50 protein-coding genes, 1 tRNA gene, 2 pseudogenes and 1 riboswitch (1 of these 54 only partly in view) are annotated in these 56,628 nt (G+C 71.0%); of the genes and pseudogenes, 27 read left to right on the top strand and 26 right to left on the bottom strand.

Going from position 1 to position 56,628, the window contains the following annotated elements; all coding sequences use genetic code 11:
• From SSPS47_RS08835 to SSPS47_RS08850, 4 genes are all read left to right on the top strand, one after another.
• A protein-coding gene (locus SSPS47_RS08835; protein WP_164250046.1) for a class I SAM-dependent methyltransferase crosses the window boundary here: on the top strand, positions 1–250 show its 3' end. It extends 434 nt beyond the left edge of the window; only the last 250 of its 684 coding nucleotides appear in the window; its start codon lies beyond the left edge, outside the window; the stop codon is at positions 248–250.
• A gap of 31 nt (positions 251–281) precedes the next feature.
• On the top strand, positions 282–1,256 hold the full coding sequence (locus tag SSPS47_RS08840) for an N-acetylmuramoyl-L-alanine amidase (RefSeq protein ID WP_164250048.1): 975 nt from the start codon (positions 282–284) through the stop codon (positions 1,254–1,256).
• Positions 1,257–1,581: 325 nt separating this feature from the next.
• Positions 1,582–2,421: a hypothetical protein gene (locus tag SSPS47_RS08845; RefSeq protein WP_164250050.1), complete on the top strand. Its 840-nt coding sequence runs from the start codon at positions 1,582–1,584 to the stop codon at positions 2,419–2,421.
• Positions 2,422–2,545: 124 nt separating this feature from the next.
• Positions 2,546–2,839, top strand: a complete 294-nt coding sequence (locus tag SSPS47_RS08850; protein WP_147872867.1) for a hypothetical protein — start codon at positions 2,546–2,548, stop codon at positions 2,837–2,839.
• A 20-nt stretch (positions 2,840–2,859) separates the two neighbouring features.
• Here the strand turns inward: SSPS47_RS08850 and SSPS47_RS08855 are convergent, their stop codons facing one another.
• From SSPS47_RS08855 to SSPS47_RS08865, 3 genes are all read right to left on the bottom strand, one after another.
• A complete protein-coding gene (locus SSPS47_RS08855) occupies positions 2,860–3,954 on the bottom strand; it encodes a prenyltransferase (RefSeq protein WP_164250052.1) in 1,095 nt (364 codons plus the stop codon).
• A complete protein-coding gene (locus SSPS47_RS08860) occupies positions 3,951–4,685 on the bottom strand; it encodes a class I SAM-dependent methyltransferase (RefSeq protein WP_147872869.1) in 735 nt (244 codons plus the stop codon). The genes SSPS47_RS08855 and SSPS47_RS08860 overlap by 4 nt, the downstream gene beginning before the upstream one ends.
• Positions 4,686–4,807: 122 nt before the next feature.
• Positions 4,808–6,127, bottom strand: a complete 1,320-nt coding sequence (locus SSPS47_RS08865) for a glycosyltransferase family 4 protein (RefSeq protein WP_164250054.1) — start codon at positions 6,125–6,127, stop codon at positions 4,808–4,810.
• Between the two features lie 398 nt (positions 6,128–6,525).
• Positions 6,526–6,598: riboswitch (cobalamin riboswitch) on the top strand.
• Positions 6,599–6,740: 142 nt separating this feature from the next.
• On the opposite strand from SSPS47_RS08865, the gene SSPS47_RS08870 reads away from it, so the two are divergent.
• The 5 genes and pseudogenes from SSPS47_RS08870 (at position 6,741) to SSPS47_RS08890 (ending at position 12,897) form a co-directional block, all read left to right on the top strand.
• Complete coding sequence (locus SSPS47_RS08870) at positions 6,741–8,054, top strand: prenyltransferase/squalene oxidase repeat-containing protein (RefSeq protein ID WP_164250056.1); 1,314 nt, start codon at positions 6,741–6,743, stop codon at positions 8,052–8,054.
• Complete coding sequence (locus SSPS47_RS08875; protein WP_164250058.1) at positions 8,051–8,764, top strand: SCO2322 family protein; 714 nt, start codon at positions 8,051–8,053, stop codon at positions 8,762–8,764. Before SSPS47_RS08870 ends, SSPS47_RS08875 begins: the two co-directional genes overlap by 4 nt.
• Before the next feature lie 292 nt (positions 8,765–9,056).
• Positions 9,057–10,133 (top strand): energy-coupling factor transporter transmembrane protein EcfT, encoded by a 1,077-nt coding sequence (locus SSPS47_RS08880; RefSeq protein WP_164254457.1) that lies wholly within the window; start codon positions 9,057–9,059, stop codon positions 10,131–10,133.
• Positions 10,130–11,827, top strand: a pseudogene (locus SSPS47_RS08885) (ATP-binding cassette domain-containing protein); the annotation flags it as partial. The gene SSPS47_RS08880 and the pseudogene SSPS47_RS08885, both read left to right, overlap by 4 nt.
• A 233-nt stretch (positions 11,828–12,060) precedes the next feature.
• Entirely contained in the window at positions 12,061–12,897 is an 837-nt protein-coding gene (locus tag SSPS47_RS08890) for an ECF transporter S component (protein WP_164250060.1), read from the top strand.
• A gap of 15 nt (positions 12,898–12,912) precedes the next feature.
• Here the strand turns inward: SSPS47_RS08890 and SSPS47_RS08895 are convergent, their stop codons facing one another.
• Both SSPS47_RS08895 and SSPS47_RS08900 read right to left on the bottom strand, forming a co-directional pair.
• Positions 12,913–13,398: a GNAT family N-acetyltransferase gene (locus SSPS47_RS08895; RefSeq protein ID WP_164250062.1), complete on the bottom strand. Its 486-nt coding sequence runs from the start codon at positions 13,396–13,398 to the stop codon at positions 12,913–12,915.
• A 30-nt stretch (positions 13,399–13,428) separates the two neighbouring features.
• Entirely contained in the window at positions 13,429–15,543 is a 2,115-nt protein-coding gene (locus tag SSPS47_RS08900) for a bifunctional glycosyltransferase 87/phosphatase PAP2 family protein (protein WP_239064818.1), read from the bottom strand.
• A gap of 282 nt (positions 15,544–15,825) precedes the next feature.
• Between SSPS47_RS08900 and SSPS47_RS08905 the strand changes: the two genes are divergently transcribed.
• Genes SSPS47_RS08905 through SSPS47_RS08915 form a run of 3 tightly spaced genes read left to right on the top strand, consistent with a single transcriptional unit; the run spans position 15,826 to position 18,084 of the window.
• The gene (locus tag SSPS47_RS08905; protein WP_239064819.1) at positions 15,826–16,947 is read left to right on the top strand and encodes a DUF2330 domain-containing protein; all 1,122 of its coding nucleotides are present in this window, start codon (positions 15,826–15,828) and stop codon (positions 16,945–16,947) included.
• Between the two features lie 58 nt (positions 16,948–17,005).
• Positions 17,006–17,584, top strand: coding sequence for a chloramphenicol phosphotransferase CPT (gene cpt / locus SSPS47_RS08910; RefSeq protein WP_203557806.1), 579 nt, complete (start codon positions 17,006–17,008; stop codon positions 17,582–17,584).
• 29 nt (positions 17,585–17,613) lie between these two features.
• Positions 17,614–18,084, top strand: a complete 471-nt coding sequence (locus tag SSPS47_RS08915) for a helix-turn-helix domain-containing protein (protein ID WP_239064820.1) — start codon at positions 17,614–17,616, stop codon at positions 18,082–18,084.
• Positions 18,085–18,143: 59 nt separating this feature from the next.
• On the opposite strand, the gene SSPS47_RS08920 is transcribed toward SSPS47_RS08915, so the two are convergent.
• The 4 genes from SSPS47_RS08920 to SSPS47_RS08935 form a co-directional block, all read right to left on the bottom strand.
• Positions 18,144–19,274, bottom strand: coding sequence for a serpin family protein (locus SSPS47_RS08920; protein WP_164250066.1), 1,131 nt, complete (start codon positions 19,272–19,274; stop codon positions 18,144–18,146).
• Positions 19,275–19,696: 422 nt separating this feature from the next.
• On the bottom strand, positions 19,697–20,446 hold the full coding sequence (locus SSPS47_RS08925) for a hypothetical protein (protein ID WP_164250068.1): 750 nt from the start codon (positions 20,444–20,446) through the stop codon (positions 19,697–19,699).
• Positions 20,446–21,060 carry a hypothetical protein gene (locus tag SSPS47_RS08930; RefSeq protein ID WP_164250070.1) on the bottom strand — a complete coding sequence of 205 codons (615 nt, stop codon included), beginning with the start codon at positions 21,058–21,060 and terminating at the stop codon, positions 20,446–20,448. The genes SSPS47_RS08925 and SSPS47_RS08930 overlap by 1 nt, the downstream gene beginning before the upstream one ends.
• 162 nt (positions 21,061–21,222) lie before the next feature.
• Positions 21,223–23,271, bottom strand: a complete 2,049-nt coding sequence (locus SSPS47_RS08935; protein WP_164250072.1) for an MDR family MFS transporter — start codon at positions 23,269–23,271, stop codon at positions 21,223–21,225.
• Between the two features lie 166 nt (positions 23,272–23,437).
• Between SSPS47_RS08935 and SSPS47_RS08940 the strand changes: the two genes are divergently transcribed.
• Together SSPS47_RS08940 and SSPS47_RS08945 are read left to right on the top strand one after the other, a co-directional pair.
• A complete protein-coding gene (locus SSPS47_RS08940) occupies positions 23,438–24,457 on the top strand; it encodes a peptidoglycan-binding domain-containing protein (protein WP_203557807.1) in 1,020 nt (339 codons plus the stop codon).
• Between the two features lie 180 nt (positions 24,458–24,637).
• Positions 24,638–25,336 (top strand): HAD-IA family hydrolase, encoded by a 699-nt coding sequence (locus SSPS47_RS08945; protein ID WP_164250074.1) that lies wholly within the window; start codon positions 24,638–24,640, stop codon positions 25,334–25,336.
• A gap of 52 nt (positions 25,337–25,388) precedes the next feature.
• Here SSPS47_RS08945 and SSPS47_RS08950 read toward each other — a convergent pair.
• Positions 25,389–25,679: pseudogene (locus SSPS47_RS08950) on the bottom strand (ABC transporter permease); the annotation flags it as partial.
• 250 nt (positions 25,680–25,929) lie between these two features.
• Here SSPS47_RS08950 and SSPS47_RS08955 point away from each other — a divergent pair.
• The 4 genes from SSPS47_RS08955 (at position 25,930) to SSPS47_RS08970 (ending at position 30,228) form a co-directional block, all read left to right on the top strand.
• Positions 25,930–26,595, top strand: a complete 666-nt coding sequence (locus tag SSPS47_RS08955) for an HNH endonuclease family protein (protein ID WP_164250078.1) — start codon at positions 25,930–25,932, stop codon at positions 26,593–26,595.
• A 97-nt stretch (positions 26,596–26,692) separates the two neighbouring features.
• Positions 26,693–28,447 (top strand): alkaline phosphatase D family protein, encoded by a 1,755-nt coding sequence (locus tag SSPS47_RS08960; protein WP_164250080.1) that lies wholly within the window; start codon positions 26,693–26,695, stop codon positions 28,445–28,447.
• Positions 28,448–28,769: 322 nt separating this feature from the next.
• Positions 28,770–29,207 carry a DoxX family protein gene (locus SSPS47_RS08965; RefSeq protein WP_164250082.1) on the top strand — a complete coding sequence of 146 codons (438 nt, stop codon included), beginning with the start codon at positions 28,770–28,772 and terminating at the stop codon, positions 29,205–29,207.
• Between the two features lie 313 nt (positions 29,208–29,520).
• Positions 29,521–30,228, top strand: a complete 708-nt coding sequence (locus SSPS47_RS08970) for a VTT domain-containing protein (RefSeq protein ID WP_164250085.1) — start codon at positions 29,521–29,523, stop codon at positions 30,226–30,228.
• A 32-nt stretch (positions 30,229–30,260) separates the two neighbouring features.
• Here the strand turns inward: SSPS47_RS08970 and SSPS47_RS08975 are convergent, their stop codons facing one another.
• On the bottom strand, positions 30,261–30,482 hold the full coding sequence (locus SSPS47_RS08975; RefSeq protein ID WP_164250087.1) for a DUF2277 domain-containing protein: 222 nt from the start codon (positions 30,480–30,482) through the stop codon (positions 30,261–30,263).
• A gap of 64 nt (positions 30,483–30,546) precedes the next feature.
• Between SSPS47_RS08975 and SSPS47_RS08980 the strand changes: the two genes are divergently transcribed.
• Entirely contained in the window at positions 30,547–31,011 is a 465-nt protein-coding gene (locus SSPS47_RS08980) for a PaaI family thioesterase (protein WP_164250089.1), read from the top strand.
• Between the two features lie 558 nt (positions 31,012–31,569).
• Here the strand turns inward: SSPS47_RS08980 and SSPS47_RS08985 are convergent.
• Together SSPS47_RS08985 and SSPS47_RS08990 are read right to left on the bottom strand one after the other, a co-directional pair.
• A complete protein-coding gene (locus SSPS47_RS08985; protein WP_203558047.1) occupies positions 31,570–32,778 on the bottom strand; it encodes an IS701 family transposase in 1,209 nt (402 codons plus the stop codon).
• A gap of 122 nt (positions 32,779–32,900) precedes the next feature.
• The gene (locus SSPS47_RS08990; protein ID WP_164250093.1) at positions 32,901–33,395 is read right to left on the bottom strand and encodes a helix-turn-helix domain-containing protein; all 495 of its coding nucleotides are present in this window, start codon (positions 33,393–33,395) and stop codon (positions 32,901–32,903) included.
• 134 nt (positions 33,396–33,529) lie between these two features.
• Between SSPS47_RS08990 and SSPS47_RS08995 the strand changes: the two genes are divergently transcribed.
• Entirely contained in the window at positions 33,530–34,396 is an 867-nt protein-coding gene (locus tag SSPS47_RS08995; protein WP_164250095.1) for a hypothetical protein, read from the top strand.
• Positions 34,397–34,541: 145 nt separating this feature from the next.
• On the opposite strand, the gene SSPS47_RS09000 is transcribed toward SSPS47_RS08995, so the two are convergent.
• Both SSPS47_RS09000 and SSPS47_RS09005 read right to left on the bottom strand, forming a co-directional pair.
• Positions 34,542–35,867 carry a hypothetical protein gene (locus SSPS47_RS09000; RefSeq protein ID WP_239064821.1) on the bottom strand — a complete coding sequence of 442 codons (1,326 nt, stop codon included), beginning with the start codon at positions 35,865–35,867 and terminating at the stop codon, positions 34,542–34,544.
• A gap of 396 nt (positions 35,868–36,263) precedes the next feature.
• Positions 36,264–36,338, bottom strand: a tRNA-Val gene (locus tag SSPS47_RS09005).
• A 202-nt stretch (positions 36,339–36,540) separates the two neighbouring features.
• On the opposite strand from SSPS47_RS09005, the gene SSPS47_RS09010 reads away from it, so the two are divergent.
• The 4 genes from SSPS47_RS09010 (at position 36,541) to SSPS47_RS09025 (ending at position 39,724) form a co-directional block, all read left to right on the top strand.
• Positions 36,541–37,335: a DUF4097 family beta strand repeat-containing protein gene (locus tag SSPS47_RS09010; protein ID WP_239064822.1), complete on the top strand. Its 795-nt coding sequence runs from the start codon at positions 36,541–36,543 to the stop codon at positions 37,333–37,335.
• 72 nt (positions 37,336–37,407) lie between these two features.
• Positions 37,408–38,772, top strand: a complete 1,365-nt coding sequence (locus SSPS47_RS09015) for a hypothetical protein (protein ID WP_164250099.1) — start codon at positions 37,408–37,410, stop codon at positions 38,770–38,772.
• Positions 38,773–38,935: 163 nt separating this feature from the next.
• A complete protein-coding gene (locus SSPS47_RS09020) occupies positions 38,936–39,499 on the top strand; it encodes a DUF4383 domain-containing protein (RefSeq protein ID WP_164250101.1) in 564 nt (187 codons plus the stop codon).
• A 9-nt stretch (positions 39,500–39,508) separates the two neighbouring features.
• Entirely contained in the window at positions 39,509–39,724 is a 216-nt protein-coding gene (locus tag SSPS47_RS09025) for a zinc ribbon domain-containing protein (RefSeq protein WP_164250103.1), read from the top strand.
• A gap of 43 nt (positions 39,725–39,767) precedes the next feature.
• On the opposite strand, the gene SSPS47_RS09030 is transcribed toward SSPS47_RS09025, so the two are convergent.
• Both SSPS47_RS09030 and SSPS47_RS09035 read right to left on the bottom strand, forming a co-directional pair.
• The gene (locus tag SSPS47_RS09030) at positions 39,768–40,412 is read right to left on the bottom strand and encodes a response regulator transcription factor (RefSeq protein WP_164250105.1); all 645 of its coding nucleotides are present in this window, start codon (positions 40,410–40,412) and stop codon (positions 39,768–39,770) included.
• Positions 40,403–41,494 carry a histidine kinase gene (locus tag SSPS47_RS09035; RefSeq protein WP_164250107.1) on the bottom strand — a complete coding sequence of 364 codons (1,092 nt, stop codon included), beginning with the start codon at positions 41,492–41,494 and terminating at the stop codon, positions 40,403–40,405. Before SSPS47_RS09035 ends, SSPS47_RS09030 begins: the two co-directional genes overlap by 10 nt.
• A 157-nt stretch (positions 41,495–41,651) precedes the next feature.
• Between SSPS47_RS09035 and SSPS47_RS09040 the strand changes: the two genes are divergently transcribed.
• Positions 41,652–42,278 (top strand): DedA family protein, encoded by a 627-nt coding sequence (locus SSPS47_RS09040; RefSeq protein WP_164250108.1) that lies wholly within the window; start codon positions 41,652–41,654, stop codon positions 42,276–42,278.
• On the opposite strand, the gene SSPS47_RS09045 is transcribed toward SSPS47_RS09040, so the two are convergent.
• The 3 genes from SSPS47_RS09045 to SSPS47_RS09055 form a co-directional block, all read right to left on the bottom strand.
• Complete coding sequence (locus tag SSPS47_RS09045; RefSeq protein WP_164250110.1) at positions 42,247–43,080, bottom strand: HAD family hydrolase; 834 nt, start codon at positions 43,078–43,080, stop codon at positions 42,247–42,249. The two genes, SSPS47_RS09040 and SSPS47_RS09045, sit on opposite strands and share 32 nt — an antisense overlap.
• Positions 43,077–45,722 carry a phosphoribosyltransferase gene (locus tag SSPS47_RS09050; protein ID WP_164250112.1) on the bottom strand — a complete coding sequence of 882 codons (2,646 nt, stop codon included), beginning with the start codon at positions 45,720–45,722 and terminating at the stop codon, positions 43,077–43,079. Before SSPS47_RS09050 ends, SSPS47_RS09045 begins: the two co-directional genes overlap by 4 nt.
• A gap of 74 nt (positions 45,723–45,796) precedes the next feature.
• Positions 45,797–46,960, bottom strand: a complete 1,164-nt coding sequence (locus tag SSPS47_RS09055; RefSeq protein ID WP_164250114.1) for an HpcH/HpaI aldolase/citrate lyase family protein — start codon at positions 46,958–46,960, stop codon at positions 45,797–45,799.
• Positions 46,961–47,161: 201 nt separating this feature from the next.
• Here SSPS47_RS09055 and SSPS47_RS09060 point away from each other — a divergent pair, with 201 nt between their 5' ends.
• Positions 47,162–48,127, top strand: coding sequence for a TerD family protein (locus SSPS47_RS09060; RefSeq protein ID WP_164250116.1), 966 nt, complete (start codon positions 47,162–47,164; stop codon positions 48,125–48,127).
• A gap of 216 nt (positions 48,128–48,343) precedes the next feature.
• Here SSPS47_RS09060 and SSPS47_RS09065 read toward each other — a convergent pair whose 3' ends face one another.
• The 6 genes from SSPS47_RS09065 to SSPS47_RS09090 form a co-directional block, all read right to left on the bottom strand.
• Positions 48,344–49,081 carry a Tellurium resistance gene (locus SSPS47_RS09065; protein WP_147872901.1) on the bottom strand — a complete coding sequence of 246 codons (738 nt, stop codon included), beginning with the start codon at positions 49,079–49,081 and terminating at the stop codon, positions 48,344–48,346.
• A 165-nt stretch (positions 49,082–49,246) separates the two neighbouring features.
• Positions 49,247–50,380 (bottom strand): DUF475 domain-containing protein, encoded by a 1,134-nt coding sequence (locus tag SSPS47_RS09070; protein ID WP_164250118.1) that lies wholly within the window; start codon positions 50,378–50,380, stop codon positions 49,247–49,249.
• Between the two features lie 50 nt (positions 50,381–50,430).
• Entirely contained in the window at positions 50,431–51,006 is a 576-nt protein-coding gene (locus tag SSPS47_RS09075; protein ID WP_147872903.1) for a TerD family protein, read from the bottom strand.
• Between the two features lie 245 nt (positions 51,007–51,251).
• Complete coding sequence (locus tag SSPS47_RS09080; protein WP_164250120.1) at positions 51,252–51,827, bottom strand: TerD family protein; 576 nt, start codon at positions 51,825–51,827, stop codon at positions 51,252–51,254.
• 217 nt (positions 51,828–52,044) lie between these two features.
• Positions 52,045–52,611, bottom strand: coding sequence for a peroxiredoxin (locus tag SSPS47_RS09085; protein ID WP_164254462.1), 567 nt, complete (start codon positions 52,609–52,611; stop codon positions 52,045–52,047).
• Between the two features lie 188 nt (positions 52,612–52,799).
• Positions 52,800–53,237, bottom strand: a complete 438-nt coding sequence (locus tag SSPS47_RS09090; RefSeq protein WP_164250122.1) for a DUF3052 domain-containing protein — start codon at positions 53,235–53,237, stop codon at positions 52,800–52,802.
• Between the two features lie 583 nt (positions 53,238–53,820).
• On the opposite strand from SSPS47_RS09090, the gene aceE reads away from it, so the two are divergent.
• Positions 53,821–56,565, top strand: a complete 2,745-nt coding sequence (aceE, locus tag SSPS47_RS09095; RefSeq protein ID WP_164250123.1) for a pyruvate dehydrogenase (acetyl-transferring), homodimeric type — start codon at positions 53,821–53,823, stop codon at positions 56,563–56,565.
• Positions 56,566–56,628 lie beyond the last annotated feature (63 nt).

Consider the following 56,628-nt stretch of genomic DNA (forward strand, 5'->3'; position numbering starts at 1 on the left):
CGGTCCGCTCGGCCTGGTGTTCATCGACGGCGGCCACACCGACGAGCACGCGAACGGTGACTACGAGGGCTGGGCGCCGCATCTCGCCGTGGGCGGGCTGCTGGTCGTGCACGACGTGTTCCCCGACCCGGCGGACGGTGGCCAGGCCCCGTACCGGGTGTGGCGGCGCGCGCTGGCGTCCGGCGCGTTCGCCGAGGTCTCGGCGCACGAGTCTCTGCGTGTCCTGCGACGTACCGGGGCGGGAACCTGACGCTCCGTCCTTCACGCACTAGCATCGCCGGGTGTCGTACGACGAAAGCCACCCCCCCGCCCGCCGCCGCCCCCTCTCACGGCTCACGCTCGTCATCGCCGCCGCGGCCCTGGTGCCGGGCGCCTTCGCCGGCTGGCTGATCTGGCAGGCCACCGGCGGGTCCGACGACGGGGGCCCCGCCGGCCTCCCCGCCCAGGGCTCCAGCGCGTCCGCCTCGGCCGACCCCTCGCCGGGTTCGTCCGGACCGGGGCCGTCCGGCACGCGGTCGCCGTCGAAGCCCGCGTCCGGCGGCGACGCCGCTCCGGGGGACGCGCGGCCGGCTCCCGGTGACGGGCCGCTCGCGGGCCGGACCGTCGTCATCGACCCGGGGCACAATCCCGGCAACTTCAAGCACACGGCCGAGATCAACAGACTCGTGGACATCGGAACCAATCGCAAGGAATGCGACACCACGGGCACCTCGGGCAACTCCGGTTACACGGAAGCCGAATTCACCGCCGATGTTTCACAGCGCCTCCGCACTCTCCTCCGTAAAGAGGGGGCGACGGTGAAACTCACACACGAGAACGACCGGGCGTGGGGACCGTGCGTGGACGAGCGCGCGGAAATCGGTAACAAGGCCGGTGCGGACGCGGTCATCTCCATCCACGCGGACGGCTCGGCCGCGGGCAACCGCGGCTTCCATGTCATCCTTCCCGCACTGGTGAAGTCGGGCGGGGCCGACACCTCGAAGATCGTGGCCCCCTCGCGCGATCTCGGCGAACGCGTCGCGGGCAATTTCGTACGCACGACCGGAAGCGCACCGTCCAATTATCTCGGCGGGGGTACGGGACTTGATGTGCGTGACGACCTCGGCGGGCTGAATCTCTCGACCGTGCCCAAGGTCTTCATCGAGTGCGGCAACATGCGTGACTCGAAGGACATCGCCCTGCTGACGAGCGCCGACTGGCGGCAGAAGGCGGCACAGGGAATGGCGGACGGGATCAGCGGCTTCCTGAAGCGATAGCCACACCCGTAACCCCCGGCCGATAGCCGAACACGGGGAACGGCGCGCGAAAACGCGGGGGAAGGCGTCCGAACAGCCGTCAAATGGCAACGGATTCACAACGAAAAGACCGCGATCCATTCTTCTTCGCGCACTCCCGCAACCGTTGGAGGGCCTGCCGTGGTCCTCTTCCCAGGTGGCCCGGAACCGAGGAGACGCCCCGCTCGGGCAGAGGATAGATTTATCCGTACGATAGGGAGCCGCCCCCGAGCTTCGCACCCCTCGCCGTCGCCCCTGCGACGGTGGCGACCGCCCCGACGAGACGACCTACGAAGGACTTTTCAACGTGAACATCCGCTCCCTCACACGAGGCGATGGCGTGGTGATCGGAGCAGCGGTGGTGCTGTTCATCGCCTCGTTCCTCGACCTCGTCGGCATCGACTGCCCGCAGGGCGTCGACTGCTCGAGCTACAGCTCGAACGCCTGGGACTCGCTCGGTCTTGTGATGAGCATCTACATCGCCGGCATCATCGGCGCCGCGCTCATCGTCGTCGGTCGGGGCATGCCGGGCCGCAAGGTGGCAGGTCTCGACCTCGGCCAGTTCGGTGTCGCCCTGACCGTCTTCGCGCTGTGGACCGCGTTCTGGACCATCATCGACGCGAACAACGCGGGCGCCGGCCTGATCCTCGGCCTGCTCTCCACCATCGTGCTCGCCGCGGGCGCCCTCGCCACCCCGCTCGTTCCCGCCCTCAAGGCGCCCCTCGTCGGCGCCCCGAAGCCGCAGGTCGCCTCGCCGTACGGCCAGCCGGGCCACCCCGGCCAGGGTTACGGCTACCCGGGCGCCCAGCAGCAGCCGTACGGCGGCCAGCCGGGTCAGCCCCAGCCGGCGTACGGCGGTGCCCAGCCGGGCCAGCCGGGTCCGGGTCAGCCCTCGCAGGGCGGGCAGCCGGCGGCGCCGGGTCCGAAGCAGGACGGCTCGTCCGGTGGCAACTTCGAACCGTTCTGGTTCGCCGTGCCGGTGGCCCGTCCCCTGTACGGCGAGGACGGCTCGCCGTCCCCGATCGCCGAACTCGCTCCGGGTACGTGGTACTTGGCCGTCGAGCAGCGCGGTCCGGGCCTGATCGCCCAGACGCAGGACGGCCGCCGCGGTCTGCTTCAGGACACGACCGGCATCCAGCGCGGCTGAGCCGCGCGACAGCACCGTCCGACGGCCCCCGCCCTCCCCGGGCGGGGGCCGTCGGCGTCGACCGGACACGGCATGCCGGCAAGGTGGGGGGTTTCGGCCGTCCGGGAGCGGCAACACGGACGTCATGGCCACACGTCAACGCAGTGGAAGCAGCGCAGCAGCCACGATCCTCGTAGTGATCGCGGATGTCATGGCCTTCATCTTGGGCCTCTGGATTCTGATGTACCTGCTGGATGCCAACCGCGCCAACGACCTGGTGAACTTCGTCCAGGACGCGGCGCGCTGGCTCGCCGGCTGGTCCTACGACCTGTTCACCTTCGACGAGGCATGGGCGCGAGTGGTGTGCGGCTACGGTCTCGCGGCCGTGGTCTACCTGTTTATCGGCCACGCGCTGGCCAGCCGGATCCGCCGGGTCTGACGGGCAGTCAGTAACCTTGCTCAGCCGACCCGTTCACAGCAGTCCGGCTCAAGCCCGGACGGCAGCCTCTCACCGCTGAAGACCGCCGTGGTCGCCTCGTCCCCCCCGAGAGCGGCCACGGCCAGCAGCAGTGAGGCTGCCGTCCAGCTCGTCAACTCCTCGGGCCAGACGGCCTTCTCACCCTCGAAGACATAGCCCGTCCAGTACATGCCGCCGTCCGCGCGCAGATGCCCGATGGACTGGAGTACGTCCAGCGCCCGGTCCGACTCGCCCACCACCCACAGCGCCAGAGCGAGTTCGCAGCTCTCGCCGCCGGTCACCCACGGGTTGGGCAGCACACAGCGCACCCCCAGTCCGGGGACGACGAAGCGGTCCCAGCCCTCCTCGATCCGGTCCTTCGCCCGCGGTCCGGTCATCGCCCCGCCGAGGACCGGGTAGTACCAGTCCATCGAGTAGCGGCTCTTGTCGAGGAACCGCTCGGGGTGCTCACGGATCGCGTGGGCGAGTGACCCGGCCGCCAGCTCCCAGTCGGGCTGCGGCTCCTCACGTTCCTCGGCGATGGCGAGCGCGCAGCGCAGCGCCTGGTGCACGGACGAACTGCCGGTCAGCAGCGCGTCGTCGACGGGTGTGCCGTCGGCCTCGCGCTTCCAGCCGATCTGCCCGCCGGGCCGCTGGAGTTCCAGGACGAACCCGATGGCCGAGCGGACGACGGGCCACATCCGGTCGAGGAAGACCTCGTCGCCGGTGGCCAGGTAGTGGTGCCAGACGCCGACCGCGGGATAGGCGCAGAAGTTGGTCTCGCGGCTGAGATCGGTCGGCCGGGTGGCCTCGCCGTCGTCGTAGGCGGCGTACCAGGACCCGTCCTCGTTCTGGTGCCGGGCCAGCCACGCGTACGCCCGCGCCGCCGCCTCGTGTTCACCCGACGCGTCGAGCGCCATGGCGGCCTCGGTGTGGTCCCAGGGATCGAGGTGGTGGCCGCGGAACCAGGGGATGGCACCGTCGGGGCGCTGGACGGCGAGGATGGCGGCGACGGTCTCGTCGGCCTGATCGGCCGTCAGGACACCGGGCAGGACGAGGTGTTCGGTGCGGTCGGGGCCGCGACCGGGCAAGGTCACTTGCCCTCCGCCGTCGGCAGGTGCGGCTTGGTGGCGTAGGCGACGAAGCTCTTGCCGACGACCGGGTTGAGCAGTTGCTCGGCGAAGCGCGTCGCGAAGGGCTTCTTCATGATGTCCCAGACGAGGAGCTTGTGGTACGCGCGGACGGGCAGCGCCCGGTCGTTGTCCACGCCGAAGGCGCACTTGAGCCACCAGTACGGCGAGTGCAGGGCGTGCGCGTGGTGGGTGCCGTAGGGCCGGAGTCCGGCCTCCCGTATCCGGTCGAGGAGTTCGTCGGCCCTGTAGATACGGATGTGGCCGCCCTCGACCTCGTGGTACGCGTCGGACAGCGTCCAGCAGACCTTCTCGGGGCCGTAGCGGGGCACGGTCACGGCGATCCGGCCGCCGGGCCGCAGGACGCGGACCATCTCGGCGAGTACGCCCTTGTCGTCGGGGATGTGCTCCATGACCTCGGAGATGATCACGACGTCGAAGGACTCGTCGGGGAAGGGGAGGTTCAGCGCGTCGCCCTCCATCGCGGTGGCGGTGGCACCGGGTGGCGCCTCGCCGGCCTCCTTCATCGCGGCGAACCAGGTGGCGACCTCGCGGATCTCCGCACCGTTCCGGTCGAGGGCCACGACCTGGGCGCCGCGCCGGTAGCACTCGAAGGCGTGCCGGCCCGCGCCGCACCCCAGATCGAGCACCCGGTCGCCGGCGGCGAGCGGGAAACGGGAGAAGTCCACGGTCAGCACGAGTTCCTGCTTTCGCGGTCGGGATGGGGAGGGCGGGTTGGCGAGATCAAGGATCGGGGGTGGGCGGAACGCCGGTCACAGGGCCGGGGAGGACAGACACGACGGGCGCGGGGCACACGGCCTCATCGGCGGGCCGCCCTCGCATGGGCGGCGACGGCCGCGCGGTACAGCTCGACGGTGCCCTCGGCGGCGCGCGCCCAGGTGAACCGGCGCAGCACCCGCTCGCGCCCCGCGGCGCCGAGCCGCTCGCGCAACTCCCGGTCGCCGAGGAGTCTGTTGAGCGCGGCGGCCAGGGCGTCCGCGTCGCCGGGCGGTACGGCCAGAGCGCTCTCGCCGTCGGCCCCCGCGACCTCGGGGATCGCGCCGCCGGTGGTGGCGACCAGCGGGGTGCCGGTGGCCATGGCCTCGGCGGCGGGCAGCGAGAACCCCTCGTACAGGGACGGCACGCACGCGATCTGCGCGCCGCGCACGAGGTCGACCAGTTCGGCGTCGGAGATGCCCTTGACGAACCGGACGGCGTCGCCGAGCCCGTACCGCTCGATGGCCCGGTAGACGGGGCCGTCCTCGGCGCGCTTGCCGACGACGACGAGATGCGCCGAGGGAGTCGACGTCCGGACCTTGGCCAGCGCCTCCACCAGATGTATGAGCCCCTTCAGCGGCACGTCGGCGCTGGAGGTGGTGACGATCCGGCCCGGGATCTCGGGGACGGCGGGGTCCGGTGAGAACAGGCGCGTGTCGGCGCCGATCGGGACGACCCGGATGCGCTCGGGCCGCACTCCGAGGTGGTCGGTGATCTCCTGCTTCGAACTGCCGGAGACGGTGACCACGGCGGGCAGCCGGCGCGCGACGCGCTTCTGCATGCGGGTGAAGCCGTACCAGCGACGTACGGAGGCGCGGGCGCGCCGCCCGTCGGCGGCGTCGATCTCCAGCCGCCGGTCGACGGTGATGGGGTGGTGGATGGTGGTGACGAGGGGGGCGCCGAGATCGCCGAGGAGCCCGTAGCCGAGGGTCTGGTTGTCGTGGACGACGTCGAACTCGCCCCGGCGGGCGGCCAGATGGCGGCGGGCGCGCAGTGAGAAGGTCAGCGGTTCGGGGAAGCCGCCGGTCCACATGGTGGCGACTTCGAGTGCGTCGATCCAGTCGCGGTACTCGCCGCGCTTCGGCGTCCGGAACGGGTCGGGCTGCCGGTAGAGGTCGAGACTGCCGAGCTCGGTGAGCGGGACGCCCTCGTCGAGTACGGGGTAGGGCTGGGCGCCGATGACCTCGACGCTGTGGCCGAGACGGGCCAGCTCGCGTGAGAGGTGCCGTACGTAGACGCCCTGGCCGCCGCAGTAGGGGTTGCCCTTGTAGGTGAGGAGGGCGATCCGCAGCGGCCGGTCCGCCGCCGCGAAGGTGCCTGCGGGCCCTGCGGGGGTACCCGCCTCTACGGCCTCAGCGGTCACTCTCGGCCCTCACTTCTCACTTCACTTTCGGCGGAGCGTAACGCTCGCGTCAATCCGGAACAAGTTCCCGTCCGGGGGACGGGAGGACACGGGGAGCCTCGAATCTACCGGCAGGTAGCGCCCCGCAGAGGGGCGGCCCCGGGTGATTCGCACCACGGCGGGCCCGTGCGGCGCGGCCGGAGTGAGCGGGTGGGCATGATCGATGACGGGGCGTCAGGCGAGGGGTGTCCACGATCGCGGGACGGGGCCGGCGCGGGTCCGTCCGGCGATCGGGGACCGGTCCGGCCCGGCGGGCGCGTGCCTCCGGCGGCCCTGTCCGGCACCGGCGCGGGCGGCGGCGGCCGGGGCGGCCGAAAAGGGGCCGGTAGAGTGAGCGCGTCGTCATCATGCCCGTACGGGGGGAAGCCGGTGCGAATCCGGCACTGACCCGCAACCGTGAGCCGCCCTCACCGGCGGTGAGTCGGAACACCCCGGACGCGGACGTGACCGGCTCGCGCCACCGGAAACCCCCGGTGGCCGGCACCGTCGAGGCATACGGAGCCGAGCCTGGTGCCTCAGCGTGCCTGCCCGGTTCCCGCGTTCACGCGTTCACGCAGGAGAGGCCGCACCCGCCATGACCACCGTTCGCCGCCACCTGGCGCGCGGCGCAGCAGCGCTCGCCGCGGCCGCTGTCCTGTGCGTGACCGCCGTCCCCGCCGTGGCCTCCGCCGCCCCGGCCGCCCCGGCCTCTCCGGCCGACGAAGGGGTTCCCGCAGGGCCGCCTGCCGAGCTGCCCGACGGGATGTACGGCACGACGGACCCGACGTACGACGGTGTCTGGCGCCAGTCGCTCGCCATGCTGGCGCAGCGCGCCGTGAACGTCATGCCCGCCGACTCCGCCGTCAACTGGCTCCTCGGCCAGCAGTGCGACAGCGGCGCCTTCCCGGCGTACCGCCCCGACCCCACGAAGCCGTGCGACGCGACGACCGTCGTCGACACCAACTCCACGGCCGCCGCCGTACAGATACTGGCCGCGCTCACCACCTACCCGGACGCCATGAACAACGGCATGAGCTGGCTGGCCTCCGTGCAGAACAAGGACGGCGGCTGGGGATACAGCGCGGGCGCGCCCAGTGACGCCAACTCCACGGGCCTGGTGATAGGAGCACTGGCCGCCGGCGGGGCCCCGGTGGACAAACGGCTCTCGACGCAGGGCAGGTCCCCGTACCAGGCGCTGAACAGCTTCGCGATCCCCTGCGACGCGCGGGAGGGCGGCGGCGCGTTCGCGTATCAGCCGGACAAGTCCGGCAAACTGCTCCCCAACGCCGACGCCACGGCCGCCGGTCTGCTCGGCGGTATCGGCAAGCGGATGGTCACGACGGGCGTCGAGCCCGGCCCCGGGCCCGTCTGTCAGGACCTGCACCCGCTCACCCCGGAGCGCGCGGCGCGCAACGGCGCGTCGTATCTGGTGAAGGCGCTCGCCGAGACGGGGCATCTGGACCAGCCGCCCATGCCGGGCGCCGCCGACTCGGCGCCGCTGCCGGACCACGGCAACACGGCGGACGCCGTCGTCGCGCTGACGACCGCCGGGTACGGCAAGCAGGCGGTGGCCCCGATGAAGTGGCTGGAGAGGAACTCGGCCGCGTGGGCGAAGGAGAACGGCCCCGCCGCCTACGCCCAGTTGATCTTCGCCGCGCACACGACGGGCACCGACCCGCGCAAGTTCGGCGGCACCGACCTGGTGAAGGCCCTGAACGCGACGGGACCGGCGCCCAAGTGGATCGGGCCCAAGCCCCTGACGACCGCCGAGCAGCAGAAGGTGCTGGCGGAGCAGAAGGCGGAGAAGCACAGCATGTCCGGGAACCTGTGGACGATGGGCATCGGGGCGTTCTTCGCGCTCGTCGTCTGCGCGCTGTTCGTGGTGCGGGCGAAGCGGCGCCGGGCATGAGGCGGGCACCGGTACGCGTGCGGATACGGGCCCGGCGTCTCGTCCCGCTCGTCGCGGTCCTGCTCGCCTTCACCGGCGCGCTGACGGTGCCGGGCACGGGGACGGCCCACGCGGCGGGCTACCGCTACTGGTCGTTCTGGGAGAGCGACGGCGCGCGGTGGACGTACGCCACACAGGGACCGGCCCTCGCGCGCCCCGCCGACGGCGCGGTGAACGGTTTCCGCTTCGCGGTCAGCGCGGACAGCCAGGACGCGGCGAAGCCCCGCGAGACACCGGACTTCACGGCCGTCTGCGGGTCGACCCCCGCGAAGAGCGGCGCCAAGCGGGTCGCGGTGGTCGTCGACCCCGGCACGGAGGCGGACGCCCCGGACGGCGAGAAGCCGCCGGCGCCGCTGGCAGAGTGCGCGCGGGTCGACGCCGACGCGACGAGCGCGGACGCGCTCGCGGCGGTCGCGAAGCCGCTGCGCTACAACAGCGCCGCGCTGCTCTGCGCGATCACCGGCTACCCGAAGTCGGGCTGCGGCGAACAGATCTCGGACGACGGGGCCGCCTCCCCGGCCCCCACCGCCTCGCGCGCCACGGGTGGCCTGAGCAGGGACGACGAGGACGAGGAGGGCGGCACCCCGTCGCTCGGCATCCTCGCGGGAGCCGCGGCCGTGCTCACCCTGGCCACGGCCGCGGTCTGGCAGGCCCGCCGTCGCCGCGGCTGACCCGGCCGAGGCGGGCCGGCCGGATGCGGGCGCGGATGCCCCCGGCGGTACGACCGAGCGCGCGGGCACCGGAGCGGCCCCCGCACCGGCGGAGCCCGCTGCCGGCGGTCCCGGCACCCACCGCACGAGCCACGACAGCGCCCCGCCCCGTCCTCCGGAGGGCGATGCCGACGCACCCGCGCACACCCGCGCGACCCCGGACCGGGGCCCCGCACCGACACGGCCCACCGGCGCCGCGCCAGTTCGCGCCTCCCGCAGCTTCCGGGCGCCGCAAGCCGGCCGCAGCAACGCCCTGCACGCCGGAGCCTGGTGGTTGTGGGCTCTCGGGCTGGCCGCCGCCGCCTCGCGGACCACCAATCCGCTGCTGCTCGGGCTCCTCGTCGGGGTGGCCGGGTACGTCGTCGCCGCCCGGCGGACCGACGCGCCGTGGGCCCGGTCGTACGGGGCCTTCGTCAAGCTCGGGCTGGCCGTCATCGTCGTCCGGCTGGTCCTCGCGGCCTTCCTCGGCTCACCGATCCCCGGCTCGCACCTGATCGTGACCCTGCCCGAACTGCCCCTGCCCGACTGGGCGAAGGGCGTTAGGATCGGGGGCCGCGTGACGGCCGAGCAGCTGGTGTTCGCGCTGTACGACGGCGCCAAGCTCGCCACGCTCCTCATCTGCGTGGGCGCGGCGAACGCGCTCGCCAACCCGGCCAGACTGCTCAAGTCCCTGCCGGGCGCGCTGTACGAGGCCGGTGTCGCCGTCGTCGTCGCCATGACCTTCGCGCCGAACATGGTCGCCGACGTCCTGCGCCTGCGCACCGCCCGCCGTCTGCGCGGCCGGCCGACCGGCGGGGTGAAGGCGATCCTCCAGATCGGACTGCCGGTCCTGGAGGGTGCGTTGGAGCGCTCCGTCGCCGTCGCCGCGTCGATGGACGCGCGCGGCTACGGCCGCACGGCCGCCGTACCCCCCGCCGTCCGCCGCACCACCACCGCACTGACCCTCGGCGGTCTGCTCGGCGTCTGCGCGGGATCGTACGGGCTCCTCGCCGCCGAGGGCGCCGGGTACGGTCTGCCCCTCCTCGGTATCGGGCTCGCCGCCGCGCTCGCCGGTCTGCTGCTCGGCGGGCGCCGTTCGGTCCGTACGCGCTACCGCCCCGACCTGTGGGGCGTCCGGGCCTGGCTGGTCGCGGGGTCGGGCGCGGCCGTCGCCGCGCTGATGATCCGGGCGAGCGCGTACGACCCCGCGGGCCTGTACCCCGGCGTCGTACCGCTCGTGGCACCCGGTCTGCCGCTCTGGCCCGCCGCCGGCATCCTGCTCGGCCTGCTCCCGGCCTTCGTCGCGCCCCTGCCCGCCACTTCCACCACCCCCGAGGAGAAGACCCGGTGATCCGGTTCGAGCAGGTGTCGGTGACCTACGCCGACGCGCCGGCCCCCGCCCTCGGCGCGTTGCGGGGGGTGGATCTCACCGTCCCCGAGGGCGAGTTGGTGCTGCTCGTCGGCCCCTCGGGGGTCGGCAAGTCCACCCTGCTGGGCGCGGTGTCCGGGCTCGTCCCCCACTTCACCGGCGGCCGCCTCCGCGGCAGAGTGACCGTCGACGGCCGCGACACCCGTACCCACAAGCCGCGCGAACTCGCCGATCTCGTCGGCACGGTGGGCCAGGACCCGCTCGCCCACTTCGTCACCGACACGGTCGAGGACGAACTGGCCTACGGGATGGAGTCGCTGGGCCTGGCCCCCGACGTGATGCGGCGCCGCGTCGAGGAGACCCTGGACCTGCTCGGTCTGGCCGAGCTGCGCGACCGCCCGATCGCCACGCTCTCCGGCGGCCAGCGGCAGCGCGTCGCGATCGGTTCGGTGCTGACCCCGCACCCCAAGGTGCTGGTCCTGGACGAGCCGACGTCCGCGCTCGACCCGGCGGCGGCCGAGGAGGTGCTGGCCGTGCTGCAACGGCTGGTGCACGACCTGGGCACGACCGTGCTGATGGCCGAGCACCGGCTGGAGCGGGTCGTGCAGTACGCGGACCAGGTCATCCTCCTCCCCGGCCCCGGCGAGGCGCCGGTCGTCGGCGAGCCGGAACGGATCATGGCCCTCTCCCCTGTCTGTCCGCCGGTGGTGGCGCTCGGCCGGCTGGCCGGCTGGGACCCGCTGCCGCTGTCCGTACGCGACGCGCGCCGCCGGGCGGCCGGTCTGCGCGAGCGGCTCGCCACGACGCCGCCCCCGTCGGCGCGCGACGCGACGCCGCCTCCCGTGGCACCGGGCGGGCGGCCCGCCGCCCCCCGTACCGCGCTCGGGCGCCTGCTGGGCCGTCGGCCACCGGAACCCCGGAACCCGGACACCGGAATCACGACCGTCAGCCGGCTCGCCGTACGGCGCGGCCGGATCGAGGCGCTGCGCGGCATCGACCTCACCGTGACCCCCGGCGAGACGATCGCCCTCATGGGCCGTAACGGCGCGGGCAAGTCGACGCTGCTCGCCACCCTCGTCGGCATGGTCGAGCCCTCGTCGGGCTCGGTCACCGTCGGCGGGCGGGCCCCGCACCGGACACATCCGCGCGAGCTGATCCGGCAGGTCGGCCTCGTCCCGCAGGAGCCGCGCGACCTGCTGTACGCGGACACGGTCGCCGCCGAGTGCGCGGCGGCGGACGCCGACGCGGGCGCGCCGCCCGGCAGTTGCCGCGCGCTGGTCGACGAACTGCTGCCGCAGGTGCCCGACGCGACGCATCCGCGTGACCTGTCGGAGGGGCAGCGGCTGGCGCTGGCGCTGGCGATCGTGCTGACGGGCCGGCCCCCGCTGCTGCTCCTGGACGAGCCGACGCGCGGCCTGGACTACGCGGCGAAGGCCCGCCTCGTGGACGTCCTGCGCGCGCTCGCGGCCGAGGGGCACGCGATCGTTCTGGCCACCCACGATGTTGAACTGGCCGCCGAACTCGCCCGCCGGGTCGTGATCCTGGCCGACGGCGAGATCGTCGCCGACGGGCCGACCCCCCAAGTGGTCGTCTCCTCACCGGCGTTCGCCCCACAGGTCACGAAGATCATGGCCCCGCAGGACTGGCTGACGGTCTCTCAGATACGCCGGGCACTGACAGCGGGCGGAACCGGCGCGCAGGATGCGCCCGACCGGGCCGGCACGACGGGTGCCCCCGGCACCACCGCCGGGACCGCAGCGACCGGCCGGACCGGCACGACGGCCGCACCCGGTGCGACGGGCACGACCCTCAGGGCGGACGAGCCCGGGACCTCCGACACGACGGGTACGCCCGGCACGACGGGTGCCCCCGGCACCAGCGGCACACCCCGCACCCGCGAGGATCCCGTATGAGCGCCGGTCCCGACCCCCAGGTCCGGGCCGTGCGGCTCGGGCCCCGTTCCGTCGCCGCGCTCGTGCTCGTCAGCGCGATCGGGGTGATCGCCTTCGGGTGGCCGCTGCTCGCCGACTCCGCCTCCGGGCTCGCCCACTCCCGGGACGCGCCCTGGCTCTTCGCCGTGCTGCTCCCCCTCCTGGTCGCCGTCGTCGTCGCGACGATCGCCGACTCCGGCCTGGACGCCAAGGCGGTCGCCATGCTGGGCGTGCTGGCCGCCGTCGGCGCCGCGCTGCGTCCGATCGGCGCGGGGACGGCCGGTCTGGAGCCGATGTTCTTCCTGATGGTGCTGAGCGGCCGGGTGCTGGGCCCCGGCTTCGGTTTCGTACTCGGCGCGGTCACGATGTTCGCCTCCGCGCTGCTGACCGGCGGCGTCGGGCCGTGGATGCCGTTCCAGATGCTGTCGATGGGCTGGTTCACGATGGGCGCGGGGCTGCTGCCGGGCCCGGACCGGCTGCGCGGACGCGGCGAGTCGCTGATGCTCGCCGCGTACGGGGCCCTCGCCGGCTTCGCGTACGGCACGATCATGAATCTCCAGGGCTGGACCTATATCGGCGGGCTCTCCTCCGGGATCTCGTTCCGGCCGGGCGACCCGGTCCACGAGAACCTGGTCCGCTTCCTGGCGTACTGCGCGGCGACATCGTTCGGCTGGGACCTGGGGCGGGCGGTGCTCACCGTCGTCCTGACACTGACGATCGGCGCCACCGTCCTCAAGGCGCTGCGCCGGGCCACCCGGCGGGCCGCGTTCGACGCGGAGGTCGCCTTCGAGGAACCGGCCGAACCCGCGCGCTGAGCCGGGCGTCGGGCGTCAGTCGGCGCGGCCCGGCTCCAACTCCAGTACCCCCACCGTCTGGTCCCCGCTCGTCTCCCCCGTCAGCCGGAACCCGAGCCCCAGATAGAAGCGTTCGGGCCCTTCGTCGCCCGGCTCCCACGTGACGGTCAGCCGGGTGCCGCCGCGCCGGCGGATCTCGGCGGCCACGGTCCCGACCGCGAAGCGGCCGTAGCCGCGCCCCTGTTCACCGGCCGCGATGTTGAGACGCCACAGGCCCGAGCGGATGTCCTTGCCCGTCCCGTCGCCCGCGAAGTCGATGTCGAAGAAGGCCATCAGGAAGCCGACGGTCCGGTCACCGTCGACGATGAGCCGGGGCCAGGCGACGCCCGGGTGGACGTACGCCTCGGCGAGGGACTTCACGACGGGGGCGACCAAGTGCCCCTGGTCGGGGCGGACCTTGACGCCGAGCGCGGCGTCGAGGTTGTCGGGGGTGATCTTCTCCAGCCGGAGCGCGGTTGTCATCCGAGAACGATAGAAGTCCGCGCCGAGCGATCAAGTGATATATCGGGCCGCCGACCTCGTGGCCGCGTCCCGCTCCCCCGGCCCGCTCTCGCCGTCCTCCTCCGGGTCCTCCCCGTCCGCGGTCCTCAGCCCCGTGACGGCTCCCGGCACTTCCACGGGCCCCGGCTTCAGCGTCGGCCGCACCGCACGCCGGAGCCTGCGCGGCCCCGACAGGACGTACGTGAGGGTGAAGCCCGCGCCCACGACGACCGCGCCGCCCACCGCGTCCAGCACCCAGTGGTTGGCCGTGGCGACGATCGCGCAGACGGTGAAGAGGGGGTGGAGCAGCCCCAGCAGCTTCATCCACATCTTGGGCGCCAGCAGCACGATCACGATCCCGCACCACAGCGACCAGCCGAAGTGCAGCGACGGCATCGCCGCGTACTGGTTGGTGATGGTGGTCATCGGACCGTAGTCCGGGTTCGCGAGGTCCTGCGGGCCGTGCACCGTGTCGATGTAGTCCAGGCCCGGCATCAGCCGCGGCGGTGCCAGCGGGTAGAGCCAGAAGCCGAGCAGCGCGAGCAGCGTGGCGAAGGCCAGCGAGGCGCGCGCCCAGCGGTAGTCGGCGGGCCGCCGTACGTACAGCACGGCGAGGATGGCCAGCGGCACGACGAAGTGGAACGAGGTGTAGTAGAAGTCGAAGAATCCTTCCGCCCAACTCGCCTTCACCACCGCGTGGTTGACCCAGTGCTCGATGTCGATGCCGAGCGCTTCCTCTATGGCGATGACCTGGTGGGCGTGCGACTCGGCGGCCTCGCGTCCACCGGTGGCGGCGGCCCGGATGTGCGAGTAGACGGAGTAGCCGACGCGGATGGCGAGCAGTTCGAGCAGCAGGTTCGGCCGGGTGACCAGGCGCCGCCAGAACGGCGCGAGCGGGACGCGTCTGAAGCGCGCGGCGACGGGCGTCGCGTACTCGGTCTCGATCGGCCGGTCGAAGTACGGCGACGTGCGCGTCTGGAAGGGTACGGCGCAGGCGGCGGCCAGGGCCGTGATCAGCAGCACGTTGTCCCGCACCGGGTGCAGGAGCGTCATGTTCGGCAGCATCATCTTGCCGGGCAGCGTCATGACTATCACCACGACCGCCGGCCACACGGGCCGGTCCGCGGCCCGGGTGCCGACCCGGCCGGCGAGCGCGAGCAGCAGCCACAGCAGCTGGTGCTGCCACGCGGTGGGTGACACGGCGACCGCCACGCAGCCGGTGATCGCGACGGCCAGCAGCAGCTGCCCGTCCAGGGCGTAGCGCGCGGCGCGCCGCAGCCCGACGAAGCAGACGGCCGCGGCCAGCACGGCGAACAGCGCGATCTCCAGGGGCCCTTCGAGGCCCATGCGCAACAGCGCGCCGTGCAGGGACTGGTTGGCGAGGCTGTCCGGGCTCTCGCCGAGGCCCGCGCCCGCGAGATGGCGGGTCACATAGGTCCAGGTGTCGCTCGGCAGCACCACCCAGGCGAGAGCGGTGCAGGCCGCGAACGTGCCGGCCGTGGTGACGGCCTGGCGTCTGCGGCCGGTGAGCCAGAGCAGCGGGGCGAACAGCAGCACCGCGGGCTGGAGGGCGGCGCCGAGACCGATGAGGACACCGGGGCCGGGTTCGCCCCGGTCGCCGCGCGCGACGAAGAACCCGAGGAGGACGAGAAGCACCGGGATGATGCTGGTCTGGCCGAGGTGGAAGCTGTTGCGGACCGGCAGGGACAGCATGAGCAGGCTGATGGCGACGGGAGCGGCGAGAAGCCTCGTACGGCGCGAGACGGGGCCCGGTACGGCGCGCGCGGCGACGAGGCCGAGTGCGACGACGAGCAGGAGTGTGCCGAGGGTCCAGGCGACCCCGAGGGCGTGTTCGGCGGCGCGGCCCAGTGGTTTGAGCACGAGGCCGGCGAAGGGGGTGCCGGTGAACTTCCCGCTCTCGTAGAGCGAGCCCGACACGTGCAGTACGCCGTTCTCCCCGATCCAGGTCTCCAGATCGAGCAGCCGCTCGCCGGGGGGCAGCCGCAGGACGGCCACCGCCTGCCGTACCGCGAGACCGGCCGCGAGGGCCCAGAGCACCGCGCGTGCGACTCCGTACCCGCTGCCTGTCACCGTGCTGCCCCGCACACCCTGCTCCGCATTCGCCACGCCGCGCCGACCCTCCGTTTCCAACCCTCGACCCTGGGTCATGAGCCTCGCATTCCCCCACTGTGGAGACTCAGGCAACCCCCTCTTCGCCTGAGTGTCATCCCTGTTTTGTCCAAATGCCGATGAAAGCACCGATGACACCACAGTCGACCGGCCGGGGCGCCGTGCCCCTCGGGTGCGGGGCCAGGAACCGTACCGGCGGCCGATGTCGTCTGAGGCGTTGGGTTGACGTGCCGGACGGACGGCGCGCGACACGGCTTGGGGGTACGGGGGATGCGGGGCATGCCGGGCATACGGGGCACGCGACGGGCTCGACGGGCGCTTCTGGTGGTGTGCGCGCTGTTGTTGACACAGCTCGGGTCGCTGATCGCTCCGGCGTACGCGTGCGGCTGTGGCGCGATGGTGCCGGGCCGCCAGTCCACGATGGGGGTCGACCGGGAGACGTCGGTGGTGCGTTGGGACGGTGCCACGGAGCAGATCGTGATGCGTTTCACGGTGAACGGGAACGCGCCGGAGGCCGCGTGGATCATGCCGGTGCCGGGCCGCGCGGAGGTGGAACTGGGCGATGCGGATCTCTTCGCCGAACTCGACGCCCTCACCGAGCCGGAGCGCCGTACCCGCCACTACTTCTGGCCGCGCGACGACGACTGGCCGTTCACCCCGGACGGCGACGGCCTGTCGGCCGGGGCGCCGCCGCCGGGCGACGCGGCGCCCCCGGTCGGGGTCGTCGGCCGCGAACGCCTCGGGGACTTCGACGTGGCACGCCTGGCGGCGACGGACCCCGGCGCACTGCGGGACTGGCTGGAGACGAACGGCTTCGAACTCCCGGTGGACCTCGCGGCGGGGCTGAGGCCGTATGTGGACCAGGAGTGGGAGTACGTCGCGGTGCGGCTGGCCCCGGAGGAGGACGGCGCGACCCTGCGCGGGACGCTCGACCCGCTGCGGCTGACCTTCGAGAGCGACCGGCTGATCTACCCGATGCGCCTGTCCCGTCTGGCGGACCAGCCCCAGTCGCTGGGCCTGTACGTGCTGGCCGACCACCGGATGGAACCGCGCGCGTCGATCGGCGGGGACGAGCCGGAGATACGTTTCGCGGGCCGGGTCTCGGCCGGGGACTCACCGGCGCTGGGTGAACTGGCGGGCGAGGGAGGGACGTTCCTCACCGCGATCGACCAGTACTTCCCGCGCCCCGAACGCATCGACGCGGACCACGAGTTGCGCGCGACGGCATCGGACACGCCGTACCGGCGGGTGTACTACGACGACGAGCTGCGCATGTTCGCGGGCGTCCCGGCGTGGCTGGCGACGGTGGGCGGCGCGTTCGTGGCGCTGACGCTGCTGGTGGTGGGCTCCGCGGTGCTGCGGGTACGGCGCCGGGCGGCCGGCACGGCGCCGCGCCAGTGACTCCGGCGCCCGCCGAAAGGCGTTTGGCGCGGCACGGGAGGGGCCCTACTGTGGCGCGATGACGACTCGGATGATCATTCTCAACGGCGGTTCTAGTTCGGGGAAGTCCGGGATCGTACGGTGTCTACAGGCCGTACTGCCGGACCCGTGGCTCGCGTTCGGGGTCGACTCGCTGGTCGACGCCATGCCCGCGAAGATGCACGGATCGGCCGAGGGGATCGAGTTCGCCGCGGACGGCCGAGTAGAGGTCGGGGCGCGGTTCGCGGCCCTGGAGGCGGCCTGGGCGGAGGGCGTGGTGGCCATGGCCCGCGCGGGCGCCAGGGTCGTCACCGACGACGTCTTCCTCGGCGGACCGGCGTCCCAGCGGCGTTGGGAGAAGGCTGTGGGCGGGATGGAAGTGCTGTGGGTCGGCGTCAGATGTGACGCCGCGGTCGCGGCGGGCCGCGAGATCGCCCGGGGAGACCGGGCCCGCGGAATGGCCGAGTCACAGGCGGAGCTGGTCCATGAGGGCGTGCGCTACGACCTGGAGGTGGACACGACGCACACGGAGTCCCTCAGCTGCGCGCGAACGATCGCGTCGCGCGTCGCGCCCGTCGCCCGACTCTCCCCCGGGCTCGACCCCCACCGCGGTCGGTAGGGTCGGGGTAGGCACGTCTCAGGGGGCGAATGGTGACATCGGCACGGCGTGGTCCCTACTTCTGCGGCATCGACGCGGCGATGGACGTGGTCAGCGGCAAGTGGAAGTCCCTGATCCTCTGGGAGTTGCACCACTACGGCGTACGCAGGTTCGGCGAGCTCCGGCGCGGTCTGCCGGGTGTCAGCGAGAAGATGCTGATCCAGCATCTGCGGGAGATGGAGGAAGACGGGCTCGTGCATCGTGAGGTGTACCGGGAGGTGCCGCCGAAGGTCGAGTACTCCCTGACGGAGCACGGCGTCTCGCTCAACACCGCCCTGACCTCCCTGGGGGAATGGGGCACCGAACGCATACGGCGGATCGGGGCCGAGAAGATCTCCGCCGACGCGGCCGCGACCGCGACCGCACGGCGATGGAAGCGGTCGGGGGCCGCGGAGGCGCTCTCCGCGCAGCGTGCGGATCGCCCGGGTCGCGAACAGCGCCATGCGGCCCCCGTGCCATGACGCCGGGGGGCAGGTACCGATCGGTACCTGCCCCCCGGCGTGGAGAGACCAACCACGCGTCACTCCCCCACCACCGGCCCGCGAGGCGCACTCGCCTGCCAGGCCGTGAACAGGGGCACCTCGCCCGTGCCGTCCAGGACCACCACGCCGAACGGCCGGTCGAAGGCGATCGGCGCCACGCGCGGCGGCCGGGACATCCCGGCCGCCCGCATCATGATCACCGTCACCGCCGCCGCCTCGACGCCCAGTTCGGCGACCTTGACCACCGCTTCCTGGACGACCTTCTCGATCTTGAGCGGTTCCGGCGACAGGGCCGAGAAGTCCGCGTGGTCGGTCGTCGCGTACCTCACTCCGAGCGCCGCCAGTTGGGGCGTGATCTCCATCGTCGTACGGAGTTCGAGCCGCGGCAGCGCGACGGCGATCATCTCCGTGTCGATCGGGGCGCGGCGCTCCTTAGGCGCCCATCCGGCGGCGAGGACGTCCGCCGCCCTCGCGCCCTCCTCCCCCAGCACGAACCGCACGCGTACTGCGGACTCGCCGCCCTCGCAGCGCAGTTCGACCACCTGCGTGCCCTCCACCGTCCATCCGGAGCCCGCACCGAGGTGCTGGTGCATGGTCGGTACCCGACTCACCGATCCGGCCGCGTCCGTGAAGGGCCGGTCGGAGGTGGCGTTCCCCTCGAAGGGCATGGCCCAACGCGCCTTCAGCGCGAGGACGTTGACCAGGGCGAGCAGGGAGTTCTCGTCGATCTCCACCGGCAGTTCCTCGATCAGCCCGCCGGTCGCCTCCCGTACCCACGCGTCGATCTCGGCCGGGTCCATGTGCCCGAATCGGATGTCGGGCAGCGCTTCGCGGTACGCGCGGTAGACCGGGGTACGGCTCCACACCCGGGTGGCCACGCCCAGTTGTCGGGTCCCCGCGAGCGCTCTGGCGCTGTCTGTCACGGCCCCGGCGACACCTCCTTCGGCGACGTCCGTCCCGTCGAGCCCCAGCAGCGCCTCCAGCTCCCCGGCGGTCTCCCCCCGCGCCCCCGCGGTCACCGCGCCGAGCGCCAGCCACAGTCCGGCGGGCGAGCAGACGAAGTCGCCGTCCACCGCGTGCTGTTCACCTTCGCCGCGCACCCGCAGCCATCGCTCGGCGAGTGCCCGCATCGCCCCGGCATGTGTCGTCAGTCCTGTCGCCTGTCCCATGCCTCGACCCTACGACGGGCACCACCCGCCCGTCGGAGCCCGACCCCGCCCCCCGGCATGCCAAGGTTGACCGCAGAGGTCCCACCGACCGGCCGGAGGCGCCGTGACCGGGCGGACGAAGTCGCGCGCGATCACACCCGACTGCCCGGCCCCGGAGGCTCTGGCCGCGTTCTACCGGCAGGCCACCGGCTTCGAGCCGCATCCGGGGTCGTTGGGCGCGGCGAAACCGGATCACCAACCCCATGACGGATGGCGGGTCTTCACCGATCCGGCCGGGCACCCCTTCTGCGCCGTGCTGCGGGCCCGACCGCCAACCGTGGTCAACAACAGGGCTGTTGAGCACAGGACATCGCCGGACGGACCGCAATCGGTCCGTCCGGCGATCGAGGTCGGCCGTGTCCCAACACGGCTTCCTCGGCTTCTCAGATCCGGAGCAGCCGCTCCGTGACCTCGCGATAGCTCCGCAGCGCGAGCCGCAGATCCTCCGTGTCGGCCGTCGACGCGCCGTTCCCGCCGCCGCCCGCGTCCCAGCTGTCGCGCAGATGGCGGGGCCGTTCGGCGAGGGCCGTCGTAAGGCGCTTGGCCGTCTCCTCCAGTACGTCCGCCGCTTCCTCGACCGAGCGCCTGGGCCCGTCGATGAAGGTGGACAGGGCCTCCTGGAGGCGCAGGTTCAGCCTGTCGCACTCGTCCTGGGGGATCAGCCGGGGCGTCTGCGCCGGGGTGGACTCCGGCGTACGGCCGGGCACCGTCTCGCGCGCGGGCGCGCTCTGCGCCCCGGTGTCCCGGACCTCCGCCTCGTGCACGGGGTCCTGGACCGGAACCGCGAACGGATCCTTCTCCGGCCGCGCCGCGCTCGCGGGCGCTGCCTCGGGCGCTGCTTCGGACGGTGTCGCGGGCGCTGTGCCCGGCGGCGTCACAGGAGGCGCGACGGGCGGGGGCGCCGTGGGCCTCGCGGGCCGGCGCCCGGCGTCACGGCCGACACCGGCAGCGGCGGCCGGGTCGGACTCGGACAGCGGCACGACAGGCGTCGCGGGCTTGCTTCCGCGCTCGCTCCTGAGCGCGCGTTCCACCTTGCCCGCCACCGTCCGCCGGTCCTTGTCGGGCTCGTGCCCGGCGTCACCGGGGTCACCGGGGTTCTTCGCGTCCTTGGCCTCGTACGGGTCGTACGTCATCACACGCCACTTCCTTTGGGCCTCAGTGCGGCACTCCGGCCGGGGATGCCGGGACGGTGCCGGGGGCTGTCCTCCTTGGAGTCCAGGACCAGCCGTTCGAAGAGCTGACGGGCCTGGACCATCGCCTCGCGCAGTTCCTCGGTGCTCGCGTCGTGACCGGCGTCGGAGGCCGCGTGGTGCACCCGGCGGTAACCGTCCACCTGGTGCGCGTGGTGCACGGACAGGGCGTCGATGTGCTGGGAGTGCTCGTCCGCGTCCGGGAAGCCGCGGTCGGCCGCCAGCCGGGCGATCAGCTTGTCGGCCTCGACGACGGCCTGTCGCGGCGAGTCGACGAAACGCTCCTGGAGACCGGCCCAGTGGGCGACGTACTGGTCGCGCGCTTCGGCGGGCAGGGGGCGCGGACGCAGGTCGCCGTGGCGCCTGACCCGCTCGGTCAGCTCGTTCTCGGCGGCCTTGGCATCACCGTGGTGCCGGTTGACGGCGCGTTCGTACTCGGGGCCGAACCGCCGCTTCAGTCCGGCGCGTCCGCCACCCTTGCCGGTCCCGTACAGGACGGCGGCGACAGCGACGGCGATCACCACGATCAGCGCGACGACGATCAGGACAGTGGACATGGTGGCCTTCCTGGATTCGGCTCGTGTCTGTTGAACTCGTGTCTGGTGAACGGGCGCTCGGTGAATCGGGTTGCCCGGAATCAGCGGTCCAAACAGCACGGGTCCCGCCCGCGAGGATGACCATGGGCCGGAGCGCCCCGCACGCACCGTGTCCCCGGCGGTTCACACCGCGTGATCGCCGCGCGCCTGCGCCCCGTTGGGCCGTTCGGCGTCCGATCCGCACAACTCGGCGCTCAACTCCCGTACCAGCTCGGTCAGATCGGTCGGCCGCTCCGGCCCCCACCAGTCGCCCAGCAGCTGGGACAGCGACTGCTCCCGTGCCCGCGCCAGTACCTCCGCGACCTCCAGGCCCTCTTCGGTGAGGACCAGCCCCACGCCGTCCCGGCGGGCCAGGCCGCGCTCCTCGATCTGCCGGGACGCGTCGTTGACGACCGTCAGCGGTACGGGGGTGGCGTCGGCGAGGCGTGCGGGGTCGACCACCCCGTGCCGCCTGATGCGCAGCAGCATCCAACTGGCCGCCGGGTGCAGGTCGTACCCCGCCTTCTCGGTGATCGTCTCGTAGATCCGCCGGCGTCCTTCACGGGTGCCGAGCACGGAGAGCATGCGGGCGCACTCGTCGCGCGAGGAGCGTTCGACCGGATTGCTGGCCAGGGTCTCGCTCGCCTCGGGGGCGGTGACCGAGCCGCGCAACTTGTCCTCCTTGACGAACCAGGCGACGACGAAGGCCACCAGGACGACGGGCACGGCGTACAGGAAGACGCTGGTGATCGACGACGAGTACGCGTCGAGCACCCCGGACCGCAGCGCGGGCGGCAGTCCGCCGACGGACCGGGGGTCGGCGGCGAGGTCGCCTGGGCTCATGCCGGGCGGGAGCCGCTGTCCGGCGAGCGAGTCGGTGAGCTTGTTCCGGAGCAGGTTGGTGAAGATGGTGCCGAAGATGGCGACACCGAACGAGGCACCGATGGAGCGGAAGAAGGTCGCGCCGGCGGTGGCGACGCCCAGGTCCTCGTAACGGACGGAGTTCTGCGCGACCAGCACGAGCACCTGCATGACGAGTCCGAGACCGGCGCCGAAGACGAGGAAGTACGCACTCATCTCCCAGGTGCCGCTGCTCACTTCGAGCTGGTGGAGCAGCAGCAGTCCGACCGCGATGATGCCCGTGCCGAGGACGGGGAAGACCTTCCAGCGGCCGGTACGGCTGACGATCTGGCCCGAGACGGTGGAGGTGATCAGCAGCCCGAACACCATCGGCAGCATGTGCACACCGGACAGGGTGGGTGAGACGCCCTGCACGATCTGGAGGAACGTCGGCAGATAGGTCATGGCGCCGAACATGGCGAACCCGACGATGAAGCTGATGACGCAGACGAGCGAGAAGGTCCTGATACCGAAGAGTCCGAGGGGCAGTACGGGCTCCGCGGCCCGCCGCTCGACCCGGAGAAAGAGGACCAGCAGGATCACGGCGAGTACGGCGAGGCCGATGATCTGGGCGGAACCCCAGGCCCAGGTGGTGCCGCCGAGCGAGGCGACGAGGACCAGGCAGGTGGCGACGGAGGCGATGAGCAAGGTGCCGAGGTAGTCGATGGTGTGCTTGGTGGAGCGCACCGGGATGTGCAGGACGGCGGCGATGACGGCCAGGGCGACGACACCGATGGGCAGATTGATGTAGAAGACCCAGCGCCAGCTCAGATGCTGGGTGAACAGCCCGCCGAGCAGCGGGCCCAGGACACTCGTGGCGCCGAAGACGGCGCCGAACAGGCCCTGGTACTTGCCGCGTTCGCGCGGTGAGACGATGTCGCCGACGATCGACATCGACAGCACGATGAGGCCGCCGCCGCCGAGGCCCTGGAGGGCGCGGAAGATGATGAGCTCGGCCATGCTCTGGGAGATTCCGCAGAGGGCCGAGCCGATGAGGAAGATGACGATCGCCGTCTGGAAGAGTCTTTTGCGGCCGTACTGGTCGCCGAGCTTGCCCCACAGCGGGGTGGCGGCGGTCGAGGCGAGCAGATACGCGGTGACGACCCAGGACAGATGGTCGAGGCCGCCGAGATCGCTGGCGATGGTGGGCAGCGCGGTCGAGACGATGGTCTGGTCGAGGGCGGCGAGCAGGAGACCGAGCAGCAGAGCACCGATCGACACGAAAATGGTCCGACGGCTCAGGCCCTCGCCCGGTACGGGACTCGTGGGCGGGGTGCTCACTTCCTGAGCCATGGGCATCTCCTCGGGTCTGCGCCTGCACCCATCCTCATTGCTCTGCCCGTGTATGGCCTGTTATGTCCTGCCGAACGCGGCCATGGACGACGGTCGGCGGACGTGGCGGCCGACCGCGCGGGGGCGGGCTGCATAATCGCTGACAGCCCAAGGGAGGGGACCCACATTGACCGGACAGCTCTGTCCCGAATGCGGTACGCCGCGGGACGCGTACGGCCGATCGGGCGCCGGCTGCGACTGCCCCGAGCGGTCGGCGGCAGCGGCGGCCGAGGGCTTCGACCCACTGCGGATACGCCCGTACGTGGCGCTGGAGGACCCGAACGACGCCGTACCGTCCATCCCGCCACCGCTGCCACCGCCACCGCGCGACACGACACCGTCCATCCCGCCGCCCCCGCCGCTGTACGGCGGCGACCGGTCGGAGGGCAGCGATCCCACGGAGACGATGCAGCTGTCGCTGCCGGGACTGCGCACGACGGGGCCGCGGCCGGCGGTCGATCCGGAGAACACGGGCGGACGCAGGACGTTCGCGATGGTGGCGCTGGCGGCGGCGGCCGTGGCGGTGATCGGCACGGCTTCGTTCGCCGGGGGCCTGTTCACCGGTGACGACGGCGGGGACGGGGCGACCTCCGATCTGAATTCGGGGCTGTCGACGGCGAGCGTGGAGCCGGATCCGTCGGCGTCCGCCACGAAGCCGGGGTCGGCGTCGGCGAGCGCGTCGGCGAGCGCGTCCGCGAGTGCGTCCGCGACGAAGCCGGCCACGAGCGCGCCGCCGTCGCCGACCGCGAAGCCCCCGGCGCCAAGCGTCGCCGCGACGAAGGCGCCGGCGCCGGACGGCGCGGCGACGACCGAGGAGGCGGGCCCGGGGCTGCGGCGCGGGGACAGCGGGCCGGAGGTCGAGGAGCTTCAGCGGAGGCTGTCGGAGGTCTGGCTCTACAACGACGGCTACGACGGCCGGTACAGCGACCGCGTGGAGGCGGCGGTCCGTATCTACCAGTCGTACAAGAGCATCGAGGGCGACCCGAGCGGTGTGTACGGCCCCAGCACCCGGCGCGCGCTGGAGGCGGAGACCAGCGGGCAGGGCCGGGAACAGGGCGGGGGCGGGCCGGGCGGCGGGTCCGGCGGCGGGCCGGGCGGAAACGGCCCCGGAGGCGGACCGGGCCGGGGAGAGGACTGGCGGGACTGACGGCACCGACCGCGGGCACCGGACCGGCCTCGCGTCGGCGTGCCGAGTGGAGGGGGCCGGGGTGGCGTGATTCCCCACCCATTTTGTATATTCATTGAACAAAGCGGTTCCCGTCCGTGTCCCTGACCGGCGGGCGGGAGCCGCTCTTGTCTGTGCTCTTCCCCTGCTTGGAGTCCGCCGATGCCGGCCAACGCCCCGACCACGACGACATCCGTCCTGACCGCCCGCGCGCTACTGCTCGACATGGACGGGACCCTCGTCAACTCCGACGCCGTCGTCGAACGCTGCTGGCGCCGCTGGGCGATCGAGCACGGACTGGACCCGGAGGAGGCGCTGAAGGTCGTCCACGGCCGCCAGGGCTATCTGACGATGGCGGTACTGCTGCCGGACCGGCCGATGGAGCAGAACCTCGCCGACAACCGCGTGATGCTCGCGCAGGAGACGGCGGACCTGGACGGGGTGGTCCCGATCACCGGCGCCCCCGCGTTCATGGCGGCGATCGCGGCACTGCCGCACGCCCTGGTGACCTCGGCGGACGAAGCCCTCGCCACCGCGCGCCTGACCGCGTCCGGCCTCCCGATCCCCTCGACGCGCGTGACGGCCGAACACGTCTCCGCGAGCAAGCCGGACCCGGAGGGCTTCCTGAAGGCCGCCGCGGAACTGGGCGTCGACCCGGCGGACTGCCTGGCCCTGGAGGACTCCGACGCGGGCATCACGGCGGCGTTCGCGGCGGGGATGCGGGTGCTGGGCGTGGGCCCGCGGGCCGCGGCCCTGTCCCCGACGGCCCACACCGAGGACCTCACGGACGTCAGGGTGACGTCGCTCCCGGACGGCACGATCCGGATCCACGTCGGCGGCCGGGGCGTGTCCGGGATGTAGCGCCGTCCGCCCCAGGGGCGGGGCCCGCGGCGGCCGGCGCGGTGCGTCGCGAGGCGCGAAGGGGCACCGCGGCCCACCACCACGTCCCGTTCGGCGTGATGCGGCGTCCGGCGGTGCGTACCGCCACCACGTACATGAGCACGACGAAGACCAGCAGCGCCGGCAGGGACTCGACGACCCACCCGATCACCAGGGAGACCGCGCCGAGTTGGAGCGCCGCGCGCACCCCCGCCGTAGCGATCTCACGCCCCCGTCCGAGATGCGTGAGCGCGGCCGTACCGGCCGCCGCGACCAGCAGAACGGCCACGACGACCCCGAACGTGACATCGATTCTCAGCAGCATGTGCCATACCGGCCCTGCTCCATGACGGACATTTTTGCCTCTCCGTCAGATAACTCCCCCTCACGGGGCATTGACACCGGCCGAGTCTGAGGTCGGAAGCCCCAAAGCTCTTGATGTGACGTGCCCATGTCGTCACCCTGTTACCTGGTGCCCACCTCGCGGCAATCCGGCGCCACCACCATGGCCTTCGGGCCCCGACCCCACAACGGATTCCGAACGGCCGGTTTCCCCCCACGACAAGGGAGTTCGCATGTCAGGTATCTACGCGCGTCAAGCCCGTCCCGCCCGCCGAATAGCCGGCATGGCAGCCTCCGTCGCCTTCATCTCGGCCACGGCGCTGCTCGTCGCCCCGTCCCCCGCCCAGGCGTCCCCGCCCACTCCCATCGCCGCCTCCACCGCCCGTACTTACCTCGGTCAGCTGACCGAGCGCGCCGAAGGCTCCTCCAGCGGCTACAGCCGCGACCTGTTCCCGCACTGGATCACGCAGTCGGGCGCCTGCGACACCCGCGAGACCGTGCTCCAGCGGGACGGTTCGAACGTCGTGACGAACTCCAGCTGTGCGGCGACGAGCGGCAGTTGGTACTCCGAGTACGACGGCGCCACCTGGACCGCCGCCGGCGACGTGGACATCGACCACATGGTGCCGCTCGCCGAGGCGTGGACCTCCGGCGCCAGCGGCTGGTCGACCGCCCAGCGCCAGACCTTCGCCAACGACCTCAGCCAGCCGCAGCTGATCGCGGTCACCGACAACGTCAACCAGTCCAAGAGCGACCGTGACCCGGCGGAGTGGATGCCGCCGAGCGCCTCGTACCACTGCATGTACGCCCGTATGTGGGTGGACGTGAAGCACCACTACGACCTGAGCGTCGACTCCGCGGAGAAGGCCAAGCTCCAGAGCGTCCTGAACGGCTGCTGAGCGGCGCGCCGGAGCCGGCCGCGCTTGAGATCACAGACCGGAAACTGGTCGGCCCCCTCCGTCGTTCCGTACCGTACGGGGCGACGGAGGAGGCACCATGACCGGGCTGCGCCTGGGACCACTGCTGCGCTATGTCGACGGGGAATCCGCCGGCACGGCCACGATCTGGGTCGAGACGGACGGGCCGTGCACGGCCGAGGTCCGCTGCGAGGGCGGCGCGTACGGCTCGTCGCGCACGTTCCTGATCGCCGGGCACCACTACGCCCTGATCCCGGTGACGGGGCTGGCCCCGGGCACCGCGGCCGCGTACGAGGTCCTGCTGGACGAGCGCCGTGTCTGGCCGCCCGAGGACTCGACGCTCCCGGCGAGCGTGATCCGTACACCGGCCGCGTTCTCCCCGGAGACCGGGACGGACCCCGCCGCGGACGCCCGGCGCCCCAGGAGCACCGCGAGCGCGCAGAGCACCGCGCCCGGCGGAGCGGCCCCCGCGCCCGAGCTCCGCGTCTCCTTCGGCTCCTGCCGCTGGGCCTCCGCGCCGGTCGGCGAGCCCGACCCGGTGGGACCCGACGCCCTCCACACCCTCGCCGCGACCCTCGCGGCCGACCCCGGCGCCGTACCTCCCGACGTCCTGCTCCTGCTCGGCGATCAGGTGTACGCGGACGAGACGTCGACGGCCACCCGCCGCCGGCTGGCCGAGCGCCGCGATCTGTCCGAACCACCGGGCGCGGAGGTCGCCGACTACGAGGAGTACACCCGCCTCTACGACGAGTCGTGGAGCGACCCCGAGGTGCGCTGGCTGCTCTCGACCGTCCCGAGCTGCATGATCTTCGACGACCACGACGTGATAGACGACTGGAACACCAGCGCGTCCTGGGTCGCCGAGATGCGTACGAAGCCATGGTGGCGCGAGCGCATCCTGAGCGGTCTGATGTCGTACTGGGTGTATCAGCACCTCGGCAATCTCTCCCCCGCCGAACTGGCGACGGACAAGCTGTACGCCGCCGTAAGGGGGGAGGCGGACGGCACCGGCCGGCTGCGGGAGTTCGCCGCCGAGGCCGACGCCGATCCGGCCCGTGTGCGCTGGAGCTACCGGCGCGACTTCGGCCGGACGCGGCTGCTGATGGTCGACTCTCGGGCGGCCCGCGTCCTGGAGGAGGGACAGCGGGAGATGCTGGACGCGGAGGAGGCCCGGTGGGTGCGTGACCAGGCACTGACCGATCCCGGCGAACGCGACCACCTCCTCATCGGCACCTCCCTGCCCTGGCTGCTGCCGCCGCTGGTGCACGACGCGGAGAGCTGGAACGCCGCGCTGGCCCGTGGCGAGCGCGGGAAGCGGTGGGCGCGTTTCGGCGAGGCTCTGCGCCGCGGGGCGGATCTGGAGCACTGGGCGGCGTTCCCCACGTCGTTCGAGAAGCTGGCGGGGCTGATCGCCGAGGCGGGCGAGGGGCCCGACGCGCCGGCGACGGTCTGTGTGCTGTCGGGCGATGTGCACCACGCGTACGTCGCCGAGCCGGCCTGGCGTACGGCGCAGCCCCGGTCGCGGGTCGTCCAGCTCACCTGCTCCCCCGTGCACAACTCCATCCCGCTCTCGATCCGCCTCGGTTTCCGGTTCGGCTGGAGCAGGGTGGGCCGGCGCCTGGGACGCGCCTTCGCCCGGCACGGGCGGGTGGACGCGCCGTCCGTCACCTGGGGGAAGACCGGCGGCCCTTGGTTCGGTAACCAGCTGATGACGCTGACGTTGCGGGGACGCGCGGCGCGGCTGAGCCTGGTCCAGGCGCAGATACGGGACGGCGAGCCGCAGGCGGGGGCGCGGCTCGTGACCGTGGACGAACGGGAACTGGCCACCGAGTAGCCCCGGTGACCCCGAAGCCCTCTCAAAGCCGTCAACTCGCCCCGGTTGGCGGCTTTTTGACACCCTCCGCACCGCCATGCCCGGTTCCTCCGTACCGGCCATTGGTCCACCCGCGTCCCGACGAATCGGATCTCCGTCGCAGTCGCGACAAGCCGATCGGAACCGGCAGGTCAGAGCGCACGGACCGGATTCGCTCCGGAGAACGGACCCGAGGCCGAGAAAGACCCGTCCGCAGGATGTTGAACTTGCAAGCATTCCTTAGGGCTGCCCGACGTGAAGGCTCTCCTCGGTTACGTCCCGAACCGAAGGAGCCCCACCCCCCATGTACACACGTCTCAACCATGCGCAGCCGTACGCCCTCGGACTCTTCCGAATGGTGATCGGACTGCTCTTCGCCTGCCACGGCGCCGCGACACTCTTCGGCGTCCTCGGCAAGCAAGCCCTCCAGGCCGGCAGCTGGCCCGGCTGGTACGCGGCGGTCATCCAGCTCGTAGGAGGCAGCCTGGTCCTTTTCGGCCTGGGAACCAGGGTCGCCGCGTTCGCGGCCTCGGGTTCCATGACCTACGCGTACTTCAACGTCCACCAGCCCGACGGGCTGTTCCCCATGGAGAACGGCGGCGAGGCCTCGGCGATCTTCTGCTGGACCTTCCTGCTCATCGTCTTCAACGGTCCCGGCGCGCTCTCGCTGGACCGGCTCATCGGCGCGCGCGGCACACGCGAGCCGGAGCACCGGGACCGGCCCACGGCGGTGACCGTCTGACCCACACCCGGACGGCCGGCCAACCCGGCCGGCCGAGCGGCACACGGGCGCCCGGATCCCGTTTCGACGGGGTCCGGGCGCCCGTGCGTGGGCAAGATCCGGCACACACCGAGTTTCGGCCATTCCCGGATCTCGGCCATTGCAGAAACAGGAGGTGGACAACACCCGCCCCGTGGGAAGGTGGTCCACCACACAGGCGTACGCTGTATGGCTGACAGCCGCCCCCGCGTTCGCCTCGCGCGAGGGGTCCGGCGGTCACGGGGGTACGAGGCCGGGGGATTTCGGCTTCGTTACGGAAACGGGGAATGTAACAGTGCTGGAGAGTCTGGGCGCGCTGACCGGCAGCCCATGGATCTACGCCGTGGTGGCGCTCTCCGTGCTCCTGGACGTGTTCCTGCCCGTGCTGCCCAGTGGCGTGCTGGTGATCACGACCGCCACGGCGGCGGCAGCGGGGACCTCGGCGGTGGCCGACGCGGCCGGCAAGGTGTCGCACGTGGCGCATGTGCCGCAGGAGGTGCCTTCGCTCCTCGTCCTGATGGTGTGCGCGGCCGTCGCCTCCGTGATCGGCGACTTCGTCGCGTACCGCCTCGCCTGGCGCGGCGGGGACCGGCTTGCCCGCGCGATCGCGCGCTCGCGCCGGCTGACCAGCGCGCAGGAACGTCTCGGCGCGTCCCTCACCGGCGGCGGGATCCTCGTCGTGATCGCCCGCTTCGTACCGGCGGGCCGCTCGGTCGTCTCACTGAGCGCGGGAGCCGCGCACCGCAAGGTGAAGGAGTTCCTGCCCTGGTCGGCGCTGGCGGCCGTGGCATGGACCGGCTACAGCGTGGGCCTCGGCTACTTCGGCGGCCAGTGGCTGGGCGCGAGCTGGTTCGGCGCGGCGGTGTCCGTGCTGGCGCTGTTCGCGGCGGGGGTGGTGGCCGCGTACATCGTCCGCCGACCGTCACGCCGCCGCGACGCGGCGCGCGAGAGCGCACCGGCACCGGCCCAGACGCCGACGACATCGCCGTCCCCGGCGGTCTGAGCCCCCGGCCACCGCCGCCCGCCCGTCGTTCCTCAGGTGCGGGCCGCGCCCCGCACCTCGATGCCGTCGAGCAGCCGCATCGTGGACGCGGTGATCTCGTCGACGGCCCGGTCGAACACCTCACGGTTGTGGGCGGCGGGCGCGCGGAAGCCGGAGACCTTGCGCACGTACTGGAGGGCGGCGGCCCTGATCTCCTCCTCGGTGGCCTCTTCGGGGATGACGGGCGGACGAAGAGTCTTGATGCTGCGGCACATACCTCCAGTGTGACCGATCACCGCTCGTGGTGGGTTCAGAATCAGAACTGATGACTTCTGCCGCATGACGACTGTCGACCTCACCACGATGTCCGGCCTGGAACTGCTGCGCTGGGCGGCCGGGCAGCCCACGGACCGCCCCTCCGTCGGACGGCTCCTCGGCATGACCTTCGACGAACTGGACGAGGGCCGTGTCGTCCTGTCGCTCAGCACCAAGCCCGACTTCGCCAACCCGCTGGGCTCGGTGCACGGCGGCATCGCGGCGACGCTGCTCGACTCCGCGCTGGGCTGCGCGGTGCACACGACACTGCCGGCGGGCGTCGGTTTCACCACGCTGGAGCTGAAGGTGAACTACATCCGCACCGTCGCCGTGGACGCGGGACGGCTCACGGCGGTGGGCACGACGATCCACGTCGGAAGGCGGACGGCGACGGCGGAGGGCCGGGTCACGGACGAACGCGGCAAACCGATCGCCCACGCGACGACGACCTGCATGATCCTGCGCCCCGAAGGCCACCCCACGGCCTAGGTGATATCCGGAAAGTCCCGCCTGGCCCGCGACGCCCGGCACGGCACCTCTCCCCCGTGCCCCCCGAGAGGGGCACCGAAGGTGCCCCTGCGTTGTCGGAGTCGGCCGAGTGCGGCCGGTCCATCCACCACACCGATCTTCCGCCCTGCGATGCACCGCGCCGGCCGCCGCCGGGCCCCGCCCCGCGGGCGGACGGCGCTACATCCCGGACACGCCTCGGCGGGTGTCCGTCCGATCCGGCCGACCCGCAAGTCCGGGCCCGGCCCGGCCAGGACCTGTCTTCGAACTGGCGCCGTCCGCCCGCGGGGCGGGGCTCACGGCGTCCGGCGTGTGATCGCAAGACGGCGGATCGCATCCGTACCGGGCGTACTCGGGCGAGTCCGACAACGCAGCGGGCGTGCGTGCCAGACGCCGTGAGCCAGACGCCAGTGTGAAGACAGGACCTAGTAGTGCTTGGTCATGTTGGTGCGGGGTCTGGCATGTCGCGGTGACAGGTGGGGCAGGCGCCGGTCCAGGTCGCGAGGAGTCTCTGCAGCTCGCGGACGACTCGGTAGAGGCTCAGGCCGACGCCGTCTCTTTTGGGGATCTGTTCAGTCGCTGCAGGGTGCAGAAGGCGTGGGCGACCGAGACGAGGGTGACGTGGTGGTGCCAGCCTGGCCAGGTCCGGCCCTCGAAGTGGGACAGGCCCAGGGCCTGTTTCATCTCGCGGTAGTCGTTCTCGATGCGCCAGCGGAGCTTCGCGGTGCGCACGAGGACGGGCAGCGGGGTGGTTGCGGGCAGGTTGGAGAGCCAGAACTGCACGGGCTCGTCCTGGTCGGCGGGCCATTCGGCCAGCAGCCAGCGGACCGGAAGCTCGGCGGTGGCCGCGGCCTTGCGGATCTCGCGTCCGGCGGGCCGGATCCGCAGGGCCACGAAGCGCGAGTACATGCGCTTGAATCCGCTGCGGCCGCTGCCCGGCCGTGATCCCTCCCTCCACTGCACCGGCCGCGCGGAGGATTTGCCGGCCGCGATGACCAGGCTCTTCACTCGCTGGGCCGGCTCGGGGTAGGAAGGAACCGGATGTGGGCCGCGGCCGGAGTAGGCCGGGGTGCACGGTTGTGCGTCCTCGGGTTGCGCGGTGGTCGTGGTCGAGATGCCCACCACGTAGTCGAGACCGCGTTCTTCCAGGCCGAGCCGGAAGGCTGCGGTGTCCCCGTAGCCGCCGTCGGCGATGACCTGGGGCACCTCGATGCCCCAGGACCGCGTCTCGTCGATCATGTCGAGGGCCAGCTGCCACTTCTCGACATGCCCCACCTGGGCAGGGATGGCGCACTTGTCACGGCGGGCCACTTTGGCCCGGTCGGCCTTGGGCGAGGCGGGATCCCAGCTCCCGGGCAGGAACAGACGCCAGTTCACCGCCGCGGAGGCTCCGTTGGAGGCCAGGTGGAGCGAGACTCCGGCCTGGCAGTTGGTGACCTTGCCCGCGGTGCCGGTGTACTGCCGGGTCACGCACGCCGACGCGTCCCCGTCCTTGAGGAACCCGGTGTCATCGATGACCAACGAGGTGGGTTTGATGACCGGCTGCATGCGCCAGGCCAGGCGGGCCCGCACATGCGCCGCATCCCACGGGCTGGAGGTGACGAAGTGGGCCAGGGCCTGCCGGTTCCCGTCCTCGCCCAGGCGGGCGGCCATCGGCTCCACCGACTTGCGCCCGCCGTCCAGCAGCAGGCCCCGCAGATAGACCCCGCCCCACCGACGCTGATCCGCCCGCGCGAACGGCTCGAACATCTCCGCCGCGAAGTCCTCCAGATCACACCGGACCGCAGCCAATTCCTCACTCAGCACACACGGTCAACGACACGACCGATCAAGAAGACACGCCATCACAAACCACACATGACCAAGCCCTACTAGGAGCCGACGCGCCCCGCCCGTGAGATCTCGCGGGGGCCAGCCCCGTGCTCGGGCCGCAGCGTCGGCCGTACGTCTCGCGGGTCGATCGTCTCGCCGCAGTCGGGGCAGGCCAGTTCGGGCGTCATCGTGTGCCCGCACGGCTCGTGGCGCAGCCGTACGGGCGGACCGTCGTCGCCCGCCATCCACCGGTCGCCCCACGCGAGGAGCGACACGATCACGGGATACAGGCCGACGCCCTTCTCCGTGAGCCGGTACTCGTACCGCTCCGGCCGCTCCTGATACCGCACCCGCCGCAGCACCCCGTGTTCCACGAGCGTGGTCAGCCGCTCGGTGAGCAGGGGCCGTGACGCGCCCGTGTTCGCCCGGAAGTCCTCGAACCGCCTCACGCCGAGGAACGCGTCACGCAGCACGAGCAGCGTCCAGCGGTCCCCCACCACCGACAGCGCCCGCGCGACCGAGCAGTCGACCTCACCGATCTCGTTCCACCGCATGCGTTCGAGTGTAGGAGCCCGGCGCAGACCGGGGCCCGGCCGCGCGACCTGCCGGGACCCGGCAACCGCCGCCCGCACAACATGGCCGACCCCTGGCCTGACGGGAGAGGCCCCGGACCGCCCATGCTGCCCGCATGGTCCATCTCAAGTACACCGTGGCCGTCGAATCGGTTCCACGACGGTGGTTCGAGCAGGCGGTCGTCACGCTGTACGACCTGGTGGCGGAGACCCGTACCGAGGACGGCCGGCTGCTCCTCGCGGACGGCCGCGAAGTACCGGACGTCCGGCTGGTGCGGGGCGATCATCTGCGCCCGGGCGCGGTGTACGAGGTGGACGACGACGCCCATGTGCGGGTGGAGGAGTGGGACCGGCGTTCGGCGGTGCGCGTCGCCCAGCACGTCACCGACGGCGCGGTGACGGCGGAGATCGAAGCGCTGCTGAAGGGCGTCGAACGCCCCCGGGAGGCCGAATTGCGCGGCTCGCTGAGTTCGGGCGGGACAAGCGGGACGAGCGGACCGACAGGGACGAACCGATGGGCCTCACTGCAACGCGCCACCGGCACTTCGCACATCCGGCTGGACGACTGGTGGGACGCGGCGTCCCAGGAGTGGCCGCCGCAGGGTTCCGGCAAGGAACGGGCCGTAAACCGGCCGGCCTCCCCCTCCGCGCCCGCGCCGCTCGAAGCACGGCTCGACCACCGCCTTGGCCGGGTGACCGTGCGAGCCAGGCCCGGCCAACTGCCGGACGGCCGCTGGGCGATCCGCGTCTCACTGACCGCGCGGGGCCGCTCCCTGCTGCGTCCGTTGACGGCCGTGGCACTGCTCGTCACCGCCCGCGCCCTGCGCCGCCACTTCACCCGCACCCTGGACACGACGGCCGCCCGCTGGAACGACGTCGTCCCCGGCCTCGTGTCCCAGGAGATGCCGCACCTGCGCGAACGGATCCTCACGACGGCACTGGAGACACCGGAGACCAAGGCCGTCCCGCGAGACGCGCTCTAGGTTCTGTCTTCGAACTGGCGTCGTCCGCCCGCAGGGCGGGGCTCACGGCGTCCGGTGCGTGCGATCGCAAGACGGAGGATCGCATCCGTACCAGGCGTACTCGGGCGAGTCCGACAACGCGGCGGGCGTGCGTGCCACCTAGGTTCTACGGGCGCACCGCGACGGACCAGCCGGGGTTGTACGTGCCGGGCACCGGGCGCCCCGGCCACTCCCGTGCCCAGCGCGGCGGATCCGCGCGGCGCAGGATCACCGCGGTAGCGGGCACCGGATCGTCCATACCGGCCGACGCGCAGCCCGCCGTGTACGCGACGGGGATCGCCGAACTGTTCCCCTTGATCAGACACGGCGGCCGCACCCCCTCCTCACGCAGTACCGCACTGATCCGCAGCCAGTCGCCGCGCGCCCGTTCCTGGACGCCCACATGGGTCCGTACCTGCGTGATCTGTACGGCCGCGTGCCCCAGCAGTACGACGGCGAGCCCGACCGCGACCGGGCGCGAGCCACGCGCCCGGTCGGCGACGGCGAGCAGACCGACGGCCGCGGGCAGCACCAGCAGCGCGTAACCGGGCAGGAGGAAACGGGGCGCCGCGTAGGGGACGAGGAAGAGATACGGCACCGACGCGGACGCCGCGACGGCCACCGCGAGCCACATCGGCGCTCTCGGGCACCCGGCACGCCGTGTGGCCCACAGCCCGAGCACGACCAGCAGCGGGAGCAGCAGCCACCATTCGACGACCCCGGAGGCGACGGTGTCGCCCGTACAAGGACGACAGAGCAACGGGCCGTCCAACGCGGTGAGATGAGCCTTCAGTGAAGGAACGGGCCGCATACCGCCCTGGATGTCGCTCGCCTCGGAGAGCCGCCGCACCACACCGCCGAACCGCAGCCACGCCTCCACGACCCACGGCAGCGCGCCCACCCCGACGCCCGCCACCACGGCCGCCGGCCGGGACCGGCCGCGCCACGCGGGCACCACAAGGGGCGCGACAAGCAGCGGAAGGGCCACGGCCACACCGTCGTTGGGCCGCATCAGCGTGACGACGGCCAGCCCGGCGACGATCCCCGCGTACGCACCACGGCCCGGGTCCCGGCGCAGCGAACAGCCGGTGGCGGCGGCAGCGCCCATCGCCGTGTAGTGGTTGGGCATGGCGGAGTTGGCGTAGAAGAGGGCGAACCACAGGCTCCCGAACAGCCCCGCGGCCACCCATACGCCCGCGGGACGCCGCAGCACCCCCAGCCACGGCCGAAACCCCAGATAGAGCGCCCCACCCGCCAGCGTCCCCATCCAGAGCCGCAGAAGCACCACCGAGTCGCTCCACGACGCGACGGGCACGAGCAACAGCGGCACCCCGCGGGTACGCGGCGCGCTGAACGGCACGGCGGGCCCGTACGGACCGAACCTGCTGGCGTAGACGATCTCGTCCCACCCGAGAGGCAACCCGATCGGCACGAGCACCCCGGCGACGACCACAAACCCAAGGCACACCCCACCAAGCCCCCACCGCCCGACCCCGACCGTCCTGCGCCCACCACCCGCCGCGGCACGCGGAACGACACCCCCGACGGACGGCACGACGTCTGTCTCCACGCGCGGCACTCCCCCGCCTCACCCAACGACGCCCCGCGCCGCCACTGTCCCGCCGCACACCGGGGCCGGTGGTCAACCACCCCTGCGGATCACTCCACATACAACGGCACTTCATCCCAACTCGGCCCATTTCCTGCCATCCTGTCATCCGGCAGACGAGGGAAGCTGCTGGGCGGGCGCCGAGAAGATGTGGACTCTGGACGGACGGGTCACGAGAAACGGCCCCTCGTCCTTTGACTGGACGAGAGGCCGATACAGGTCTCACCTGCGGTTTACCACTGGTGGGCGCGGACGGTTTCGAACCGCCGACATTTGCTTTGTAAGAGCAACGCTCTACCCCTGAGCTACGCACCCGTGGATGAGGCATCAGGGTACATGGCGTACTCCCCCCTCTCACAAACGCCCTTCGCAGGCCGGACGCCCGGTCCCAGCCTGGCGGGGTGGTGACGGGGGGATATCCCCACCACGGAGACGGTGGCCGACCGGATCGTTCGGGGGCGCCCGGATTCGTACGCTGATAGCACATCAGCAGGACCAGCCTGGGGGACCGATCACCGTGGACACACGCCGCACACAGCACATCCGCCGCAGCCGTCGCGCTCGCACTCTTGTCGCCGCCGGAGGCGCCGCGCTCGCCGTGGTCGCCGTCAGTGGGTGCGGGAGCGCCGACGCCGACGAGGCGCCGACCGAGAAGCGGTCGTTCGCCTTCAGTGGCAAGACGCTGACCATCGCGTCGGCGAACTCTTCGATCGATCTGGTGCCGGCCGATGTGAAGGACATCGAGGTGACGCGCCAGGTCGACGGCTGGGTCGTACTCGGTTCGGGCCCCGACCCGGTCTGGAAGATGGAGGACGACACCCTCACCCTCAAGGTGAAGTGCGAGGCACTGGTGAACAACTGCGAGTCGCGGCACCGGGTGAAGGTCCCGCGCGGGGTGGCCGTGAAGGTGGAGAACGACAACGGCAGGCTGCGCGCCGACGGCTTCGACACCGCCCTGAACCTCCGCTCCGACAACGGCTCCGTCGACGTACGGAACTCCAGCGGCGCGCTCGATCTGTTCAGCGACAACGGCAGGGTGACGACCGAGGGCGTCTCGTCCAGGTCGGTGCACGCCCGGTCCGACAACGGAGCGGTACGGCTGGAGCTCACCTCCGTACCCGACAAGGTGGACACCTTCAGTGACAACGGGTCCGTCACGATCGACCTGCCGAAGTCCGGCACCAGCTACGCGGTGACCGCCAAGAGCGACAACGGGAGCGTCGATGTGGACGTGCCCACGGACGACGACAGCGCCCACGTGGTGAAGGCCCACAGCGACAACGGCAAAGTCACAGTCCGAAGCGCGAACTAACCGACCCGTGTGTTCGTCCCTTCCTGGTGGGAGAATGAACTGGGCAGGGCGTAATCGGCACGGGAGAGGGATGTGACGGCGACACACGCGCAGCCGCACGCACGAGCGAGGGCGGGTGGCGTCCGTGATGTCGTCATCCTGATGCTGCTGCCGGTGCCGTTGATCGCCGCGACCCTGCCCGGGGCCTTCGCCGGCGGGGGCACACGGCGGTGGTTCGGCGGGCGCGGGGAGAATCAGCGGGCCGATGCGCAGGCCGCCAAGGACGCCGCCGCAGCCGCTTTCTACGAGCTGGACACCGCCCAGCGCGATCTGCGCATCTCCATAGAGACGATCACCGCCGTCGACAGCTCGCCGGGCGCACGGCGGGCCGTGGACGAGTTCGCCGCGCTGGGACGGCGGATCGACGAGGCCAGCAGCGGCTACATCAGCGCCGTCGACGCGCACGACCTCGACCGGGACGATCTCGAACCGTCCGTGGCCTCCACGGCCCGTACGGCGCTGACCAGGGCCAAGGACGAGCTCGTCCGGGTCAAGGGTGAGCTCGACCGCTTCGAGCGCGGGCTCGGCCCGCTGCTGGACAAGGCGGAGACACAGCTCGCACGGCTGGCGCCCGCCGTGGAGCGGGCGCGGCAGACCCTGCTCGCCGCGAGCAACGCCCTCGACGCGGTGCGCGGCACCGGGCTGCGGGCCGACGACCTCGCGGCGCGGCTCGCGACGCTCGGCCCGGAGCTGACCAAGCTCAATCAGGGCGCGGGCCAGCACGGCGTGGCCGAGACCATTCAGCGCGCCGACCGGGTGCTGCGGGACGCCGAGGCCGTACGGGCCGAGGCCGAGCGGCTGCCCGAGCGCGCGGCGGAGATCGACCGGCGGCTGGTGTCGCTGCGTACGCGCGCCCAGGCCCTGACCACGCGCTCCGGCACCGTGGAGCCCGTGCTGAGCGAGCTGCGGCGCCGCTTCAGCGCCGCCTGCTGGCAGGATCTCCAGCCCGTGGCCGGTCAGGCGGCGACCTCCGTGCACCAGGCGGAGGAGAAGCTGAAGGAGGCCGCCAAGGCGCGCGAGGAGCAGCGCTGGCCGGACGCGACGGCTCTGCTCAGCACGGTCCGCGCGCTGCTGAACTCCACCGACGAGGCCGTCTCGGCCGCCGGTGACCGGCTTCAGCGGCTCAATGCCGTCTCGAAGGACCCGCAGCAGGAGATCGACCGGACGCGGTTCGCCGTGCGGGACGCCCAGCGGCTGGCGATGGCGGGCCGCAACACGCCCGAGCCCCGGCACGCGCGCCCGCTGGACGACGCCGTGGCACGGCTGGACCGCGCCGTGGCCGGGCTGGAGGGCCGGCATCCCGACTGGTGGCACTTCCTGACGGAGACCGAAGCGGTGCGCAACACGGTGACCCGCGTGGTCGGCGAGATCCGCGACGAGCGGGGCGCCGGGGCCTGACCGGCTCCGAACCCCCACACCTTGCCCGATTTGTCCCCTGGTCGTGCCGGACGGATCCTTGAGGTACGCAGAGAGCGCACAGGTGTGCACCGGCTGAAGGGGGCCGCTCGTGTCCGGTTCAGAGACCCGTTCCCACCCCGCACGGCAACACCGGCGGGGGGTCATGCTTGACGAGCATCTGCCCGTCGACCACCGTCTGAGCCGGGTGTACCGCGTCGGTGCGGGGCTGATCGGCCTGGTGCTGCTCGTGTTCGGCATCCTCGGGCTGACCGACCAGATCGGTGTCTTCGACACCGGCAGCCACACCACCGCCGGTCTGAACACCAACGGCGCGCTGAGTGTCCTGTCCTTCTGTGTCGGCGCCCTGCTCTTCGTCGGTATGCTGATCGGCAAGAACTTCGCGTCGACGCTGAACATGGTCCTCGGCGTGCTCTTCATCCTCAGCGGCTTCGTCAATCTCGCGCTGCTCGACAGTTCGTTCAACCCCCTCGCCTTCCGCATCCAGAACGTGTTGTTCAGCTTCGTGGTGGGCGTGATGCTCATGTTCTTCGGCATGTACGGGAGAGTCAGCGGCGGCCTGCCGCACGACAATCCGTACTGGCGGGCCCGTCACCCGACCCAGGTCGAGGACGAGCGGCGCGGCCGGACCGCGGCCGGTCAGCGTGCGGTCCATGCCCACCGCGCTGTCACCTCCCACCGGCACGGTGCGCACCGGCCGGCCGGATAACCTGGCCCCATGCCTCGCTACGAGTACCGCTGCCGCCCCTGCGACACGACCTTCGAACTCAGCCGCCCGATGGCGGAGTCGTCGGCCTCGGCGACCTGCCCCGCCGGCCACCAGGACACCGTGAAGCTGCTGTCCACCGTCGCCGTGGGCGGCTCGGCGAAGGGCTCCCCCGCCCCCTCGGCGGGCGGCGGAGGCGGCTGCTGCGGTGGGGGCTGCTGCTCCTAGGACGAGTCGGCGGAGCCGTCGACCCTTCGCTGGTCGGGGGACGCTAGGTGTTCAGATAACGCAGCACGGCGAGGACCCGGCGGCTGTAGCCGCCCGTCCCGCTGATCTCCAGCTTGTCGAAGATCGCGTTGCAGTGTTTCTCGACGGCACTCACCGAAATGTACAGACGCCGCGCGATCGCCGTGTTGGTGTGCCCCTGGGCCATCTCGGCAAGCACTTCCCGCTCACGCTCGGTGAGCCGCGACAGCGGATCCGTACGGTTGGAGCGGGCCAGCAACTGCCGTACGACCTCCGGGTCGAATGCCGCCCGGCCCGCCGCCACCCGCTCCAACGCGTCGAGGAACTCGTCCACTTGGACCACCCGGTCCTTCAGGAGATAACCGACGCCTTCCGAATCGCCGGTCAGCAACTCCGTCGCGTAGCGCTTCTCCACATACTGGGAGAGGACCAGCACCCCCACCGCCGGCCAGCGCTTACGGATCTCCAGCGCGGCCCGCAGCCCCTCGTCGGTGTGTGAGGGCGGCATCCGAACGTCTGCCACCACCACATCCGGCTGGTCATGGGCGACGACGGCCAGCAGCGTCTCCGCGTCGGCGACCGCGTCCACCACCTCGTGCCCCTCCTCGGAGAGCAACCGCACCAGGCCCTCCCTCAGCAACGTCGAATCCTCGGCCAGGACTACTCGCATGGAATCTCCGCGGTGATGGTGGTGGGGCCGCCGGGCGGACTGTCGACCCGCAGGATCCCGTCGAGGGCCTCGACACGGCGGGCAAGCCCGAACAGACCGCTGCCCGACGCGTCGGCGCCGCCCTTGCCGTCGTCCGTCACCCGTATTCGCAGCGTGCGGGTGTCCTCGTCGACTCTCACGTCGATACTCGCCGCCCCTGAGTGCTTGACCGCGTTGGTGACGCTTTCGGAGACGACGAAGTAGGCGACGGTCGCGGCCGCTTTCGGTGGTTCACTCCCGAGCCGGCAGCGCAGCCGCACCGGCAGCGGGCACCGTTCGGCGACCGTCTCCAGCGCCGCTCGGAGCCCTGCCTCGTCCAGCACCGTCGGATAGACGCGCCAGGCCACCTCACGCAGCTCGCTGAGAACCTGACCGGCCTGTTCATGGGCCTGCCTCAGCAGGTCGTCCGCGTGTCGAGCGTCGCTGCTGCGCCGGGCACGGCCCAGCAGCATTCCGAGCGCCACCAGCCCCTGCTGCACTCCGTCGTGCAGGTCCCGCTCGATACGACGGCGCTCGTCATGGACCACGTCCACGACTCCCGCACGGCTGACGGCGAGCTGTTCTATACGCCGCTCCAACTCCTCCTGCTGGCTGGGGCCGAGGAAGTGCCTGGCCAATTTCCCTTCGAGAGCGGCGACTTCGAAGAATCCCCGCGACGTGAGGAAGAGCAGGAACAGACCGCCGAAAGTGCCGAGCGCGAGCTCGTCCGGATTCTTGAGATCCGTTATCGCCCAGGCGTAGACGAAAAAAGTGCCGTAGCCGACACCGACCACCGCGGCCAACACCACGACCACGCCGAACAACCCGAGCGCCCAGCGGGTCGCGAGATACCACAGCGCGTTGGCCGGCTCATAGCTGGCGGACACCCGCTCGCCGAGCATCGTGCGCAGCCGGTGTCGCTCCAGGTCGACCAGTCTCCGCGCTCCGGCCGCCACCGGCCTCATGACCGCGCGACGCCCGCGCGGCCATGCGCGCACGAGGAGCAGAGCCGTACCCGCGAGCAGCGAGAAAGCCAGCTCGACCACCGCCGTGGAGCCGCCCATGGCGAGTCCTGTCCCGAGTCGCGCCCCTCGACGCACCGCTGTGTTCACGATCAACAACGCTAGCGGGAAGCATGTGACGGCACACTGCGGGAAACCTCAGTAATCCGCACGGTTCGCCTCAATGTGCTTGTCTGAGCAGGCATCTAGCGTGGGAGTCATGATCGGAACCAGCCCGGAGCAATGGGTCAACACGTTGATGGACACGCTCGGAGCGCCGGGCGCGGGCATAGCCATTGCCCTGGAGAATCTGTTCCCTCCCCTGCCCAGCGAGGTGATCCTGCCGCTCGCCGGCTTCGCGGCCAGCACCGGCAAGATGAATCTGATCGCGGCCCTGCTGTGGACGACCGCGGGCTCGGTCGTGGGCGCGCTCGCCCTGTACGGGTTGGGTGCGTGGCTCGGCCGGGAGCGGATGATCGCTCTCGCTGCCAAGGTGCCGCTGGTCAAGGCAGAAGACATAGAGAAGACCGAGGACTGGTTCAACCGGCACGGCAAGAAGGCGGTCTTCTTCGGCCGGATGGTTCCCGTCTTCCGCAGTCTGATCTCCGTGCCCGCGGGCGTCGAGAAAATGCCTCGGCCCGTCTTCCTCTGTCTGACCACGCTAGGGAGCGCGATATGGAACACCGCGTTCATCATGGCCGGATATGCGCTGGGCGAGAACTGGAAGGAGGTGAGCGGCTATGTCTCGACCTATTCGAAGCTGGTGTTGGGCGTCGCGCTGCTCGTGCTCCTGGCCTGGGTGGTCAAGCGGGTGGTCAAGTCCCGGAAGGAGCAGCGGCAAGACTGATCCGCCGCAGCATCTCCTCCCCGGCGGTCACCCCGGTCTCGGTCAGTTTCTCCACATGCGGGGCGCTCCAACCGGTGTCGGCAAGTTCCCCGTGGCCGGGGCGCCAACCACGATCGGCCGCGAGGAGCAGGTCGGCGTCGAGGAGCGAATCCCCGGCGGCCAGGACCACTTCGGTACCGGCCCTCCGGGCCACCTCACGCACGGCGGCGCTCTTGGTCAGCGGACGGGGTACGGCGTAGATCTTCCGGCCCTGGAGGGAGACCGCCCAGCCGCGGCCGTCGGCCCACTCGGAGAGCTCCTTCACCCAGCCCTCGGGCAGGCGTGCGCGGTCGACCACGAGATACGCGAAAAGGTCCTCGGCGACCCGCTCTTTGAGCAGCCAGGCGGGGTCGGCCGTGGAGCGAAGGTGTTCCCTGACTTCCTTCAGGGGTGCGCAGCTCGCGGCGAGGCGGTCCTTCACCTGGGTGTGCCAGGTGGGGTCGGACTCACCGTCGACGAGCAGATGACCACCGTTGGCGCAGATCGCGAACCGAGCGGCGGGTCCGGGCAGATGGATACGGGAGTACTGCTCGCGGGTGCGTGTCGTGGTGGGTACGAAGACCGTGTCGCGGGCGAGGTCTTCGAGGAGCCGGGCGGCGGTCTCCGTCATGTAGGACAGGGGGCGGCGCTCGTAGAGTTCGACACAGAGCAGGCGGGGGGCCTTCGTATCCGGCACGGAGAGCTGGAGAGCGGCGGCCGAATAGATGAGCGTGCGGTCGAGGTCGCTGGCGACCAGGGTCGCCGAGGAGGTGGTCGCGTTCACGAGGTGGCCACCGCCGTGCCGTCCGCGCCCGTGGCGCCTCTGGTGAAGCGGGGGTGGATCAACCCGACGCAGGTGTAGGGAAGTCCGTCGACTTCTTCCACGGGTACGCCTCGCTGCTGGGCGAGCAGTCGCACATGGTCGAGGTCGGCTCCCGCACCGCGTTTGGCGAGGATCTTCCAGGGGACGCGGCGCAGGAGAACGCGGGTGGCCTCGCCTACGCCGGGTTTGACGAGGTTCACATCGTGGATGCCGTACTCCTCGCTGATCCGCTCGACGGCGGCCCAGCCTTCCCAGGTGGGTGCGCGGTCGGTGGAGAGGAGTTCCTTGACCTCGGTGTCCACCGCGTCCGTGACGTCGTCGAATCGGGCGGCGACGGTGTCCAGGAAGTAGCCGGACACGTCGGCGTCCGCGAGTTCGCGGTAGTGCTTCGCCCCGTGGAAGTCGTCGGGTCCGACGAGGTCCGCGCGCAGGACGGTGCGGGAGACGAGGCCGGAGACGGTGGAGTTGAGGCAGGCGGAAGGGATGAGGAAGTCCTCACGGGTGCCGTAGGTCCGTACGCAGCCGCCGGGGTCGGCGAGTACCGCGATCTCGGGGTGGAAGTCGTCGAACTCGCTCAGTGCGTCGGCGAGTTCGCGGGTGATGGCGCCCTTGCCGGTCCAGCCGTCGACGAAGACGATGTCGGCGGGGTTGTGATGGGCGGCGAGCCAGCGGATGGCGTTGGTGTCGATGCCACGGCCGCGCACGATCGAGATGGCGTAGTGCGGCAGATCGAGACCGTGCCGGTGTTGGGCCCAGCGGCGCATCAGAACGCCCACGGGTGTGCCCGCTCGGGCGAGTGAGACCAGGACGGGCAGTGCCTGCGTGGCTTCCACCGAGGTGGGTTCGTCGTAGCGCTGCGGGTGCTCGGCCAGGACGGTCTCGGTGACGGTGCCGACAGCACGGGCGATGCGGGCGGCGGAGGTATCGAGCGCGGACCGGAAGAGTTCCTGGTACTGGGCGCTGGGCTGGTACTCGACGGGCAGTGACTCCGCGTAGTGGGCGCCTCCGCTCTGGATAGCCTCTTCGCGCTCCTCGGTCGGGGCCTCCAGTTTCACGTCGGACAGGTCCTGGAGGAGCCAGCCGACGTCGTCGGCGGCGTACGAGGAGAAGGCGGGGCCACGGAGTGGGGCGGGCAGCATGGAAGGTTCCTGCCGGTCGGTGACGCGCGAGGGAGCGGGGAGGTACGAGGGAACGACGGCGAGCACGACACGCGGGACATGAGCGGCGAGCTGCGCCAGCAGACCGCCGGGGGCGTGCAGCTCCGGCGAGTCAGCCAGGGAGTCGACGACCGTGACGACGGCGTCGAAGCCACCGCCGGCGACGTTGTAGGCGTACCGGTCGCCCGTGCCCTCGCCGGCCGGGAAGGCGGCAGTGTCGTGGGCCGGGAAGACGAGACGGCTGCGTATCGCATAGCCGGGGGCGTCCACGGCGAGGACGGGCGAGCGGGTCGTGGTCGAGTAGCGGACCTCGATGTCGGTGACGGACCGCTCCAGCTCCAGGGCGAGGCGCAGGGGCGCGTACATCAGCTCCTCGAAGCCGAGGACGAGGACACGTCGGGCGTCTCCGAGCTCCTTGGCGAGCTCGGCCGCCATGCCGGGCGCGGCAGCCTCCAGGCGCGTGCGGTGGGCGGGTGTGAAGCCGTGACGCCCGCCGTCGGGCAGCCCTGCGGGCCAGCCGAGCGACACACGCACGATGTCGCCGTCCGCCGTCTCGGGAGGGGAGGCGGGTGCGGGGGTGGTGGGGAGGGGAGGGGGCTGGGGGGAGGGGGAGGGGGCCCCCACCCCGACCCCAGCTCCGGAGCCGGCGCCCGTACCCGTACCGATGCCGGCGCTCGTGCCTCCACCCGTGCCCGTACCGACGCCGGCGGACGACGACATCGTGCCCGTGCCCGTGTCCGTCGGCGAACCGGCGTCGTGCTCTGCCACCAGGGCCTGGCCACGGGCCAGGACGCCTTCCGGGAGGGTGACCGTGCCCGAGGCCATCGCCACCAGGTCGACGCGGGCGCCGATGTCCTGGGCGAATTCCGCGAGCCGGCCCTGGTCGGCGGCCGTGCGCATGTCGACGAGGGCCACGATCACGTACCACCGTCGCGGGTAGCGGGCGTGCAGGGCGCGGATGGTGTTGAGGACCGTGTTCCCTGTGGAGAACTCGTCGTCCACGAGGACCAGCGGACCGTCGCCCGCCAGCAGCTCCGGGTCCTCGGGCAGCAGCAGATGCGAGGTGGCGTGTGAGTGGGACTCCTCGAAGCCGCCCGCGGTGGCCACACCGGGCACGGGCCGCCGGGTGGAGTGCAGATAGGGGGCACGTGCGACGCCGTCGGCCACCGAGTGGCCGAGTCCGGTCGCGGTCTCCGCGTAGCCGAGGATCACGGTCTGCTCGACGGCGTCACCGAGCAGGTCCCGGACGCGTTCGCCGAGGGCGACGCCGGCGCCGTGGACGACGGAGGGCCGCTGCGGGACGTGTTTGCCGAGGACGTTCGAGACCAGGAGGTGGGCACGCTTGGGGTTGCGGCGCAGGGCCAGGCCCAGCAGCTCGCGCAGTTCGTCCCCGCCAACGAGCTCTATGCCGAGCCGTTCGGCGACCCATGACCCCGACCACACCACGTCGACGTTCTCCTCTGCCTTCTCGGTTCCGTACTCGGTTTCGTTCCGTCTCCCGCTCCCGCTCCCGGTACCGCTCACTCCACCAGCCCGGCGGCCAGCAGCTCAACGAAGCCGATGTCCTCCTTGGCGACGCCGAAGACCTCGGCGCGCTGCATGGTGCGTTCTGCCCAGGCGCGGTGGGGCTTCACCTCGTTCATCTTGTTCGTGTAAGAGGAGCGCAGTACGCCTCCCCCGCCCCGCTCCGGCCGCAGGATGTCCCTCGCGTCGCTGAACTCCTCGTGGCTGACGACCGACAGCGCGTGCACGGGCATGACGTGCGAGGGGTGGATGCAAGTCTTGCCCATGAGCCCGTTGGTCTGGTCGAGCTGGATCTCGCGGAGCAGTCCGTCCAGGTCGTGCTCGATGAGCGCGGTGCGCAGTTCCTCGGCCCGCCCTTCGAGGAAGGGGCTGCGGCGCAGCTGCGGTTTGAACATCCGCTCGTGGAGTCGGAAGTACTCCCACACGGGGCCGGTGATGGTGAAGCCGGTGCCGTCGGCGCGGCCGAGGACGTTCACGACATCCGCGATGACGGCGGAGACGATGCGTACGTCGTACGCGGTCATGTCGGGTGACCGGCGGAGCCCGTACGCGGAGCAGAAGTCGGTGACGCCGAGCCGCAGGGCCAGTACCCGCTCCCGGTATTTGTCGACGGTGCGGGCGATGCCGGTGAGGGTGTCGGCGCGGGTCTCCAGATGGAGCAGTTCGGGCGATTCGAGTACGGGCATGGCGAAGAGGCGCTGCCCGCTCTCATGTTCGGCTGAAATCAGTGCTTCGAGGAAGGGGACTCCGCGCTCCTCGGTGAATTTGGGGAGTACGAATCCGGACAGCATGTGAGCGGCGGGGCCGAGCCTGTGTACGAGGTCGGGTATCTGGTCCGGTTCACGGACGCGGACGAACAGCAGGGGCACCTCCGCGCCACGCCGGTCGAGGTCGGCGAACTGCCTGATGAGGTTCTCCTCGGCCCATGGGACCTCGGAGTCGTCGATGCTGTCCTCCAGGCACAGCACCATCGAGACGACGCCTCGCCCGGCCAGCTTGACCACGTCGTCCGCCAGCCGGGACCTGGTGGCGGGGCTGTAGAGGGTGGCTCCGAGGGCCGCCGAGAGCATGCGGGCAGGAGAGACGGCGGTGAACTCGCCGGGCTCCTGGTGGAACAACCCCCGCCGGGCAGTGGGCGGAATATGCCCGAAGTGACGCATTTACATCCCCCGTACTGCCACGGTCGTCGCGTTGACATGTGGCCGGTAATAGTACGTATGGACGGGAGTCAAGAGTTCCACGCGTGCATGAATTTCAGGTAACTCGTCCACTTCTCGCCCCTGTCTCACCCCCCTCTCGTCGCCGTGTCCCTGCTATCCACCATGCCCCCACGTTGTCCGCGCGGCCTGCGGGAAGGCAGGATGACCGGCATGACGCACGCGATGGTGAAGGGCTCGAACGTTCCCCTCGACGCCATGGCCGTAAGGGCCGTGCTGCGCTGGACGCCGGGGCCGGGGGTTCCTGACGTGGATGCGTCGGCGTTGCTGCTGGGGCCGGAGGGGCGTGTGCGCTCCGACGAGGACTTCGTCTTCTACAACCAGCCGCGCCATCCGTCGGGCGTGGTCAGGCGGCTGCCGAAGAAGCAGGTGCCTGAGGGGCTCACCGACACTGTCGAGGCGGATCTCGCCGCCCTCGACCCGAGCGTCGACCAGGTGGTCCTCGCGGCGTCGTCGGACGGGGCGAGTTTCCAGCACGTGCACGACCTGCGGATCCTGCTGTACGACGCGGGCCAGGCCGACGGCGACCCGCTGGCTGTCTTCGACGTACGCCCGGAGACGGGCGAGGAGACCGCTGTCATCTGTGGTGAGCTCTACCGGCGTGGGAGCGGCTGGAAGTTCCGGGCCGTGGGGCAGGGGTATCCGACCGGGCTGATCGGGTTGGCGACGGCTTTCGGCATTCTGGTCGACGAGACGGAAGGGGCCGACGGCCCCGGGGCGGAAGGGGTGACCGCCCAGCTTCCCGGCGGTCCGGCGCTGGTGCAGGACGGGCATCAGGCAGCGCCTTCGGCGCCCGCGCAGCAGCCTCCCTCGCCGGCCCAGCCGCAGGGGCAGTCCGGCTACGGGTTTCCGCAGCCCGCCGCCCCGCCGGCCTACGGGTATCCGCAGCCCGCCGCCCCGCCGGCCTACGGGTATCCGCAGCCGGCGTCGGCGCAGCCCGCTTACGGTTACCCGCACGCACCCGCCCCGGATCCTCAGCCGCCAGTGGTGCCACCGGCTCCGCAGGGCGCGCCGGCTTACGGCTACCCGCAGCCGGCCGCCGCGGCCGCTCCCGCGCCGGACCCGAATTTCCGGCTGCCGCCGATGGGGCCGCAGTTCGTACGGCCGTAGTAGTCAGGGGCCCGGCGCCGGGCGGCCCACCGTAAGGAGCGGGGCCCGGGGCCACTGGATCCCCCGTACCGAGCACGCGCCGGGGGTCCCGCACGTCGGCCGAACCCGCGCCGCCGGTCCCGCGCCGGGTTCCGGCCCCGGGAGCGGACCTGCTCCGGGTCCCGGTCCCGGCCCTCTCCCGGCCACACCGCTCCTCCGGCCCTCTCCCCCGCCCCCTCACGTCTTCGTCTTGTAGCCCCGTCCCCACTGGAGCCCCCACCCGTACAGCCGGTCCAGTTCGGCCTGGAAGCCGTAGACGAACTTCACCTCGCGCCGCACCACCAGCTCGCCCTTGACCGTCTCCATCGAGAACACCGCGCAGGACCGGGCCTGCGGGGCTCGCTCGTCCAGTTCGATCTCGACCCGCGGGCCGTTGCTCGGGTAGAGCGTGACGTTTGCGTGCGTCCGGTCGAAGGCGGGGGTGCGGTCGTAGATGTAGACGAAGACGAGCAGTCGTTTGATCTCTTCACGGTGGTCGAGGTTGATGAATATCGTCTCGCCGGAGGGGGCGCCGAAGCGGTCGTCGCCGCTGAGCTTGATGTACGGCGCCTCGTTCAGGCTGCCGAAGAATCCACCGAGCGGCTGCACCACGCCCTTGGTGCCGTCGGCCAGTTCGTACATGCACCCGATGTCGAGGTCGACGTTGACCACACCCAGGGTGTGGGCCTGCACGACGTCGGGCTTGAAGAGTTTGAAGGGGTGGCGCAGCAGTCCGCCGCCCTGCCTCGACCGGCCCTCGATGTCCGAAGTGCGCATCCGCCACGACAGGTTGACCCGTAGGTTCCCGGTGGCGGCGCCCTGCTTGGTGAGTGAGACCGCCGGATTGCGCTTGGTCAGCTCGATCGAGTTCGTCGAGGCGCTCCCCGAATCGAATTGCGCGGCATTGCTTCGCCACAGATTGTCCCAGAAGGCCATCCCCGACCCACCCCCACCATTTCCCACTCGTCGGACGCCCTACAGGACGTCCCGCGGGACGCCGTACAGAACGTGAACAGCGGGGCAACCGGAAGGCTTCCGCCTCAGGTCGCCCCGCTCAGAGCGTTCCCGCTATCACCGCCTGGTCACACCCCGGAGGGAGACTCAGACATGGACTGTTGTCTTGTCTTGCGAATCCTCGCCACCTTCAGCCGCAACTCGCTTGTTGCGGACCACCGATGACCAGAAGGACGCACCGATCAGCAGGAGACCGACGAGGCCGGTGATGATCTCGCTGATCTCGTGCTCGATGGTGATGAGCAGGATCGCGGCGAGCGCGCCGATCGCGTAGTGGGCGCCGTGCTCCAGGTAGACGTAGTCGTCGAGGGTGCCCTGGCGGACGAGGTAGACGGTGAGCGACCTGACGTACATCGCGCCGATACCGAGGCCGAGTGCCATCCAGAAGATGTGGTTCGTGATGGCGAAGGCGCCGATGACTCCGTCGAACGAGAAGGAGGCGTCGAGGACTTCGAGGTAGAGGAAGAGGAAGAACGCGGCCTTGCCGGCCAGGCCGACGGCCGAGACCTGCTTGCCTTCGGCCTTGGCCTTCTCCTCCTCCTCGTGTTCGCGCTCCTCTTCCTCTTCGAGTTTGTTCTCGAAGAAGCTGGAGAGTCCGTTGACGGCGAGATAGGTGATCAGACCCGCGACACCGGACAGCAGTACGGTGGCGGACTTGTCCGCGTACCCGGTGCTGGTGTGCGCGTTGGTGGCGAACGTCATGGCCGTGATGAGCAGGACGATCAGCGCGACGCAGACCGACAGCATGTCGACCTTGCCGAGCTTGGACAGCGGGCGCTCCAGCCAGCCGAGCCACTTGTGGTCACGCTCGTCGAAGATGAAGTCCAGGAAGATCATCAACAGGAACATGCCACCGAACGCGGCGATCGCCGGGTGGGCGTCCGTTACCAGTGCCTCGTACTGTTCGGGCTTGTCCAGCGCCAACTGGACGGCCTCGATGGGACCGACCTTGGCACTGATCGCCACGATGGCGACGGGGAAGACCAGCCGCATTCCGAACACGGCGATCAGGATTCCGATGGTGAGGAAGATCTTCTGCCAGAAGGCATTCATCTTCTTCAAGATCCCGGCATTGACAACGGCGTTGTCGAACGACAGGGAGATCTCAAGGATCGACAGGATCAGTACGATCCCGAACGCCTCCCACCCCCACTGCCAGGCCGCGAAGGCAAGGCCGGCCGCCGTGATGGCGAACGACCAGCCGAAGGTTTTCAGGATCACTGCCTACCCCATTTGGTGTCTAACGGGTTTTCCCCCGCGCGAGTACTGCTTTACGAAACGTTGACCCCGAAGTCTAGAGCGATGCCGCGCAGGCCCGACGCGTACCCCTGCCCCACGGCCCGGAACTTCCACTCGCCCCCGTAGCGGTAGAGCTCGCCGAAGATCATCGCGGTCTCCGTCGACGCGTCCTCGGTGAGGTCGTACCGGGCCAACTCCTGGCCGTCCGCCTGGTTGACGACGCGGATGAAGGCGTTGCTCACCTGGCCGAAGGTCTGGCCGCGGGCGTCGGCGTCATGGATCGACACCGGGAAGATGATCTTGTCGACGTTCGCGGGTACGTTGGGGAGGTTGACCAGGAGGGACTCGTCGTCGCCGTCGCCCTCACCGGTCAGGTTGTCCCCGGTGTGCTCGACGGAGCCGTCGGGGCTGGTGAGGTTGTTGTAGAAGATGAACCACTCGTCGCCGAGTACCCGCCCTGACTGGCAGAGCAGAGCGCTGGCGTCGAGGTCGAACGGCGCTCCGGTGGTGGAGCGCGCGTCCCAGCCGAGACCGATCAACACCTGGGTGAGGTTCGGTGCGGCCTTGGAGAGGGAGACATTGCCCCCCTTGGCGAGTGTGACGCCCATGATGGTGAAGTCCTCCCCGAGGTGACGTGATGCCGGGCCCGGCGCGCCTGACGCCGTACCCGTGGTGCGTGTACGCGGTGCTCGTGATGCGCGTACGTGTTACTGGTCTTGCGCGTACGTGGTGCTCGTACGTGGGTGCCGGTGGTGCGTGTACGTGGTGCCGACGGGCCCCAGCACCCCCAGCACGGTGAGGCGCGTCCGGCGCCGCACTGGGATGTGCGGCGCCGGACGGTCGGACCAGCGGCTCAGACGTTGACGCCGAAGTCCTGCGCGATGCCACGCAGGCCAGAGGCATACCCCTGTCCGATGGCGCGGAACTTCCACTCGGCGCCGTTTCGGTAAAGCTCTCCGAAGACCATGGCGGTCTCGCTCGAAGCGTCCTCGGTCAGGTCGTACCGCGCCAGTTCGTTGTTGTCCGCCTGGTTGACGACGCGGATGAACGCGTTGCGCACCTGGCCGAAGGACTGCTGGCGGGTCTCGGCCTCGTAGATCGAGACCGGGAACACGATCTTGTCGACGTCCGCGGGGACCGCGGCGAGGTTGACCTTGATCGCCTCGTCGTCGCCCTCGCCCTCACCGGTGGTGTTGTCGCCGGTGTGCTCGACGGAGCCGTCGGGGCTCTTGAGGTTGTTGAAGAAGACGAAGTTCCCGTCGCCCGTGACCTTGCCCTCGGCGTTCGTCAGCAGGGCGCTGGCGTCGAGGTCGAAGTCGTTTCCGGTGGTCGTGCGGACGTCCCAGCCCAGACCCACGGTGACCGCGGTCAGGTTGGGCGCGGCCTTGGTCAGCGAGACGTTGCCGCCCTTGCTGAGGCTGACTCCCACGAGTCCTCCCTTGATGAGTTTCACAGGGGCGGGCGTCCTCGGCCCCGGCCGCTTCGGCAGCCGTCGCCGCGTCGCACGCGCCCCCTGGTGCAATTGGCATCGGATCAACGAGTGGATCCTAGTGACCGGTTCCCGCCCCTTGTGCGGTTTACGTGGTACAACCCCGTTCCTGCAAGGCTTTTCGCACGAGATCGTGACCGCGAGTGGCGAGTTGTCGTCACAGAGCAGCGAGAGCCTTGACGTACTCGTCGAGATCACGTGCGTCCGGCAGCCCGTTGACGACCGACCAGCGCACCACGCCCCGCTTGTCGATGACGAAGGTGCCGCGCAGCGCGCAGCCCTTCTCCTCGTCGAAGATCCCGTACGCCCGTGAGGTCTCGCCGTGCGGCCAGAAGTCCGACAGCAGCGGGAACTCCAGGTCTTCCTGCTCGGCGAAGATCCGCAGGGTGTGGATGGAGTCGGTGGAGACGGCGAGCAGCTGGGTGTCGTCGTTGACGAAGGAGGGCAGTTGGTCGCGCAGTGCGTGGAGCTCGCCGGTGCACACGCCGGTGAAGGCGAACGGGTAGAAGACCAGCACCACGTTCCTGCCGTCGCCGTCGCTGTCCTGAGCGCCGTCGACGCCGCCGTCCGGGCCGCCGACGACGCCCCCGTCGGCGCCCTGGCCGCCGCGCAGGTCGAAGAGGCGTACGGTCCGCCCGTGGTTGTCCTTCAGGGCGAAGTCGGGCGCCTGGCTGCCGACGGGAATCCCCTTCGGCGCCGGCGCCTTCCGTGCCGTCCCTGTCATCGTCATGCCCCCTCGTCGCCCGCCCGCTCCGTGAATCGCACCGCCCCGCCGAACCATCCGGCCCCGCCACCCTACGCAAGGGCCCCCGGCGGCGGATGCCGACGGGGGCCGTCAGTGCGTGGGAGGCTTGCGAGGCAGGTCTGCCGGGCCGCCGCTTCGGCTTTCGCGCTCGGATGCGGCGCCCGTTCTCAGCGCTTCGACTTCGCCGCCTTGGGCGTGACCAGCCGGCTGCCCGTCCAGTCCTTGCCGGCGTTGATGCTCTTGGTCTGCGCCAGGCCGGCGGTCTGGGCGGCCTCGTTGATGTCGCTGGGCTCGACGTAGTTGTCACGGCCGGTCTTGGGCGTCAGCAGCCAGACCGCCCCGCCTTCGTCGATCAGACCGATGGCGTCCACCAGCGCGTCCGTCAGGTCGCCGTCGTCGTCGCGGAACCACAGAACGACGGCGTCGGCCACGTCCTCGTAGTCCTCGTCGACGAGCTCCTGGCCGATGACGGCCTCGATGGACTCACGGAGCTCCTGCTCGACGTCTTCGTCGTAGCCGATCTCCTGGACCACCTGTCCGGGTTCGAACCCAAGCCTCGCGGCAACGTTGGTTCGTTCCTCCGCGTGGTCCGCGGTCGCGCTCACGGATTGCCTCCTGATCATGTTTTGGAAAATGCTTCAGCCACGCGCGTACGCGGGGCGCTGGCCGTAGTCCACACGGGCCGGGCGGATCGCGCAAGTACCCGACGACCGAGACCGCCGAAACGGGTACGTTCCGGGCTGCTTCATCGCATCTCCTGACACCCCGATAACACTGGACGTGATGCCTGCCAGAAGTTTCCTCCCTCTTTGTCATCCTACGCGGCTTCAATACGTCATTCGGGTCCGAACGGCCGAACGAAACGCATAGTCGCCTTGGGCGTAAGATTGCGGTTTGGCCGGACCCGGAACAACCGCGGACGACCATGCGGGGGACGGGATCTCCCGGAATTGGTCGCAGTGTGAGGGTTACCCCTCGGTAGAGGTGACGTTTCCGTCGCCGCGGTACACGATGGATACGCCGTACGGCCCGCTCCCCGTGCCCGTTCCCTGGCGGCAGAAGAGGCAAGCTCCACCGACAGCAGATGTACTCGCAGGACCCACAGGCGTGCCCAGCGTGATGAGGTGACCGGTCGGACGGCCGGCCCGGACGCGGGGCGCGACACGACCCGAACAGCGAAGGAAAAGTGTGGCTTCCGGATCCGATCGCAACCCGATCATCATTGGCGGCCTTCCCAGCCAGGTCCCGGACTTTGATCCCGAGGAGACCCGGGAGTGGCTCGACTCGCTCGATGCCGCCGTCGACGAACGGGGGCGTGAGCGCGCCCGCTATCTGATGCTCCGCCTGATCGAGCGCGCGCGCGAGAAGCGCGTGGCCGTGCCCGAGATGCGCAGCACCGACTACGTCAACACCATCGCCACCAAGGACGAGCCGTTCTTCCCCGGCAACGAGGAGATCGAGCGGAAGGTCCTCAACGCGACCCGCTGGAACGCCGCGGTGATGGTCTCCCGCGCGCAGCGCCCCGGGATCGGCGTCGGCGGTCATATCGCCACCTTCGCGTCCTCCGCCTCCCTGTACGACGTGGGCTTCAACCACTTCTTCCGGGGCAAGGACGGCGGTGACGGCGGCGACCAGATCTTCTTCCAGGGGCACGCGTCCCCGGGTATCTACGCCCGCGCCTTCCTGCTGGACCGGCTGAGTGAGGCGCAGCTCGACGCCTTCCGTCAGGAGAAGTCGAAGGCGCCGGACGGGCTGTCCAGCTATCCGCATCCGCGGCTGATGCCGGACTTCTGGGAGTTCCCGACGGTGTCGATGGGGCTCGGTCCGCTGGGCGCGATCTACCAGGCGCGGATGAACCGCTACATGGAGGCGCGCGGGATCGCGGACACGTCGCGGTCGCATGTGTGGGCGTATCTGGGCGACGGTGAGATGGACGAGCCGGAGTCGCTGGGTCAGCTGTCGATCGCGGCCCGTGAGGGTCTGGACAATCTGACGTTCGTCGTCAACTGCAACCTTCAGCGGCTCGACGGTCCGGTACGCGGCAACGGCAAGATCATCCAGGAGCTGGAGTCGCAGTTCCGGGGTGCGGGCTGGAATGTCATCAAGCTGGTCTGGGACCGGTCGTGGGACCCGCTGCTGGCGCAGGACCGGGACGGTGTGCTGGTCAACCGGTTGAACACGACGCCGGACGGTCAGTTCCAGACGTACGCGACGGAGACCGGCGCGTACATCCGTGAGCACTTCTTCGGTGACGACCAGCGGCTGCGCGCGATGGTCGAGGGCATGTCGGACGAGCAGATCCTGCATCTGGGCCGTGGTGGTCACGACCACAAGAAGGTGTACGCGGCGTACGCGGCGGCGAAGGCGCACAAGGGCCAGCCGACGGTGATCCTCGCGCAGACGGTGAAGGGCTGGACGCTGGGTCCGAACTTCGAGGGCCGTAACGCGACGCATCAGATGAAGAAGCTGACCGTCGCCGATCTGAAGGGCTTCCGCGACCGGCTGCACCTGCCGATCACGGACCGGGAGCTGGAGGACGGGCAGCCGCCGTACTACCACCCGGGCCGGGACTCTGAAGAGATCCAGTACATGCACGACCGCCGCAAGGGTCTGGACGGTTATGTGCCGACCCGTGTGGTGCGGTCGAAGCCGCTGGCCCTGCCGGGCGACAAGACGTACGCGGCGGCGAAGAAGGGGTCGGGTCAGCAGTCGATCGCCACCACGATGGCGTTCGTGCGGGTGCTGAAGGACCTCATGCGGGACAAGGAGATCGGCAAGCGTTTCGTGCTGATCGCGCCGGACGAGTACCGCACGTTCGGCATGGACGCGTTCTTCCCGAGTGCGAAGATCTACAACCCGCTGGGGCAGCAGTACGAGTCGGTCGACCGTGAGCTGCTGCTGGCGTACAAGGAGTCGCCGACCGGGCAGATGCTGCACGACGGCATCTCGGAGGCGGGCTGTACGGCGTCGCTGATCGCGGCGGGTTCGGCGTACGCGACGCACGGCGAGCCGCTGATCCCGGTGTACGTCTTCTACTCGATGTTCGGTTTCCAGCGGACCGGCGACCAGTTCTGGCAGATGGCGGACCAGTTGGCGCGCGGTTTCGTTCTGGGCGCGACCGCGGGTCGTACGACTCTGACCGGTGAGGGTCTTCAGCACGCGGACGGGCACTCGCAGTTGCTCGCCTCGACGAACCCGGGCTGTGTCAGTTACGACCCGGCGTTCGGCTACGAGATCGCGCACATCATGGAGGACGGGCTGCGCCGGATGTACGGGCAGCCGCATCCGGGCGAGGACCCGGACGTCTTCTACTACCTGACGGTCTACAACGAGCCGATCCAGCACCCGGCCGAGCCGGCGGACGTGGACGTCGAGGGCATCCTCAAGGGTGTCTACCGCTTCAAGCGGGGCGAGAGCGGCTCGATCCCGGCGCAGATCATGGCGTCCGGTGTGGCCGTGCCGTGGGCCGTCGAGGCGCAGCGGATCCTCGCCGAGCAGTGGGACGTGCGCGCGGACGTCTGGTCGGCGACGTCGTGGAACGAGCTGCGGCGTGAGGCCGTCGACGTGGAGCGGTACAACCTGCTCCACCCGGAGGAGGAGCAGCGTGTTCCGTACGTGACGCGCAAACTGTCGGGTGCCGAGGGCCCGTTCGTCGCGGTGTCGGACTGGATGCGTGCCGTGCCGGACCAGATCTCGCGCTGGGTGCCGGGGACGTACCAGTCGCTGGGTGCGGACGGTTTCGGTTTCGCGGACACGCGTGGCGCGGCGCGCCGGTTCTTCCACATCGACGCGGAGTCGATCGCCCTGACGGTACTCACGGAGCTCGCCAGGGAGGGCAAGGTGGACCGCTCGTTGCTGAAGCAGGCCGTGGACCGCTACCAGTTGCTGGACGTGGCGGCGGCGGACCCGGGCGCCGCGGGCGGCGACGCGTAGGGCTGTGGATGATCGGTGGCCGGTTCCGTGGTTACGGGACCGGCCACCGCTCGTTGGGGCGCG

The sequence above is a fragment of the Streptomyces sp. S4.7 genome (assembly GCF_010384365.1).
Taxonomy (GTDB): domain Bacteria; phylum Actinomycetota; class Actinomycetes; order Streptomycetales; family Streptomycetaceae; genus Streptomyces.

Excerpts from the sequence above, each read along its gene's own strand:
- SSPS47_RS08850 (WP_147872867.1), top strand. The coding sequence starts at position 2,546 with ATGGCCACACGTCAACGCAGTGGAAGCAGCGCAGCAGCCACGATCCTC.
- SSPS47_RS08870 (WP_164250056.1), top strand. The coding sequence starts at position 6,741 with ATGACCACCGTTCGCCGCCACCTGGCGCGCGGCGCAGCAGCGCTCGCC.
- SSPS47_RS08875 (WP_164250058.1), top strand. The coding sequence starts at position 8,051 with ATGAGGCGGGCACCGGTACGCGTGCGGATACGGGCCCGGCGTCTCGTC.
- SSPS47_RS08890 (WP_164250060.1), top strand. The coding sequence starts at position 12,061 with ATGAGCGCCGGTCCCGACCCCCAGGTCCGGGCCGTGCGGCTCGGGCCC.
- SSPS47_RS08895 (WP_164250062.1), bottom strand. The coding sequence starts at position 13,398 with ATGACAACCGCGCTCCGGCTGGAGAAGATCACCCCCGACAACCTCGAC.
- SSPS47_RS08905 (WP_239064819.1), top strand. The coding sequence starts at position 15,826 with ATGCCGGGCATACGGGGCACGCGACGGGCTCGACGGGCGCTTCTGGTG.
- cpt (WP_203557806.1), top strand. The coding sequence starts at position 17,006 with ATGACGACTCGGATGATCATTCTCAACGGCGGTTCTAGTTCGGGGAAG.
- SSPS47_RS08915 (WP_239064820.1), top strand. The coding sequence starts at position 17,614 with ATGGTGACATCGGCACGGCGTGGTCCCTACTTCTGCGGCATCGACGCG.
- SSPS47_RS08920 (WP_164250066.1), bottom strand. The coding sequence starts at position 19,274 with ATGGGACAGGCGACAGGACTGACGACACATGCCGGGGCGATGCGGGCA.
- SSPS47_RS08925 (WP_164250068.1), bottom strand. The coding sequence starts at position 20,446 with ATGACGTACGACCCGTACGAGGCCAAGGACGCGAAGAACCCCGGTGAC.
- SSPS47_RS08930 (WP_164250070.1), bottom strand. The coding sequence starts at position 21,060 with ATGTCCACTGTCCTGATCGTCGTCGCGCTGATCGTGGTGATCGCCGTC.
- SSPS47_RS08935 (WP_164250072.1), bottom strand. The coding sequence starts at position 23,271 with ATGGCTCAGGAAGTGAGCACCCCGCCCACGAGTCCCGTACCGGGCGAG.
- SSPS47_RS08945 (WP_164250074.1), top strand. The coding sequence starts at position 24,638 with ATGCCGGCCAACGCCCCGACCACGACGACATCCGTCCTGACCGCCCGC.
- SSPS47_RS08955 (WP_164250078.1), top strand. The coding sequence starts at position 25,930 with ATGTCAGGTATCTACGCGCGTCAAGCCCGTCCCGCCCGCCGAATAGCC.
- SSPS47_RS08960 (WP_164250080.1), top strand. The coding sequence starts at position 26,693 with ATGACCGGGCTGCGCCTGGGACCACTGCTGCGCTATGTCGACGGGGAA.
- SSPS47_RS08965 (WP_164250082.1), top strand. The coding sequence starts at position 28,770 with ATGTACACACGTCTCAACCATGCGCAGCCGTACGCCCTCGGACTCTTC.
- SSPS47_RS08975 (WP_164250087.1), bottom strand. The coding sequence starts at position 30,482 with ATGTGCCGCAGCATCAAGACTCTTCGTCCGCCCGTCATCCCCGAAGAG.
- SSPS47_RS08980 (WP_164250089.1), top strand. The coding sequence starts at position 30,547 with ATGACGACTGTCGACCTCACCACGATGTCCGGCCTGGAACTGCTGCGC.
- SSPS47_RS08985 (WP_203558047.1), bottom strand. The coding sequence starts at position 32,778 with ATGTTCGAGCCGTTCGCGCGGGCGGATCAGCGTCGGTGGGGCGGGGTC.
- SSPS47_RS08990 (WP_164250093.1), bottom strand. The coding sequence starts at position 33,395 with ATGCGGTGGAACGAGATCGGTGAGGTCGACTGCTCGGTCGCGCGGGCG.
- SSPS47_RS08995 (WP_164250095.1), top strand. The coding sequence starts at position 33,530 with ATGGTCCATCTCAAGTACACCGTGGCCGTCGAATCGGTTCCACGACGG.
- SSPS47_RS09020 (WP_164250101.1), top strand. The coding sequence starts at position 38,936 with ATGCTTGACGAGCATCTGCCCGTCGACCACCGTCTGAGCCGGGTGTAC.
- SSPS47_RS09025 (WP_164250103.1), top strand. The coding sequence starts at position 39,509 with ATGCCTCGCTACGAGTACCGCTGCCGCCCCTGCGACACGACCTTCGAA.
- SSPS47_RS09030 (WP_164250105.1), bottom strand. The coding sequence starts at position 40,412 with ATGCGAGTAGTCCTGGCCGAGGATTCGACGTTGCTGAGGGAGGGCCTG.
- SSPS47_RS09035 (WP_164250107.1), bottom strand. The coding sequence starts at position 41,494 with ATGGGCGGCTCCACGGCGGTGGTCGAGCTGGCTTTCTCGCTGCTCGCG.
- SSPS47_RS09040 (WP_164250108.1), top strand. The coding sequence starts at position 41,652 with ATGATCGGAACCAGCCCGGAGCAATGGGTCAACACGTTGATGGACACG.
- SSPS47_RS09055 (WP_164250114.1), bottom strand. The coding sequence starts at position 46,960 with ATGCGTCACTTCGGGCATATTCCGCCCACTGCCCGGCGGGGGTTGTTC.
- SSPS47_RS09060 (WP_164250116.1), top strand. The coding sequence starts at position 47,162 with ATGACCGGCATGACGCACGCGATGGTGAAGGGCTCGAACGTTCCCCTC.
- SSPS47_RS09065 (WP_147872901.1), bottom strand. The coding sequence starts at position 49,081 with ATGGCCTTCTGGGACAATCTGTGGCGAAGCAATGCCGCGCAATTCGAT.
- SSPS47_RS09075 (WP_147872903.1), bottom strand. The coding sequence starts at position 51,006 with ATGGGCGTCACACTCGCCAAGGGGGGCAATGTCTCCCTCTCCAAGGCC.
- SSPS47_RS09085 (WP_164254462.1), bottom strand. The coding sequence starts at position 52,611 with ATGACAGGGACGGCACGGAAGGCGCCGGCGCCGAAGGGGATTCCCGTC.